This window comes from Shewanella sp. SR44-4 (assembly GCF_014163715.1).
In the GTDB taxonomy this organism is placed as follows: domain Bacteria; phylum Pseudomonadota; class Gammaproteobacteria; order Enterobacterales; family Shewanellaceae; genus Shewanella.
In genome coordinates, this window is record NZ_JACJDU010000042.1 from 1 (window position 1) to 44,958 (window position 44,958).

Annotated in this window: 42 protein-coding genes; 22 read left to right on the forward strand and 20 right to left on the reverse strand. The window is 41.6% G+C overall.

Translation table 11 applies throughout. The features are described from left to right. Positions 1–323: 323 nt before the first annotated feature. Complete coding sequence (locus tag H5125_RS16785; protein ID WP_101086261.1) at positions 324–875, forward strand: thioredoxin family protein; 552 nt, start codon at positions 324–326, stop codon at positions 873–875. Between the two features lie 113 nt (positions 876–988). Here H5125_RS16785 and H5125_RS16790 read toward each other — a convergent pair whose 3' ends face one another. Both H5125_RS16790 and rhlB read right to left on the reverse strand, forming a co-directional pair. Continuing rightward, on the reverse strand, positions 989–1,930 hold the full coding sequence (locus H5125_RS16790) for an exopolyphosphatase (RefSeq protein ID WP_182744807.1): 942 nt from the start codon (positions 1,928–1,930) through the stop codon (positions 989–991). Positions 1,931–1,933: 3 nt separating this feature from the next. Then, on the reverse strand, positions 1,934–3,238 hold the full coding sequence (gene rhlB / locus H5125_RS16795) for an ATP-dependent RNA helicase RhlB (RefSeq protein WP_101086263.1): 1,305 nt from the start codon (positions 3,236–3,238) through the stop codon (positions 1,934–1,936). A gap of 153 nt (positions 3,239–3,391) precedes the next feature. On the opposite strand from rhlB, the gene trxA reads away from it, so the two are divergent. Beyond that, positions 3,392–3,718 (forward strand): thioredoxin TrxA, encoded by a 327-nt coding sequence (gene trxA, locus H5125_RS16800; protein WP_011635949.1) that lies wholly within the window; start codon positions 3,392–3,394, stop codon positions 3,716–3,718. Positions 3,719–3,940: 222 nt separating this feature from the next. Continuing rightward, a complete protein-coding gene (rho, locus tag H5125_RS16805) occupies positions 3,941–5,203 on the forward strand; it encodes a transcription termination factor Rho (protein ID WP_059747484.1) in 1,263 nt (420 codons plus the stop codon). Between the two features lie 322 nt (positions 5,204–5,525). Here rho and H5125_RS16810 read toward each other — a convergent pair whose 3' ends face one another. From H5125_RS16810 to H5125_RS16820, 3 genes are read right to left on the reverse strand one after another with little or no spacing between them, the layout of a single operon-like run. Further along, positions 5,526–6,251, reverse strand: coding sequence for a fumarate reductase iron-sulfur subunit (locus tag H5125_RS16810; RefSeq protein WP_182744808.1), 726 nt, complete (start codon positions 6,249–6,251; stop codon positions 5,526–5,528). Position 6,252: 1 nt separating this feature from the next. Continuing rightward, positions 6,253–8,253 (reverse strand): fumarate reductase flavoprotein subunit, encoded by a 2,001-nt coding sequence (locus H5125_RS16815; protein WP_182744809.1) that lies wholly within the window; start codon positions 8,251–8,253, stop codon positions 6,253–6,255. Between the two features lie 9 nt (positions 8,254–8,262). Further along, positions 8,263–9,006, reverse strand: coding sequence for a fumarate reductase cytochrome b subunit (locus tag H5125_RS16820; RefSeq protein WP_101086266.1), 744 nt, complete (start codon positions 9,004–9,006; stop codon positions 8,263–8,265). A gap of 552 nt (positions 9,007–9,558) precedes the next feature. On the opposite strand from H5125_RS16820, the gene prmA reads away from it, so the two are divergent. From prmA to H5125_RS16845, 5 genes are all read left to right on the forward strand, one after another. Continuing rightward, positions 9,559–10,440, forward strand: a complete 882-nt coding sequence (prmA, locus tag H5125_RS16825) for a 50S ribosomal protein L11 methyltransferase (RefSeq protein ID WP_101086268.1) — start codon at positions 9,559–9,561, stop codon at positions 10,438–10,440. A 297-nt stretch (positions 10,441–10,737) separates the two neighbouring features. Beyond that, a complete protein-coding gene (gene dusB / locus H5125_RS16830; RefSeq protein ID WP_011635943.1) occupies positions 10,738–11,700 on the forward strand; it encodes a tRNA dihydrouridine synthase DusB in 963 nt (320 codons plus the stop codon). 23 nt (positions 11,701–11,723) lie between these two features. Beyond that, positions 11,724–12,029, forward strand: coding sequence for a DNA-binding transcriptional regulator Fis (gene fis, locus H5125_RS16835; RefSeq protein ID WP_011635942.1), 306 nt, complete (start codon positions 11,724–11,726; stop codon positions 12,027–12,029). Between the two features lie 183 nt (positions 12,030–12,212). Next, on the forward strand, positions 12,213–12,590 hold the full coding sequence (locus tag H5125_RS16840) for a hypothetical protein (RefSeq protein ID WP_182744810.1): 378 nt from the start codon (positions 12,213–12,215) through the stop codon (positions 12,588–12,590). Positions 12,591–12,649: 59 nt separating this feature from the next. Then, positions 12,650–13,336 carry a hypothetical protein gene (locus H5125_RS16845; protein WP_182744811.1) on the forward strand — a complete coding sequence of 229 codons (687 nt, stop codon included), beginning with the start codon at positions 12,650–12,652 and terminating at the stop codon, positions 13,334–13,336. Positions 13,337–13,926: 590 nt separating this feature from the next. Here H5125_RS16845 and H5125_RS16850 read toward each other — a convergent pair. The 7 genes from H5125_RS16850 to H5125_RS16880 all read right to left on the reverse strand — a co-directional run bounded on the left by H5125_RS16850 (position 13,927) and on the right by H5125_RS16880 (position 21,813). Then, a complete protein-coding gene (locus H5125_RS16850) occupies positions 13,927–15,063 on the reverse strand; it encodes an AAA family ATPase (protein WP_182744812.1) in 1,137 nt (378 codons plus the stop codon). 1 nt (position 15,064) lies between these two features. Beyond that, a complete protein-coding gene (locus H5125_RS16855; protein WP_182744813.1) occupies positions 15,065–15,976 on the reverse strand; it encodes a primase-helicase zinc-binding domain-containing protein in 912 nt (303 codons plus the stop codon). Next, positions 15,969–16,328: a hypothetical protein gene (locus H5125_RS16860; protein WP_182744814.1), complete on the reverse strand. Its 360-nt coding sequence runs from the start codon at positions 16,326–16,328 to the stop codon at positions 15,969–15,971. The genes H5125_RS16855 and H5125_RS16860 overlap by 8 nt, the downstream gene beginning before the upstream one ends. Continuing rightward, complete coding sequence (locus H5125_RS22470; protein WP_182744815.1) at positions 16,321–16,515, reverse strand: AlpA family phage regulatory protein; 195 nt, start codon at positions 16,513–16,515, stop codon at positions 16,321–16,323. The genes H5125_RS16860 and H5125_RS22470 overlap by 8 nt, the downstream gene beginning before the upstream one ends. 81 nt (positions 16,516–16,596) lie before the next feature. Next, positions 16,597–17,241, reverse strand: coding sequence for a hypothetical protein (locus H5125_RS16870; RefSeq protein ID WP_182744816.1), 645 nt, complete (start codon positions 17,239–17,241; stop codon positions 16,597–16,599). After that, complete coding sequence (locus tag H5125_RS16875; protein ID WP_182744817.1) at positions 17,241–18,494, reverse strand: site-specific integrase; 1,254 nt, start codon at positions 18,492–18,494, stop codon at positions 17,241–17,243. The genes H5125_RS16870 and H5125_RS16875 overlap by 1 nt, the downstream gene beginning before the upstream one ends. A gap of 322 nt (positions 18,495–18,816) precedes the next feature. Then, a complete protein-coding gene (locus H5125_RS16880; RefSeq protein ID WP_182744818.1) occupies positions 18,817–21,813 on the reverse strand; it encodes a UvrD-helicase domain-containing protein in 2,997 nt (998 codons plus the stop codon). A 499-nt stretch (positions 21,814–22,312) separates the two neighbouring features. On the opposite strand from H5125_RS16880, the gene H5125_RS16885 reads away from it, so the two are divergent. Continuing rightward, entirely contained in the window at positions 22,313–23,203 is an 891-nt protein-coding gene (locus H5125_RS16885; RefSeq protein ID WP_182744819.1) for a hypothetical protein, read from the forward strand. 58 nt (positions 23,204–23,261) lie between these two features. Continuing rightward, positions 23,262–24,167, forward strand: a complete 906-nt coding sequence (locus tag H5125_RS16890) for a surface lipoprotein assembly modifier (protein ID WP_182744820.1) — start codon at positions 23,262–23,264, stop codon at positions 24,165–24,167. Here H5125_RS16890 and H5125_RS16895 read toward each other — a convergent pair. After that, positions 24,164–25,597 (reverse strand): S8 family serine peptidase, encoded by a 1,434-nt coding sequence (locus H5125_RS16895; protein ID WP_182744821.1) that lies wholly within the window; start codon positions 25,595–25,597, stop codon positions 24,164–24,166. The two genes, H5125_RS16890 and H5125_RS16895, sit on opposite strands and share 4 nt — an antisense overlap. Before the next feature lie 135 nt (positions 25,598–25,732). On the opposite strand from H5125_RS16895, the gene H5125_RS16900 reads away from it, so the two are divergent. From H5125_RS16900 to H5125_RS16925, 6 genes are all read left to right on the forward strand, one after another. Next, positions 25,733–26,221 carry an RNA polymerase sigma factor gene (locus H5125_RS16900; RefSeq protein ID WP_101086273.1) on the forward strand — a complete coding sequence of 163 codons (489 nt, stop codon included), beginning with the start codon at positions 25,733–25,735 and terminating at the stop codon, positions 26,219–26,221. Next, a complete protein-coding gene (locus tag H5125_RS16905; protein ID WP_162022202.1) occupies positions 26,218–26,964 on the forward strand; it encodes an anti-sigma factor in 747 nt (248 codons plus the stop codon). Before H5125_RS16900 ends, H5125_RS16905 begins: the two co-directional genes overlap by 4 nt. A 34-nt stretch (positions 26,965–26,998) precedes the next feature. Beyond that, the gene (locus H5125_RS16910) at positions 26,999–27,322 is read left to right on the forward strand and encodes a CC0125/CC1285 family lipoprotein (RefSeq protein ID WP_162022201.1); all 324 of its coding nucleotides are present in this window, start codon (positions 26,999–27,001) and stop codon (positions 27,320–27,322) included. Between the two features lie 53 nt (positions 27,323–27,375). Next, the gene (locus tag H5125_RS16915; RefSeq protein ID WP_254439855.1) at positions 27,376–28,668 is read left to right on the forward strand and encodes a kelch repeat-containing protein; all 1,293 of its coding nucleotides are present in this window, start codon (positions 27,376–27,378) and stop codon (positions 28,666–28,668) included. Between the two features lie 115 nt (positions 28,669–28,783). After that, positions 28,784–29,296 (forward strand): hemerythrin domain-containing protein, encoded by a 513-nt coding sequence (locus H5125_RS16920; protein WP_162022200.1) that lies wholly within the window; start codon positions 28,784–28,786, stop codon positions 29,294–29,296. A 120-nt stretch (positions 29,297–29,416) separates the two neighbouring features. Then, positions 29,417–29,932 carry a helix-turn-helix domain-containing protein gene (locus H5125_RS16925; protein ID WP_162022199.1) on the forward strand — a complete coding sequence of 172 codons (516 nt, stop codon included), beginning with the start codon at positions 29,417–29,419 and terminating at the stop codon, positions 29,930–29,932. Here the strand turns inward: H5125_RS16925 and H5125_RS16930 are convergent. The 6 genes from H5125_RS16930 to lptM all read right to left on the reverse strand — a co-directional run bounded on the left by H5125_RS16930 (position 29,912) and on the right by lptM (position 34,751). After that, positions 29,912–30,652, reverse strand: a complete 741-nt coding sequence (locus tag H5125_RS16930) for an HAD-IA family hydrolase (protein WP_182744822.1) — start codon at positions 30,650–30,652, stop codon at positions 29,912–29,914. The two genes, H5125_RS16925 and H5125_RS16930, sit on opposite strands and share 21 nt — an antisense overlap. After that, positions 30,652–31,551 (reverse strand): tyrosine recombinase XerC, encoded by a 900-nt coding sequence (gene xerC / locus H5125_RS16935; protein WP_162022197.1) that lies wholly within the window; start codon positions 31,549–31,551, stop codon positions 30,652–30,654. Before xerC ends, H5125_RS16930 begins: the two co-directional genes overlap by 1 nt. 135 nt (positions 31,552–31,686) lie before the next feature. Continuing rightward, a complete protein-coding gene (locus H5125_RS16940; RefSeq protein WP_174839667.1) occupies positions 31,687–32,313 on the reverse strand; it encodes a DUF484 family protein in 627 nt (208 codons plus the stop codon). Positions 32,314–32,423: 110 nt separating this feature from the next. Further along, positions 32,424–33,251 (reverse strand): diaminopimelate epimerase, encoded by an 828-nt coding sequence (dapF, locus tag H5125_RS16945; RefSeq protein ID WP_059747101.1) that lies wholly within the window; start codon positions 33,249–33,251, stop codon positions 32,424–32,426. A 40-nt stretch (positions 33,252–33,291) separates the two neighbouring features. Beyond that, positions 33,292–34,536 carry a diaminopimelate decarboxylase gene (gene lysA / locus H5125_RS16950; RefSeq protein WP_182744823.1) on the reverse strand — a complete coding sequence of 415 codons (1,245 nt, stop codon included), beginning with the start codon at positions 34,534–34,536 and terminating at the stop codon, positions 33,292–33,294. Positions 34,537–34,556: 20 nt separating this feature from the next. Next, positions 34,557–34,751: an LPS translocon maturation chaperone LptM gene (gene lptM, locus H5125_RS22475; RefSeq protein ID WP_101086281.1), complete on the reverse strand. Its 195-nt coding sequence runs from the start codon at positions 34,749–34,751 to the stop codon at positions 34,557–34,559. A gap of 67 nt (positions 34,752–34,818) precedes the next feature. Here lptM and cyaY point away from each other — a divergent pair, with 67 nt between their 5' ends. Next, entirely contained in the window at positions 34,819–35,154 is a 336-nt protein-coding gene (gene cyaY / locus H5125_RS16955) for an iron donor protein CyaY (RefSeq protein WP_101086282.1), read from the forward strand. Positions 35,155–35,224: 70 nt separating this feature from the next. Here the strand turns inward: cyaY and H5125_RS16960 are convergent, their stop codons facing one another. Then, entirely contained in the window at positions 35,225–37,684 is a 2,460-nt protein-coding gene (locus tag H5125_RS16960; RefSeq protein ID WP_182744824.1) for a class I adenylate cyclase, read from the reverse strand. Positions 37,685–37,955: 271 nt separating this feature from the next. Here H5125_RS16960 and hemC point away from each other — a divergent pair, with 271 nt between their 5' ends. From hemC to H5125_RS16985, 5 genes are all read left to right on the forward strand, one after another. Further along, positions 37,956–38,885: a hydroxymethylbilane synthase gene (gene hemC, locus H5125_RS16965; RefSeq protein ID WP_162022194.1), complete on the forward strand. Its 930-nt coding sequence runs from the start codon at positions 37,956–37,958 to the stop codon at positions 38,883–38,885. Between the two features lie 25 nt (positions 38,886–38,910). Next, positions 38,911–39,630: a uroporphyrinogen-III synthase gene (locus H5125_RS16970; protein ID WP_182744825.1), complete on the forward strand. Its 720-nt coding sequence runs from the start codon at positions 38,911–38,913 to the stop codon at positions 39,628–39,630. An 85-nt stretch (positions 39,631–39,715) separates the two neighbouring features. Next, entirely contained in the window at positions 39,716–40,966 is a 1,251-nt protein-coding gene (locus tag H5125_RS16975; protein WP_182744826.1) for a uroporphyrinogen-III C-methyltransferase, read from the forward strand. Continuing rightward, positions 40,963–42,132 carry a heme biosynthesis HemY N-terminal domain-containing protein gene (locus tag H5125_RS16980; RefSeq protein WP_182744827.1) on the forward strand — a complete coding sequence of 390 codons (1,170 nt, stop codon included), beginning with the start codon at positions 40,963–40,965 and terminating at the stop codon, positions 42,130–42,132. The genes H5125_RS16975 and H5125_RS16980 overlap by 4 nt, the downstream gene beginning before the upstream one ends. Before the next feature lie 376 nt (positions 42,133–42,508). Continuing rightward, on the forward strand, positions 42,509–44,958 hold a 2,450-nt coding region (locus tag H5125_RS16985), incomplete at its 3' end, for a retention module-containing protein (protein WP_182744828.1).

Below are 44,958 nucleotides of genomic sequence, written 5' to 3' on the forward strand. Positions count from 1 at the left end.
TCTTCAACAGACTCATGAACTAATTCAAGCTCTTGCTCAAACATAAAAAATCCCCACCAGAATACTGGTAGGGATTATCTTTCATCTGCAAGATCGGTCAAGTGCCCTTAAACGATCGGCATTGATCCATCTCGGGTTGGCTTTTTTAATTTAACACCGCCTACTTTGCGTCGGTTTTAATTCGATTTCCTCGTGGGGCAAGTCACATACACCTCATTATCGTGATCAGCTCTACATCATAGCTCATAGTCTCTTAACAGCCCTGTTTAAGCATGCTTGAATACACTCAAGAACAGTATTTTCTTCTTAAGCGAGACATTATCATGCACAATAACGTTAGAACATTATTGGCCACCACGGCACTCTTTTTCAGTGCCCAAATGCTGCCTATGGCCGCATCTGCGAATTCAGGTTGCGCATTTGAAAAAGATCAACAAGGCTTTATGGCAACATGCAGCGAGGAGAAACAAGAAGTGATTTTAACTGGCGTAATCCAACCACAAACTCTAACGACTGAATTACCAGGCTATACTGAAGGGTTTACCAATTACCAAGTTGATGCGCAAGCAATCGATGTACTCAAAGCCATTAATGAACCGACGCAAATAGTCGTGATTATTGGCACTTGGTGCCCTGACTGCCATCGCGAAACACCGCACTTTATGCGAATTATTGAAGCGGCAGCCAATCCCAACATTGAAGTTGAATACATTGGTGTCGACCGAAGCAAGCAGGACCCTGAAGGTTTAGCGGCAAAATATGCGTTCAGCCGCATTCCAACGTTTATTGTTAAACAGCAAGGCAATGAGCTAGGTCGTATCGTTGAACGCCCTCAAGCCACACTGGAAGCCGATTTAGTTGAGATTTTAAAATAGTTATGTAAGAAGTTATTGAAAATGTTTGTTTAAACAACTAAAAGTAATAACTTAATAATCAAAAAAATAGGTCGCCAATGGCGACCTATTTTTTATTACGCTTATGTCAGTAACTACAACGAGACTTTAGCGGCTATGCGATCGGCTAACAGTTGTAATACGCCTTCGCGAAGTGCGCCACCAGCAAGATGTAAACGACTCATTGATAGACTTTCAAACAACGCGATTAAAATCGCAACTCCCGCAGCAAATGTGGGAGCTTGTTCGGCATTTAAGCCGTTAATACCACTAAGCCTTGCATCTGCTTGCGATAATATTTCATCACGAAAAGCATACAAAATCTTAAGGGTAATCACTTCCGAGCGTTGTCGATGCTGTAACACCGATACCACTGATTGAACCGCACCAGAAGCCCCTACAACACTTTGCCACCCTAAATTGAGTAAGTGAGGACGATGTTCTGCCAAAATCGTATTAACGTAATCTACGGCCTGTTCAAAATCGATGCTTTGAAGCGGCGCATGACTAAAAAATCGTTGATTAAATAGCACGCACCCCATTGGCAAACTGGTTTTAAACAACACCTGACTGCCGTCACCAATAATAAACTCGGTACTAGCGCCGCCAATATCAATCACTAACCGGCGTCCCTCACCTTTAGTGGTGGCCACCATACCTTGATAAATCAGTTCAGCTTCGCGCAACCCCGAAATGACCTCGATTGGATGCAACAATATTGGCATCGCTCGCTGGTGAAATTCATCGGCATTACGGATAACACGCAAAGTAGCGGTAGCAAATACAGCCACATTAGCGCTATCGATATGGTGCTGCGCTAACATGTCGGCAAACATGGCTAAGCATTCTAAACCACGCAGCATAACAGGTTCAGACAACATACCGTCATCACCTATACCTTCGGCAAGACGAACTTTACGTTTATATTTAGCGATAACAATCGGCTTATTACCCACCGAATTAGCCACTAACATATTGAAACTGTTAGAACCTAATGTTATCGCCGCATACGGCTGAGATACAGTTAACAATGGCATTGACTATGGTCTACGAGTCCTATGGCGTGGCGGACGCGAAGTATTTCCACCACTACGATGCGCACCTTTACTTCCACCATCACGAGTCCGAGATGTAGGAGGCTTACGATGAATACGCGCCGGAGGCGGAATATCATCTAGTAACGCATCTTTATCGTAATTAGACACTGGAATTGAATGATTAATATAAGTTTCAATTTCAGGTAAATTCAGTGCATATTCTTCACAAGCAAAACTGACTGAAATACCTTTCTGTCCCGCACGACCTGTTCGGCCAATACGATGCACATAATCTTCACAATCATCAGGTAGGTCATAGTTATATACGTGTGACACATCAGAAATATGTAACCCACGAGCGGCTACATCTGTTGCCACTAAAACATCGATATCACCTGAGGTAAATTGCTCAAGAATGCGAATACGCTTCTTTTGCGGAACATCGCCGGTTAACAAACCCACACGATGACCATCACCTTCTAAATAAGACCACAACTTTTCACAGCTGTGTTTTGTGTTCGAAAACACAATCGCTTTATCTGGCCAATCTTCTTCGATTAGACTCAGTAATAAACGCATCTTGTCTTCCATCGACGGATAGAAAATTTCTTCTTTGATATTTTTAGAAGTTTTTTCTAATGGTTCGATTTCAACTTTTTCAGGATCATTCATATGATCGTATGCTAATTCCTGCACTTTCATTGAAAGCGTGGCAGAAAACAACATATTCAAACGTGACTTAGCATCAGGCATTCTGCGGAACAAAAAGCGAATGTCTTTAATAAAACCAAGATCAAACATACGGTCGGCTTCATCAAGCACAACGGCTTGAATGTGGCTTAGACTAATGACACCCTGACGTACATAATCAATAATACGTCCGGTGGTACCAATCAGAATATCAACGCCTTTGTCTAATACAGCGCGTTGGGTTTCATAGCTTTCGCCACCGTAAACAATACCAACTTTTAAGCCTGTATGTGCCGCTAATAGCTTGGCATCTTTAGCAATCTGAATTGCTAATTCTCGCGTTGGCGCCATAATAATAGCGCGGGGTTCGGTTGCTTTGCGACTCTCAGGTGCAGCAACATTGAGTAAGTGGTTAAATGTGGCCACTAAAAATGCCATAGTTTTACCGGTGCCGGTTTGGGCTTGTCCGGCAATATCTTTTGCATTAAGTAAAATAGGTAAAGATAACGCCTGTATTGGCGTGCAAAACTCAAAGCCGTTCTCGTTCAATGCCGCGAGTATTTCGGGCTTTAAAGGGAAGTCGGCGAATTTCTGGGTCGATAAATGTGTTTGGCTCATAGCACAAGCATACCTGTAGGGGTTGCAAAAAAAGATTCGATCGTTTGAAATAGCTACATTACTAAAACGGTCTCTTGAAAAGCTATTTAACTGACCCAATATACATGGTAAGCCATTAATAAACTAGCAATGGAACCAAATCTGGAGAACTACATGAGCGATAAAATTGTATACCTAAGCGATGACAGCTTTGAAAACGACGTATTAAAGTCTGAAACACCAGTATTAGTCGACTTCTGGGCTGAGTGGTGTGGTCCTTGTAAAATGATTGCCCCAATCCTAAACGATGTTGCCGAAGAGTACGCAGGCAAACTAACCGTCGCAAAACTAAACGTTGACCAAAACAACGTTTCACCTGCGAAATACGGCGTACGCGGTATTCCAACATTGTTAATGTTCAAAGGTGGCGAGCTAGTGGCAACTAAAGTTGGTGCACTATCAAAGACGCAACTAAAAGAATTCATTGACGCTAAAATCTAACTAGAAATAGCCTAGAAATGTTAAACGGCACAAGTTTTGAACAATTTGTGCCGTTTTTAGATTTTATTTACGCTAAATTTCTGGACGGCCAACATATAAAGTGCTAATTTATTCATCAGATTTTTTCAATTAACCTCTTCTCGTTTATCAATCATAAAATATCTTTTCAAACTTGCTGATTGATTGCGGTAAGCTTCGTCGCGCAAAACAAGACTCCCATACATGAATTTAACAGAATTAAAAGACACGCCAATTTCAGATCTAGTTTCGCTTGCTGAAAGCATGAATCTGGAAAATATGGCTCGTACCCGTAAACAAGATATCATCTTCTCAATTTTGAAAGCTCACGCTAAAAGCGGAGAAGACATCTTCGGTGGCGGTGTATTAGAAATCCTCCAAGACGGATTTGGATTTTTAAGAAGTTCAGATGGCTCATACCTTGCGGGTCCTGACGATATTTATGTTTCTCCAAGTCAAATTCGTCGATTTAACATGCGTACTGGTGACAGTATTTTTGGTAAAATTCGACCGCCGAAAGAAGGCGAAAGATATTTTGCACTGTTGAAAGTCAGTGAAGTCAACTTTGATAAACCAGAAAGCTCTCGCAACAAAATCCTGTTTGAAAACTTAACCCCATTACATGCAGAAGAACGCCTTCGCATGGAGCGCGGTAATGGTTCAACAGAAGACATCACCTCTCGCATCCTTGATCTTTGTTCTCCAATCGGTAAAGGCCAACGTGGTTTGATTGTTGCGCCGCCAAAAGCCGGTAAAACATTATTACTGCAAAACATTGCTCAAAGTATTACTTACAACAACCCAGATGTGGTGTTAATGGTATTACTTATCGATGAACGTCCTGAAGAAGTGACCGAAATGCAGCGCATGGTAAAAGGCGAAGTGATTGCTTCTACCTTTGATGAACCAGCCAGCCGTCACGTTCAAGTAGCCGAAATGGTTATCGAGAAAGCAAAACGTTTAGTTGAACACAAAAAAGACGTCGTCATTTTGTTAGATTCGATTACCCGTTTAGCCCGTGCTTATAACACCGTCATCCCTTCATCGGGTAAAGTGTTAACCGGTGGTGTTGATGCTAACGCACTGCATCGTCCAAAGCGTTTCTTTGGTGCTGCACGTAACATTGAACACGGTGGCAGCTTAACCATTATCGCCACAGCCTTGGTTGATACAGGCTCGAAAATGGACGAAGTAATCTACGAAGAATTTAAAGGTACTGGTAACCAAGAGTTACACCTTTCTCGTAAAGCTGCTGAAAAACGCGTATTCCCTGCGATTGATTTCAATCGCTCTGGTACTCGTCGTGAAGAAAAGCTAACGACAACTGAAGAACTTCAAAAAATGTGGATTTTACGTAAAATCTTACATCCAATGGATGAAGTTTCTGCAATGGAATTCTTAATCGATAAATTGGCTATGACCAAAACTAACGAAGAATTCTTCACAGCAATGAAACGCGCTAAGTAATTAATTACCTAAACGCAAAATAATCGCAAAAATGCCGCTAATTTAGCGGCATTTTTATATGTATATCACGGTTACTAACCAAAGCCATGCCTAGAATCTAGAGCGGACTTCGTCCTGATAGTACGCTTCGCTGCTATAAAAGCTTTAGCTTGTATCGTCTGTAGCTGCGTAGCACTCTAGCATCTAGTATTTGTACATCTCCCGCTTACCATCGCCTGCTATCGCTTTACCGCCTGTCATCGCTCTTCCGCCTTTAAAGCTTTAGCTTGTATAGCATCTAGCAGCGAAGCGCTCTAGCATCTCGTAGTCTCGAGCTTTTCCGCTATACAGATGCCATTTTCCGACGTAAATACGCAATTTGCTGCATATGCGGTAAATCTTTCGGGCAAGTATCTTGGCAGCCGAGTAACGTCATGCAACCAAACACGCCATCTTGATTACCTATGACATGGTAAAAATCATCAGCGGTTCGAGTATCACGGCTGTCTAATTCAAAACGGGTAATTTTCATCATACCGACTGCGCCAACAAAAGTGTCACGCATTTGTTTAGTCGCACAAGCAGAAACACATACACCACATTCTACGCATCGCTCTAACTCATAAAGCTTGGTTGCTTCTTCCGGTGACATCGGCGTTTCGATACGATGAATATCATTATCTGCACTATTCGGATGCAACCACAACGATAAACGCTCAGATAATTCGCGCATAAATTTACCGGTATTCACCGACAGATCGCCAATTAAATCAAAGCCAGGTAATGGCATCAATTTAATATGTCCATCTGGATAATTAGCGGTTAAGGTTCGACAAGCTAACGTCGGAAAACCATTGATCACCATGGCACAACTGCCGCAAATCCCCGCACGACAAACAAAATCAAATTGTAGTGATGGATCTTGTGTTTCACGTAGCTGATTCAACGCGATAAACACCGTCATTCCGGGTGCCTCTGTTAAGCTGTAACTCACCATTTTAGGTTTGTCGCCAGGCTCTTGCGGGTCATATCGAAAAATTGAAAAAGTTAACGTGCGTGCTTGGCTCATATTACTTTTCTCCAGACTCAGCGTTGATTTTGGCTAAAATATCAGTGAATCGCTGATTACGTGGTTGATATTCTTCAGGTAACTCATAAGGCATTAATGCCGCTTGCTTGGCATACCTATCTGCATCGTCACCGAGTTCAGCTAAAATAGCTTCAACCTGTTGCTGACGTTTTTGGGTATCAGGATGAGCAATCGCATTATCAACACCATAACCTCGATAACCAGGCGGTAATTCCATTCGCATCACATCAAGGGCTTCATAACTCATTTCTGGTCGTAAACTATTCGCATCTGGCCAACGGGTTAATGTACGATTCAACCAGTCTTGGTCATTACGCTGTGGAAAATCTTCACGAGAATGCGCGCCTCGACTTTCGGTACGAGCAAGCGCCCCGCATGCAACGGTCACTGCCACTTTCAACATTCGTTTGACGCGTAACGCTTCAACAAGCTCAGGATTTGCATGACATTTTTTACACTTTAACCCGAGGTTTTTCGAACGTCCAAGCAGTTCAGTTAATTGGTTAACAGCCAGTTCAAGTTCAGGCCCATTGCGGAAAATACCGACGTAATCCATCATGATTTTTTGCATTGCAGCTTTAAGTTTAAATGGATCTTCTGTTCCTTCGCCTTCAATAAGCTGATCAACTTCTGTTTGTAACTGCTTACCAAACTGGGCGATTAAATCGGTATCAACGACCAAACTATTTTGCTCACCAAAGTCAGCAACATACTTACCGATAATCATTCCGCCAACCACAGTTTCTGCTAGGGAGTTGCCACCGAGTCGATTAAAGCCATGCATATCCCAACAAGCAGCTTCTCCAACACTAAACAGCCCTGATAATTGTGGACTTTCGCCATTGGCTTTAGTACGAATACCGCCCATAGAATAATGTTGTGTAGGCCGAACAGGGATCCAATCTTTAACCGGATCAATACCTAAAAATTTCTCACAAATCTCTTTAACTTCACGCAAATTGGTATCAATGTGCTTTTGACCTAATAAGGTAATATCCAGCCATAAATGCGGCCCATAAGGGCTATTTACGCCTTTTCCTTTGCGCATATGCTCAGTCATTCTACGAGACACAACATCTCGCGAAGCCAGTTCTTTTTTCTCTGGTTCATAGTCGGGCATAAAGCGGTAACCGTCTTTATCACGCAGCACACCACCATCACCACGGCAACCTTCCGTCGTTAAAATACCCACTGGAACAATAGCCGTAGGATGAAACTGTACCGCTTCCATATTGCCCAGCGTCGCGACGCCAGTGTCTAGCGCCAATGCTTGACCAATCCCCTCACAAATAATGGCATTGGTCGACACCGCATAAATCCGCCCATAGCCACCTGTGGCAATAGTGGTAGATTTAGCGATGTAAGCGCGTAATTCCCCCGTAATTAAGCAACGAGCGATTACACCATGGCAACGCACTCCATCATGAATAAGCGTTAATGCTTCCATCCGCTCATGCACAGGAATACCTAGCGAAATAGCCTTATTATCGACGGCATACAATAAAGAATGACCTGCACCGTCTGCGGTATAGCAAGTACGCCACTTTTTGGTACCCCCAAAATCACGCGCGTTAATGAGTCCATGAGCAGCTTCTGCTTCAGTGATAGTCACTTTTTCCGCATTAACAATAACTTGTCTATCGCCTTTAGTTACTCGAGTCCAAGGAACGCCCCACTGAGCTAACTCTCTTACCGCTTTGGGTGCACAGTGAGCAAACATTCGAGCAACATCTTGATCGCAGCCCCAATCGGAACCTTTTACCGTATCTTGAAAATGGATGTCTTCATCATCACCTTCACCTTTTATGGTATTGGCTAAACTGGCTTGCATGCCACCTTGGGCAGCGACAGAGTGCGATCGCTTAGCGGGAACCAGCGATAACACCAAGGTATCGAGGCCACGTTCTTTTGAGGCTATCGCGACTCTTAATCCTGCCAGTCCAGCGCCTACTACCAAGGTGTCGGTATAAATAATTTTCATTTTAATTCCTTATAACATCGACACATATGGCACCACAGGTAACGCCAAAGAGCGGCCAATAAAAATATAAGTCAGCAAACTCGCTACTCCTAGCACCATTAAATACGCTAACAGCACCTTAGCAAATTTGAGCATGGCAAAGCGTTGCTCAACCAAGCCCCATTTCACCACTACTCGATATAAACCAAATACGCCATGCACTGCTACAACAGGTAATAGCAGGATATATAAAACCCAAGCATTAAGGTGGTACACACGCTCGGCCGAAAGATGTGGGCCTATTTCAGGATTGGTTATCATGGTGAATAAGTGCGTTGGTACGAGGAAGAACAATAAAAAACCAGTGATCATTTGCCAAAACCAGATTTTGGTATCTTCATGAGGTAAAAAACGCATTTGATTGCGTAAGGCGCGCCATTGGCCTAATTGAGTCGGAAAACGCCGTAATGCAAATACCGCATGGATCAGTACTACCAATAACATAAAGCATGAAAAAATTTGAGTTACCAGCGGGTAACCATGACCAGTTTCACTGAATATGCCACCCTCAAGAAACTGTGCCACTTGGTAGAAGGCTTCTTTGCCAAACAAAATACTCGACTCAAAATGCAAATGCATCACTAGAAAAAGTCCCAGTATTACACCGGACAAACTTTGTAGTTTATCCGCTCGAGCAGCCCAAAGAGGGTGAGCAAAACCTTTGTCGGTATTTACCGCACTGTCGACTTTCGTTTGCAAAGAATTCGCAGCCATAAAGCATCATATCCTGTTAAGCACAATAACAAGTATTGACCATATCAAGAGTTTTTGAATAGCGGCAATGAACAATGATCAAACCGTGATAATGTTCACCTATTATTAAGCGGGAGTTAGAAGCATGTCACACAAACTAGCAAATAAAAACTTAAACAATACTGATAGTTAACTAAATATCGAAACGAGTATTCGGTAGATAAACAATCTAACGTGTATCTAGAAAGGTGTCGTAACGCTAATAATTACCGGCAATATTGACGTAACTTATCGCGTAATAGCAACATGACCTGAGTGATATTTTCGCGACCAGGACAGATCAAATTTAACGCAACTGACTCACCAACACATTCAGTAAGTTTCGGGACTAACTTACCTGTTTTCTAATCATCAGCAATATCCTGTGCGATTTTTAATATAAACGTGACCGAAAATGGTCCATCTTCATCTAGCAAACAACCAATAAACTCTCACCTAAACGAGCATCTTAAAATAACTTGGGTATAATAAGCGCCAATTTGATATTACTTTTACCACAGTTAGGAAAATCCCATGGCTTGGATCCAATTACGCATTCACACTCATCGCGATAACGCCGACTTGCTTGGCGACTTATTAATGGATCACGGTTCACTTTCCATCACCTACGAAGATGGCCAAGACGAGCCTATTTTCGAACCTAAGTTAGGTGAAACACCGCTGTGGCAAGATACCGTAATGATTGCATTGTTTGATGCAGGTACTGACTTAGCACCTACAATCGAATTTTTAGAATCGATGCCATTTTTAGGCAAAGGCTTTAATCATAAAATTGAACAAGTCGAAGATAAAGACTGGATCCGCGAATGGATGGACAGCTTTCACCCAATCCAATTTGGTACACGTTTATGGATTTGCCCTAGCTGGCGTGAAATTCCTGATCCGACTGCGGTTAACGTCATTCTCGATCCAGGTTTAGCCTTTGGTACAGGTACTCACCCTACCACCGCCTTATGTTTAGAATGGTTAGACAGCCTAGATTTATCAAACCAAGAAGTCATCGATTTTGGTTGTGGATCGGGTATTTTGGCTATTGCCGCAATCAAACTCGGCGCCAAGAAAGTAACAGGTGTTGATATTGACTATCAGGCTATTGACGCTTCAAAAGCCAATGCTGAACGTAACGACGTAGTGGATAAATTGGCCCTATATTTACCAGAAGATCAACCAGCCAACTTACAAGCAGACGTATTAGTCGCCAATATTCTTGCCGGTCCGTTAAAAGAGCTAGCACCGCTGATAGCTGAAAAAGTCAAAATTGGTGGCAAACTGGCGCTATCGGGTTTATTGCAAGAACAAGCACAAGAAGTATCCGACTTCTACAGCCAATGGTTCATCATGGATCCAGTATGTAACAAAGAAGACTGGAGTCGCTTAACAGGAATACGTAAGTAGCCTGCCCACAAGCCTAAAACGCACTCAATTATGGGCTATATTATGAGCGGATTGCGTGCGTAAATTCTCGTTTACAGGTTGTTAACATCAATAATTGACACTGGTATATATGAAAACGTCTCTCTGCAACACGCACCAGTGCTCAAAAATGGCCGAAAAACGCCAATTATTAGTCAAAGATGTGACGGCTAATAAAAGTCAAGCAAAAAAGTTGCATTTAGGTCATTTATTGACCTTTTCACGGCCGTAAAAAAGGGCTACTATAGCGCCCCTTTGGAGAGCAAGGTGAAGTCCGAAATGCAAATTGGCCCGTATCAACTGTCTAATCAGCTGATTGTGGCACCAATGGCAGGTGTCACCGATCAGGCCTTCCGAAATCTCTGTTTACGCTATGGCGCAGCTTTAGCCGTATCAGAAATGCTTTCATCGAATCCCGACGTTTGGGACAGCGACAAAAGCCGCCAGCGCATGATGCATTCTGGTGAAGAAGGAATACGCTCCGTACAAATAGCAGGTGCAGATCCTGATTTAATGGCCAATGCCGCTAAGTTCAACGTTGAACAAGGTGCGCACATCATTGATATCAATATGGGCTGTCCAGCAAAGAAAGTGAATAAAAAATTTGCTGGTTCTGCGTTAATGCAAAGCCCCAGCTTAGTAAAAGAGATTTTACAAGCCGTGGTTGCTGCAGTAGACGTACCAGTAACGTTAAAGATACGCACGGGTTGGGAGCCTGAACATCGTAATGGTGTTGAAATAGCCCAAATTGCTGAAGATTGTGGCATTGTCTCGCTCGCCGTTCACGGCCGAACCAGACAATGCATGTACAAAGGCTTTGCCGAGTACGACACCATAAAAGCAATTAAACAGAATGTCTCAATTCCTGTTGTCGCTAACGGGGACATCGACACACCAGAAAAAGCCAAGTTTGTACTTGACTACACTGGCGCCGATGCCCTGATGATTGGAAGAGGTGCACAAGGACGGCCTTGGATTTTTAAAGAAATCCTACATTATCTGGAAACAGGTAAAAAGTTAGCGCCAATTAAGGCAGAAGAGCAACGCAGTGTGATGCTTGAACACCTTAAGAAACTTTATGACTTATATGGCGAATACAAAGGTGTCCGATTTGCTAGAAAGCATGTCGGGTGGTACCTAAACCATGAGGAACAGCGCCAATTTCGTGCTGACTTCAATCGGCTTGAAACCGCTGCCCAGCAACATTCCCTCGTAGAATGTTATTTTGATGAATTAGTTTAGAATTTAATAAAGAGCAGAATAGAATGTTTGATCAGACAACTAACACAGAAGTTCACCAGCTTACCGTAGGCAAAATCGAAACAGCAAACGGCACTATCAAGCCGCAGTTATTACGTGACGCAGTAAAACGTGCCGTGACTAACTTCTTCTCTCAGTTAGACGGTCAGGAAGCTTCTGAAGTATATGAAATGGTATTGTGCGAAGTTGAAGCACCTTTACTAGACATCATCATGCAACACACTCGTGGCAACCAAACGCGCGCTGCTAATATGTTAGGTATCAACCGTGGTACTTTACGTAAGAAATTAAAGAAATACGGCATGAACTAAGACCTAGCGTCTAAGTGATTGTAATGAAACGGGCTTATCAGCAATGATAAGCCCGTTTTTGCATTTTGAACCCACTAATGAACCCACACTCGATGTTTTACTCACATTAGTTTTTATCTTGCTTGCTTATATTTCACTAACTTTATAGAGTATATTTTTTACACACGTTAGTTAGGGATAATAATGAAACTTACAGGGATATTAACGTTTAGTGCTGCAATACTTTTATCTGCATGCACATACACTTCTAATATGAATATGGGTAATAACTTCAGTGCAGATCAAACTGCCCAAATAACAAAAGGCAAAACAACTGAGACGGATATCATTACTTTATTTGGTCAGCCATCAGTAAAGACTGTGCTGAATGAAACTGATGTTAAGTGGATTTATAGCTATACAGAAGGTAGCTCTTCTGCCCAAGCATTTACTATGAAAACAACATCAGACTTTACAACTCATACACTAGACATACTTCTTCGTGATGGCGTAGTTATCAATTTTGCTGAAACTCATGCGCCAATGAACATGAACCTCAACACTCAAAGTTCAATTAAATAGCTTATAGCCTTTAATTTTTCGAATTAAGGGCATTTAACTTTTTATACGGGAGTGGGCAAATGGACATATTAGATAAGTATCAACTCAAGGAATGGTGGATTGAATCATTAACAGCAAGCCAAAGGAACCAAGTTTCTAACGACTACCGTCCGATGGGATTTCCTGTTAGTGATGCCCCTTACCTATACCAAAATGTAGATAAGACATATTTTAGTGATGGTGCAGGTAAATTAGGGCTTTTACTTACTTTATCTATTATTGCAGACGGTGAAGCAAAGGAGATTATCAGGACAAAAGCAGAGGAAGAATTATTCCTATGTTATCGAGTGTTTGATGGCAATTTGATCGACATCCATCTAGCTCTTGCATCACTTATCAAGCATTACTATCCTTTGAGGGCTAATCAGACACATTATGAAAAAGCTAAAGAACTTTGCTTAATGCAAATATCTTTTGCCAGTAAAGTTGCCAAGAAATTTAGACACCCTAAAAAGCCAAAAGAATTAAAACGGTTACATAAAATAACTGGGATTAGACATCCTTACTATGATGAACCACAAATGCTACCTTCACATACTGGCTATAAACAGCTAGCAATTATTCTTGAAAAAGAAGGGGATATTAAAAGTGCAATAAAATTATCCAAACAAGCATTGAAACAAGGCTGGACGGATGATTATGAGAAGCGCATTGAACGGTTGAATAAAAAGCTTGCTAGGAAAGTAATTAAAAAGACTAGCCTCTAACGTGTGAAAAACCTCCCTCTTACGATGTAAGAAAACTATGCTTGTGCGTATTGGTTAAGAAACTCATGGTGTAAACCTTTTTGACGTCCGAAACGTTATTTTCATGCCCCATGACTTCCAAATATTAATGCCTAACGACCTTAGAAAAACCTTCAGCTTTTTTATGAGTAAGAAAAACCGTCATCATCTGAATACTTTTCTTTAACTACGGGCGCATGTGACCATCAAAGATCATTGCTTCAAACTAAATCATATTAAGGCTAGCGAGGAATACACTCGATAGTGTCTAAGATGTCCAGAAATTCTGTCCCCAGTAAGCAGCTGGCCAGTGAATACCCCCTGTCTGAAAAATTAGGAAAATTAGACAAATTGAAAATCTGACATAATCGCCACCAGCAAAGATAAGGCTTACTGACATTTTTCCGCCTTCACAACTAAGCGCAAGCTATTGAACTTAATTAATTTTATTAATATTTTTAATTTTCCTATTTTGTCTAATATCTCTATTATTACTAACCCCCCTAATTTTTTGATTTTTCAGTGCGTCCAAAAAAAAACCCTCTATTAAGGAGGCTTATAGTTCAATTGTTCTAGCTAGCTGGTGGTATTAACTTTAACCGTTTTGCTGCTGCTGGATCACCTGCATTCCTTTGAGCGTGTTCCCATCGATAGCCAGCCATATAATCACCGCCTATGTGCTTTTCTAACACCTTTTTAACTTTCGGCCTAGATACAGCAATAGAATGAGCAACACTATTTATGATCTCAGTTTTAAGGGTTGTACCTTCTTCTATCGTTTCAATAATTGCGGTAATTATCTCAATGTTATCTTTACGCGATTGCTCTACATCAGCCGATTGCATTAACTTTTTAGCTTCTGATTCATCACGTATTTCAACAGTGGCCATTAAGCCCCTGTAATCCATACCTTGAACACTTCGATAATAAACATTGAGCTTTTGAGCAACATCGCCACGCTGTTTATTATTTTCAAAGGTTACAAGTTTTTCTGTTCCCGTTGGCGTATCTGTAGACGCAACATCCATAATGTATGAACAATCACAATCCTCTAATAAGTCTGACGTGCCAGCAAATACACGCTTACCTTCACCATCACGGTTTTTATTGGTATGCGCTAGCATGATCACCGAACCGCCCTTAGAAGAAAAAGAGCGCATCATTGTGCCAAACATGGTTGAGGCTTGCTTGTTCATGATATCGGTAAACTTCTTAACAGTATCAAGTATCACAACCTTGCCCGCACAATCATCTGCACCAACTAGATGATTAATCACACCTTCAAACACTGCCACACTAAAGCCTTCAAAGTTAGGCGATAACATTTTAAAACCGTGTTCTTCGGCTATTTTTAGCTTAGTGATCATCCCTTTGCCATTGTCATCTGCATTTATAAAATAAACATATTCGGCTTTTACATCTCCACGCCTGATTGAGTCTATTAACATTTTTAAAATGATTAATGTTTTACCCGTATTAGGCGCAGCATAAAAGACCGTCATTTGCCCAGCAATGGCTAACTCTTTGAGAATATAAGTATCTGATTTCATTTTTTCGGCCATTTCTTTTGATTTCCCATTCAATGCATAATCATCAAAACTCATGATGAACGGCTTATCTAATAGTTTGCAGGAGTCATCTTTAGGCTTAATAGGTTTTAAAAGTAAAGCCTCCCGCTTTTGTTGAGGTAGGTCAGCAAAATCACCCATATTAAGCCGCCTCTGCTGGTGGCATTACGTATGAACCATTAACCGCCATAGCAGCTTTAATTGCTTCACGCTCACCAGTCCCGCTTTCGTCATTATCGGCAATAATGATAATGTCTACCTTTGGCCTGCTAGGTCGAATAGCTAAAGCAACATTAATCAAATTACCCGCACTAAACGCGCACAATACAAGCGCATTAGGTAAGCACTCGGCCACGGCCGAACAAGTCGCAAAACCTTCACCAATGTATATTTGATTACTGTCTTTGCCTGATAGCGGATAAAAACCGCCTTTGACTTTAGAGCCTGCCAAAATATGCTTTTCACTGTTAGGTTGTACAAACTGTAAACCTGACAATGTCGGGTTGAATATGGGAACCACCAGAGAGCCTTTACTCATGATGTAATCACCATATAGGTGAACGGCCTTTGTTAGTTCAAAAGTGCTAAAGGGCTGCACTTGCTTTGCATTCAGATAAATATTGCTTGCGAGTGCTGGTATACAGTTTTTAACTATTGCAATCGCCCTTGTCGCTGCTTTCGCTTGTTTGGCTGCTAACTTTGCAGCCTCTTGTTCCTTAGCTTGTTCAGTCTTGCGCCTGCTTCGTTCAATGGCTGCTGTATCGACAAATTGACCAACGGACACCCCAACATAAGGCGCTATCAATAAAGCCGCCTCTCGTGCGTTTACGCTATGCACTTTAGCCACCAGCGATAAGCCATCACCACTTCCACACCCTCGACAAACATACGTTCCGCGACCTACTAGATCATCAAAGGTAAAACGGTCATGGCCACCACAACTAGGGCATGGTTGTGCATTTTTATAGTGGATTTCGCCACAAAGATTATTAAGGATATTCAACCACTGGCCAGAAGCTAAGGTAACAACATCGCGAATTAAATTATCAGTCATGATCAACCTCTCTTAACTGCCAGTAGTAAGGTTTTTTAGTCCCTTCTAACGGTAACTTTTCAATTCTATAACCTGCTCTAGCGAGACGTTTTGATAGCTTTTTACTAATATCGTGCGCATTAGAAACACCCAACCGTTCATTAATTTTATGAGTATTAAGCAATGGCTCCTCGTAAATAAGCCAGAGAAGTCGCTGCCCACAAAAACCACCGCCTACAAGCCTTAATTTAACTGGTAGCTCTTTGCCTCTTATTGGGCTAAGATTTTGCCTGATAGCTTTAGATAAGGCTTTCAAACGGGCTGCGTCTGATCCTGCAAGAGATACGCAGCCCTTTTTATTTGCTTTATTCATGGTCGGCCTCCAAGCTAGCAAGCCAAGTAGAATACTGTTGATTTGTCCAGCCTAGGGTCATTTTCCCCACTCTAAGTGGTTGAGGAAATTTACCATCACGAACCCAACAAAAAAGCGTTGTGCGCCCTTTGTTGATGTTCCTACACATGGTGGAAATATTGATAAGCTGATTTGAATTAGATTGCATTGTTTAGCCTCGTTTTGTTAAGTTCAAAACAAGATAACAAGCATAAAATGACAGACTGGGGAAAGTGGCAAAAAAAGTTATTTATAACTCTGCTTTTAGTGAATCAAAAATTCTCCTAATTGTTCGCTCACTAAACTGATTATCATTTTTATCAGTAAATACAGTTTTAGTTTCACGCACTGAACATTGTAAAACCTTATTTTTTTCTAATATTTGAAGTATAGCTTTAAACTTTAAGTTCTTATCATTTGATTCGATTAAAGCCTGTCTTATACCCTCTTTTACTAAAATTGCTCTTTCTGATTGTTCATCCTTCCTTGATAACGAACCTTTTGCACTTGATACCTTTAACAATCTATCAGACCAAAGTTTTTTCTTTACTGCTGGCTGAGAAAAAGTGTTTAGATCGTTAGCTAATACGCCAAGCCCCATCTTCCCAAGAATTTCTGCTGCGTACATTACAGCAATATTTCCAATTAAATTAGTCTCTGGTGACTTAGCCCCTTTCAATAACTTTTCCATAATTAGATATGAATTATATTTATCTAATGCCCAGTCATATCTATCTTTCAAATCATCAGAGTCTAACTTTATTTCATCAACATATGTAATTAATGGCCTGTCATATTCTTTACTGGATGCCTGCTCACCATAATATTTTATTTTTTGGTCAACCGTAGTAATACAAGTGCAACCAGCACCCCTTTTACATTTACAAGACGCCATCAAACAGCCCTCCCTAGCATAACTACATTCTCAGTATCACCACGCAATAGCGCCAATCTATCTTGCCATAACTCAAGCGCTTTAAGCTTTTCAGGTAAATATTGGCTATGGTTGTAAATACCCGCCACACCTTGTATTGAGTGACCAAGTAATGATTCCACAACATGTGGGGCAACCCCTAAATCATTTAACCCTGTCGCAAAGGTTCGCCTTAAATCATGTAAGCGCCATTTATTTTTATGTTCTAACAGCTTCCAAATCTGCCCGCCCCATGCGCTAACAGCTGGTGACTGTTTTAGCTGGCCAAGTAGATATTCTGTTGAAGTTGAATCAATCAAAGATTCAATAAAAGGTTTTAATGCTGCGGGTATTGGCCTCATGATCTCCCCACTTTGGCCTTTTGCCTGATCTTTAATACGGGTTTTATTATGCTCTGGTGGAACAATCCAAAGCATTCTATCAAGATCCCATTCACCAACTTTAGAAAGTCTTAACTCTTGAGTTCGGCAACCAAAGCTAATCAACAAGGTCAGCAAATTACGGTAATAAGGCTGTATCTTGCCTTGGTCTATCCATTTAACAACTTGAGTAAATTCATCCCAACTTGAATCATCTACTAACCGTCTTGACCGCTTTGCTTGTTTAGATGCACCAATAGCTTCATGGTCGAGTTCAAAAATATCTCGATTAACTTCGAAACCTCTTTTAATGCAAAATTTAAGTGCCTGTTGTACGTTTCTTAAAACATAGCCCGCAGCTACAGGATATTTTTTTGATCTAATCTCAAAACAATCTATCCAATGATGCTTACTAATACCGTTTATAGGTAATCTGCCAATATGAGGAATAATCCATTTTTCAAACTGCTGCTTATGCTTTGCTGCATTCACGCGTTTTTCATCTGCATATTTTACTAACCAATAGTCCAATGCATCGGCTACCGTCAACGGCCTTAATCGGTCATCTTTGACAATCTTTAATTGAATAGCAGGATCATGCCCTTCGTTTAGCCAGCCTTTACACTGCTGCGTCTTAACTCGTGCATTTTTCAAAGTTAGCCCTGTTTCTTGACCGTTGTACTCGCCAAGTGAAACGTTCTTGGCTTTACCAGCAATCCTATAACGAAATACAAAGCTCATCTTACCGCTAGCTCGCCACAAGACAGACAAGCCTTCACCGTCAGCAACTTTACGTGGCTTAGTGTCGCTATGCCCCTTTAACATGCCTTTTAACTTGGAATCTGATAACGCCATATTGAACCCACACTTGAACCCACAAATGAACCCGCTCAAGACAGAATAAAAGCGAACAAGATAAAACGCAATTGAATTAGGGTCACACGTAAGGATATGAAATTAAATAAATTACTTAAACTTAATTAAGCTTATCTGAACAAGGTAAAACAACGACTTACTTAATACGGCATGAACTAAGACCTAGCGTCTAAGTGATTGTAATGAAACGGGCTTATCAGCAATGATAAGCCCGTTTTGTTTTATCAGTTACACTCGTAGTAACACATCATTTATCAGCAAGTGTTATATACGAGTAGAAACAGTCATCCATTTCTAAGAACTACTGCACCTGTTGCGGAGAGATTTTGGCTTTATCAATGGTATTGCTACAACTAGGCACGCGGTTACCTCGATAATTTTTACAGCCCCAAAAAGCCCCTCGAGCACTTTCTCGTAAACTCATATCACCGCCACAGACGTTACATATCGGCGCCATATGGCTACAACTGTCATTGAGGCATACCTTGAAACCGATAAAACGTTTACGTGTCATCGGACTGCCGCATTCGTCACAGCCTACTTCTTTGTGATCGCATAATGGAAAGTGTGAGCAAGAAAAGAATGATGTGAACTTGCCCACTCGTGGTTTTAATATCCCAGTGGTACATCGGACACAGTTAATTTGTTCGAACAAGGATTGCACTAAAGACGTACTAAATTCTTGTTGTTCAACGGCATAGTCTTGCTGGATCAGTTCCACAATAAATGGGCTTACATTGGTCATATCGGCGATAACGTAAACTCGGTGCTTTGCACGAGTTAGCGCGACATAAAATAAACGCCGTTCTTCTGCAAATTCAAAATTTTCAGCTTTAGGTAAAAATGCATCAAGTAAAGGTGGCGTTATTTTTTTCGACGGAAATCCATGTATGCCTTGGGTCATTCCCATAATCACCACATAGTCGGCCTCTTTACCTTTGGAAGCATGAAACGATAAACACTCAATCACGAACATCGGGTATTTAGCCGTTAACTGACGCAACATGTCTTTATCTGGCAACTGAAACCAGAAACGTGCCAGTAAGTATACTGTCGGTTTAGCTTTAAGCTTATCAACAGCTTGAGTAACACGGACGGACAGAGCATTTAAGGCTTGCTCTAATGCGTTGTTACTCGGCTCATCTTTAGTTGCGCCCTCATTGGTACCACGACGAAGTATTGATACTGCAGGCTTGGCAACTTGTACCAATGAATGGATATCTTTGTTGAGTTGATGCGGATTTTTACTCACAAAAGCGCTAGCCACTTCGCCGATACGGTTATTAAATCTAAAAGTAAGATCCAAATGCGTTTCGCTGGCATGGCCAAAATAACGTTTAAATTGAGTCGTTAAACGGACATCTGCACCACTAAAGCGATAAATAGCCTGCCAATCGTCGCCAACACAAAATAATGAAGTATCGCTGTTACCTTTTTTCGTGCGCGAATCTCGCAAGGCTCGCACTAAACGTGCTCTGGGTTCTGAAATATCTTGAAACTCATCGACCATGATATATCGCCATGGGCTGACATATTGACCACTTTGCAGGTATGCGAGCGCTTTGGCTATCATGTCCTCAAAGTCGATATCACCGTGAGCTGATAAGTACTGTTGGTACTGCTGTAAAATGGGTTCGAGTAATTCAAATGCTTTACGCGTTTGGGCCGCATCAGCAGCATTGGCAAATACCTTTTCCAGCCCAGCCTCGTCAATACAAGCTGCTTTGTATAAGCCAATGAGCTGACTAAACAATTTTGCCAGCTCAGTCACTCGCCCAAGCTCATAAAGAGTTGCCAATATCGCGTCATCGGGTAAAGGTGAGTAGTTAACTTTAAATACCGTTAAAGCTTGCTCAAGCTTGTTGATTAACTGATTTTTCTTGTGCTGATAATAAAATAATTCGATGCAGTTGGTTTGGCGCTGATGATGTAACAGTCGTTTCCATTCCATTGATGCTAAATAGGCTGCTTGATCGATATAAGGAGCCGTATTATTGGCTTCATCAATGCCATAATATTCAATATAAACCTCATATTCAGGTAGATAAAAATCAGCTTGATACTGGCGAAAATCAACCGTGCTGACATCAAATTCATACTTGGCTTCATATTGATATTCAATGCCATTGGTAAACAACCAATTGGCGATATGCAACTCACCAAAACTTTTGACCCTCTCACCTTTCAATGAGCGAATGTCATTATCATTTAAATATTCAAAATACTCACCTTGTATTGAAAATTCGAATGGGCTTTTTTCAACGTAATAATAACGACTGAAATAGTCAAAAAGTTGTTTACGATAAGATTCATTTTCAATCAAAACTTCTAATCTATCGTGCACCCATTTGTCTTTGGCGGGTTCATCATTTACCCACGCTGATAAGCTAGGTTTCACACCTTCAACATCGGCAATAATTTTCAGGCCTAAACTGTGAAAAGTACTGGCCTTAATATCATCACTGCCCAGTTTGTGTTTAATTCGCAGATCCATTTCCATGGCGGCTTTTTTGCCATAAGCCAGTAATAGAATTTCATTAGCTTTAGCTTGGCCACTATTTAGTAAATAGCCTGCACGGCCTACCATTACACTGGTTTTCCCCGTGCCAGCGCCCGCGAGCAGTAGATTATTATCATCATCGATAATACATGCTCGGCGCTGCTTATCGGTTAATGGCTGTGACTCCACATGATCAAAAAAGTCTGCAAATGCGAGTAACTGCGATTGAATATAGCCTTCACGTAGGCGATCTATATCCGCTTTATTCCAGTGGTAAAAACCGTGTAGTTGAATTAATGCGGTACGTATATTGGCGGGTAACTCGACCCCTTCACTCCAGGGAAACCAGCGAAAATACTCACGCTCGATTCTAGCGCGCATTTTTTCTAGTAATGACTGGCGTAAATACCGGCTTGATATGGCTTTTTCAACTCGTAATATCAAATCGCACAGCGATTTTTGATGAGATAAAGCCCAGAGTATTTCGACCTGTTGCTTAAAATGAGATTTAGCCAAATAACTTAAAAATGGAATTTGATAATGAGCACCAGCTACCTTAAAACTCAGTAAGTTACCGAGTAAACTGGCACTAAATAGTGGCGGATGATCTAATTGCTGCCATGATAATTGCCCCATAATAAGCGGTTTATTGGTATGCCGAAATCTTGCTAAAAATCGGCCTTGGCTAGGCATAAAAGTCATACCCTCTAGCGTCAATTTGATCGCATTTACGTCACGCTGATACAAATGCCCAAACCAACTATGAGGGATAAAGTTAACTGAATTTTCTAATGACAAAGTAAAACCTACGACTCAATGGTTTCAGGGGTAACCGGCTTATATTTAAGATAACTATATCGTAATTAAGCATTCATTACGGACAATACTGGGTGTGCGAATGACTCAATGGGCTTTCGCGCTGATACCAATGATAATTGATTTACATTAACCATAAAAGTAAACATATACACAGCATTTAACATACTGAGCATGACATTTGTCCGCGGCTCAATCGCTAGTTCTGCCGACGAATCCCAGCGGGCGACAAAACCACTATTTATTTTCAAGCAACAACGCTAAACGATGGTTATATTTCAGTAGAGATGTCTATCTAAGCATCATTTAGTCTTTTTACATCAATAAAGATAAAAATAAAATAACAATATTAAACAATCACTTATTAATTTTATATTCACCGTGCAAGACAATAATGCCAATTAAGAAAAAATAAATGGAATAGAATCGACGACCGCCTCGTTATCACAGTGTCAATCACGACATTACGAGGGAATTAAAAATGAAAACATTACTTAAACCAACGATTATTGCTCTGGCTTGTTTCTCAACCATGGTAATAAGTGCCGAAATGTCAGCATCGACAACCGTATCAGCCCAAGCTGATGTTCAATTAAGCCAAAACCAACAGAATAGCCCAAATGCTAACGCTGAAACACAAAGCAATAATGAGCCAACAATTGCCTCACGCGAGCCGACCAACACCGCCTCAGATCAAACGGCTTCAAATGAAGCAGAGTCAGGCGGCTCGGGTGACTCCACGCAAACTTCATCAACTGAAATGGCAGCCACAACTGACAACCAAGTTGCGATAACCATACCCACAACAGAAATGCTCACTACGGTAACGTCAGCACTTGATACATCAATCACCAACGCTGACTCAGCAACAACACTTGCTAATAACCAATTAGCCAACACCACAACTGTTGGTGCTGGCATAGCTAATAGCCTGATTAATAACGCCTCGACGGCTGCGCAATTGGTGTCAACTCAAGTAATAGCATCTGGTTCTGCCGGATTATCTGCAGCAACAGAGTTATCGGTTAATCAAGCAGAGACATCACTCAACACCGCAGCAGCGACAGTAAACGCAGCACAACTTGGTGCGAACACCGCCGCAGAAGAGATTCAATCACGTATGAGTGCCGATACACTGTTTGCCACTAGCACAGCAGTATCTGATTCAGTAAGCGCGGCAGTTTCTGGGACAACATCATCGGCCATCAATGCCGCAGCAACCAGCGCAGTGCAACAACAGTTACAGGCAAGTGCAAGTGAACTCATGCAGCAGAACACTCGCGAACAAGTGACGCAAGCGGTGAGCCAAACAGTGAATGCAGAAGTCACTAACACCATTCAAAATACCATTCGCTTATCAAGCGGTCTTTAAGTCGAATACTCCATATGCCGGCAATACTGCCGGCCTATCTTTATTGTTAGGAGTCCTTATGATGACTTTACACTCTCGCGTTACCTGTACATTATTTCTGCTGGCTTGCGCTCATATGGGAGTAGCGGCAGAAACCCTATCCGTTAACGGTAAGCTAAAAGCAGGTATGGAATACCAGTCTAACGTCAACATCAGTGAACTTGAACAAGCCAGTGGTGAGTCGGATACGGCGACGGTTTTAGAGGGAGAAATCAATGCAGCTTGGCAAGTTAGCGACAATGTCCGCCTAGACAGTGGCTATAGTATTAATGACAAACGCTATCGAAATGCCAGTGCTTATGGCAGTCGCTTACAGCTGGCTTTTATCGATGCGAGCTATGCCTTTGATAATCTAACACTGGGCAGCAGTGTCTATCTGGCTCAAGCTGATTTAGATGGCAGCGATTTTTTAGCGCTCAACCAATTTAGCGTGTATGCCATGCATAATCTTAGCGACAGCTGGTTTATTCGTCCCAGCGTAGTGTATGCCGACAAAGATTTTGCTCAGTTTGAATCGCGTGATGCTAGCAATAAAAGTGCTAATATCGATTCATTTTGGTTTTTTCAACAGGGCCAACGCTTTATCTCATTAGGCGCAACTTATGAGGATGAAGATACACTTGATAAAGCCTTTAGCTATCGCGCTAAAAGTATGAATATCCGCTTGTCTAATCAATTTGATTTATGGCACGTTGTACAAAAAATTCAACTAGGAATGAAATTAACTCAAAGAGATTATGCTTTGGCCATTAACGATAATAAACGTAACGATATACATCAACACATTGATGCTAAGTGGGAGTTAAATATTAATTCCACTTTTGCGCTGCTGACATCCGTTGAATATGGTGACTATCAGTCAATCTTGACCAGTGCAGATTATGATGAAACACGAGCAGGACTGATGTTACAAGCCAGTTTTTAAGGGCGTGTTACTACCCCATAACCAAATTGTGGATCTTTACCTGGTGCGCCTAAATCAATCACCTGCTGCTGTAATTGCAGCAACACCTGCTCCAATAGCAGCTCTGGTGTTGCAGCCAGCATACAGGCCACTTTGGCCGATACAACGGGCGTGGCCATTGAAGTGCCACTTTCAATACCCACGCTTCCATCTGCTCGGGTAGTCAACACCTTTACTCCTTGCGCCGCAAAATCAATGTAATCCCCCTGATTAGCCCAACGATATAATCCCAGCTGTTTATCTACCGCAGTGACGGCAATAACGTCTGAATATGCAGCTGGATATAATGGCTTAGCGGCTGGCCCACCGTTACCTGCTGCAGCCACTAAAATGGTCTTTGTTTCAGCTAAACGAGATACAACTTCATGTAATATTGGATTATCTGGTCCAGTCAAACTCATATTGATCACCCGCACCTGTTGACCTACTAACCAATTTAACGCCTGCAAGATACTGTCGAGTGTAGCCCCTTGTTGATACGCATTTTGGGCATAAAAGGCTCCTGCGCTGTATAAGGTTAATGACGGTAACAACGGCTTAAGTTGATCATTGTTACCCGCTAATACGCCTGCCACTGCGGTTCCGTGACTATATGAAGATGGGATGTCATCAGTAAGAAAATTTTGTTGGATCAATACTAAGCGATCTTCGGCTATATGCAGCGCCTTATGCCGGGGCACAATCGCGGTATCTATCATGCCTAATCTTATCGGTCTATGGCACATCGCTGTCGTTTCACTTGAAACCACTTGCTGCACTGCCGTTATCTGATCCGTTGTCGCTCTGTCTGCTTGGATAGCCGTTTCAGTACTCGCCTGCGCATCCGTAACTGTGCTTGCTTGATTAGCCGCTTGCGACTGGTATATATAATTTCGGTTTAAATAAGGTGCCAGTAGTGTAGGTAAAGTATTGCGTAATGCATCAACGCTATCAAGCTCGATCGGTACTTGTATTTTAACCAACTGTAAGCCTAACATTGCCAGTTCAGTGCGGCTTTGCACATACATTTCCAGCTCAGGAGTCGTCGTTAACAGCTGTTGCCATTGTGCTATGGATATTAACAATAGCCATTCACGCTCAACGGCGCGTAAACCATGTTCAACTTCAATATCGTTCCATACAGGCTGACCTGCACTATTTAGCACAGGCACTACAGCAGGCAACTGTAATAAGGGGTCTAACAATGTCGCCTTTAGCGCTAATGTTTGCTGTAATTGCTGCTCCAGCAAACGTTGCTGCTTCAGTGCTTGTAAGCGCTCGGCGCTTCGGCTTACGCTTTGATCGAGTTTATCTATCACTGCTGCAGGAAGTGCTGGCACAGACAATAATTGCCCGTAAGACACTAAAGGTATGAGGGTTAAACTCAGTAATGCGAGTGAATATGCTGTCATTGTTCTCATTGATTTATCTACCTGCGCTGATAGTGTGTAAGATAAAAACGTCTGACAACAAAAAAAATTCCCTCCATGTTGGAATAACTTTGCCCATTGAACCGTTATCAGGGTAAAGAGGAGTATACCCTAAATATGAAACCCGAATTAATCCTACTACTACCAGCATTAAGACGCTTTGCCTACTCATTAACGGGCTCAATGCATGATGCCGATGACTTGGTGCAAAATACCTTATTACGGATACTTAAATCGCCGCCACCGGAAGATGTTCTGTTAGCTAAATGGGCCTTTAAGATATGTCGAAATCAATGGATTGATGATTATCGCTCACAAAAAGTACGCACCTTAGCCACCAGTAAACCAGAACTGCAGGCAGAAAATTACACCGACGGTGAAGCGGACATCATTAACGATATCACCTTAGGTGAGGTGAATAGCGCGATGAACAATTTGTCTGATGATCAGCGTGAAGTATTATCGTTAATTGCTGTACAAGGCATGAGCTACAGCGAAGCGGCTGAGATACTCGCCATTCCAACAGGAACAATCATGAGCCGCCTAGCAAGAGCTCGATCCAACATGGTCAGCTTTTTTAAACAACCTAACGGGAGCATGGCATGAACCTCAGCGATGAAACCTTATCAGCCTTTTTAGATGCAGAACTACCAGAGCAAGACATGGAGCAAGTCAGGCAAGCGATTGCCGATAATGAAGCGGTTGCCGAACGTTTAGCAGAACTGGCAATGGTTGATCCTATGGTACAAACATTCTATCAAGCCATTGACCAACAGCCCGTTCCAAAAGCCATTAGCACACTACTTGAAACGCCTAGTGCACCGTTTGAAGAGCCTAGCGCTACAGAGAGTAACATTGTAGCCTTTCCTTGGTGGCGCCAAGCACAGCAACAGGTGCAACAATATGCTGCAGCAGTTGCGGTTATCGCGCTAATAGCGGGTTATGGCGTGTATCAACTAGACACGCCACTACAGACCAATACCACAACGGCAGGCATAGACCCAACCATAACAGAACAACTAACGCATTTGCCAAGCGGTGTTATTGCATTGTTAGATGATGACAGCATCATGTCTATTCAACTCAGTTTTTATAATCAACAGGGAGATTTTTGTCGCCAGTATGGTTTGCAAGACCTAAGCCTGCGTAGCGAAAATATTGCCTGTCAGCAGCAGGGGCAATGGCAACAAGTCGCTAATATTGAATATACTATTAGCCAAGATCAGCAAGCTGAATACCAAACGGCTAGCGGCGGTTCTGCACTTGATAGCTTACTCGACAATATTATGGTTGGCGCGCCATTAACAACAGCACAAGAACAGCAAATACTTAGCAAGTTAACAGACTAATTCGCTATGAATTTTTACCTAAAAGGTTATGGACATGTATAAACTTGGCGCCATTGTCGCGGTATTACTCGTTACGCTAGTGGGCGGTTGTGTAAATACAACACCTAGAGTCAAATATACTCAAGCAGATGGCTATCGCTATATTGAGCATAAAATAACTGACAATTATTTTATGCTCAATATTATCAGTAAAAATAAAACCAATATCGATGCTTACGCATTAACACAAGCATCAATGTTAACTGAGCAACAAGGTTACGATTGGTTTATTATTGTCGAACAAAGCGGGCTAATAACCACGCCATCGCGCGTTGAAAAGGTCATCGAAATACGCATGGGCACAGGAGTAAAACCATAAATTGGTTTACACTCTATTGCTATCCATAAAGCACATAAAGGATTTCACACACAATGTCTCGCCTAATCGAGCAACTCTCTTTGCGCATTCGTATCTCCGTTAAACGACCAAAATCGACTAACCACAATATCGCTATGATTAACTCAACATTGGGTAGGTTAGCAGGATCATTAATAGGATTAATAGTTGTTGCTACACCAGCTTATGCAGCAGCAACCGATATAACACCATTGCCACAAGCGGTAACCAACAACGCAATAGCGTTGGTGCAAAGCGATAAACACACTTACTTGTTGAGCTTTATGGGGCTAGGTAAAGCTAAAGATTATCAAGCTGTACATAACAAGGCATGGGCACTAAATTTAAACACCCCTAATGCCCAATGGCAAACTATTAAGCCGGTACCTCATATTGCGCCTTTAGCGGGCAGGCTGGCATCGATTGCGATTGGCATTAACGATAAGGCGTATGTGTTTGGCGGTTATACCGTGGCCGACAATCATGACGAAATTAGCACAATTGATAATTACCAATACTCGATTAAGACCAATCAATATACTCGTATTGCCGACATGCCAGTGGCTGTTGATGACACCACTGCAGTAGCATATCAACAGCGTTACATCTATTTATTTGGCGGCTGGCACAACGACGGCAACGTCAATTTAGTCCAAGTGTATGACACCCAGACCAACACTTGGGCTCAAGCGAGCCCAATACCAGCACCGGCTGTATTTGGTCAAGCAGTAGGAATGGTAGGCCATCAGCTGGTGTTATGCGACGGCGTAAAAGTACAAGCTAATATCAACGCGCGCCGCAGTTACCAAGCATCACCCGTGTGTTTGTATGGTGAGGTCAATCCAGATAATCATTTGCGAATTGATTGGCAATTACTGCCGCATTACTCTGTCGCGGCTAATATCAACGTAAGTAAATCTACAATAACTGAATCAAACGTCAGCCCATCAATAGCAAACACAGCTGAATCAAACACAGCCAAACCAAACGCAGCTGCTACTGCACATTACCGCATGGCAGCTACCGGGATTAAAACAACAACTGGTGGCCAAATTGTATTTTTAGGCGGAAGTGATAATCCGTACAACTATTCAGGTATTGGTTATAACGGTGAACCTAGCGAACCAAACGCCTATGGTTATCGATTCGACCTAGCTACTAAGCAATGGCTCACACTGCAGACACTATCGCAGCCAAGCATGGATCACCGAGGGTTAGTGTGTTGGCAAGGTAGCTTATTAAGAGTCGGCGGTATGCTACAGCAACAAAAAGTCAGTTCAAAAGTACTGCTAAGCACTTTGGCGCAAGGCGAGTCTTGTACTCAATAACGTATCAATTTTCAATTAATGTGTGAGTTAGCTAACAGATTAGTGGTGAATAAATTGAGCATTGTTAAAGATGCACATAAAATACATGTAAATTGTGTGCACCTTTGGAATTGCCATGTTAACCGAACAAGCAGCACCCGCATTACAGCACTTATCATTAATTGATTTGATAGATCATATTGAAGCGACGCATCATCAATACATTCGTGAAACCGCCCCATTATTAGTGGAATACACAGATAAAATGGTTCGCGCACATGGTGATGATCACAGCGAAATAAAGCCTCTGGCACATGCGGTTAATGAGTTAATTGCCGAATTAATGCCGCATTTAATGAAAGAAGAACGCATTTTATTTCCGGCGATTAAATCGATCAGCTTAGGCAAAACTGTTGATGGATGCTTTGGTCATATTAGTAATCCTATCAACATGATGTTGCATGAACACGATAACGCAGACCACATGTTGCAAACCATTCGAAACTTAACCAATAACTACACGCCACCTGCAGGTGTTTGCCATACGTGGCAAGCGTGTTATCGCACCTTGGCTGAATTTGATGCCGATTTGCAAATCCATATAGAGATTGAAAACACTTTATTATTCCCAAAAGCTTTAGCACTATAATCCTCCTAGGTTCCCCATTTTGAAGCAACTTCGAGATCATCCTTACGGATTTGCTTCCTTTTTTTTGCGAAACTTCATACAGTACATAATGAGTTTACCGTACTTCAATATGGAGCCTAAATGTCACCTCATCATTACCCAACCTTTGCCCTAGACGACATAGCAAACTTACATGAATCTGCCCAAGTTGAATTTAAGTTAGCAGGTGGAAGAGATGGTAATGGAATGTTGCCCGAAGGCATGTGGGAAAGCTATAGTGCTTTTGCCAACACCTTAGGTGGGGAAATTATTTTAGGGGTAAAAGAACAGCAAGGTGAGTTTACGATTGAGGGCATTATTAATCCGATGCCAATGCTCAGTGAAGTTTGGGCCATTTTACATGACCCGAAAAAAATCAGTCACAATATTTTAGCGCCTACCGACGTACAAATAATCGAAATTATGGCTAAAAAGCTGATCAGAATTCATGTGCCCTGTGTCGACGTAAAACTCCGACCTATTTATGTTGGCACCGATCCTTACAGTGGTACCTATTTTCGAGTTGGCGATGCCGATATGCATGCGAGCCGTGAGCAAGTTGAACAAATGAGCCTAAAAGCCGGAATCGATCTCAAGCTAAAGCAACTGAAGCAGTAAATCCAATTGGTTAATCTCGATATGCGGTAATACCGGTTGCGCCTTTTTATGCCGTTGCTGCATACAGGGGTTTAGCCACACACTTTGACACCCCGCCATTTTAGCTCCAGCAATGTCAGACAACGGATGATCGCCCACATGCAATAACGCCGACGGCTTAATATCTAATTGACGACAAGCAAGGCTAAACATGTCGGCGGCAGGTTTCATTTTAACCCCATGGCCAGGATGTAGCACAAACTGCATCACCTTACCTAACCCAATGCGCTGGGTGTCGACATTACCATTAGTGATGCCGATTAGTGGGTACCGTTGGCTTAGACGTTCTAGTAATCCCAGCACGTTATCATCAATAGTAAAATCACTGCGATGATGATGAAAGCATGTCATGCCATCTTGTGCACCTTGGCTGGCTTCAGTCTCACTATAACCAAAGTGCAAAAGACCTTGATGCAACATGGCATAGCGTGCTGCACTGGTATCATGAGCTAACTCTGGATGTAGTTTGAACAGTGCATGTTTGAGTTGCTGCCATTGAGCGGTATCCCATGCAGTGGTGGCAGGATAGGCTTGATTAATTAACGAGAACAGCTGCTCACTGGCATGTATTACATAAGGAAGATTATTGTAAAGTGTATCGTCTAAATCAAAACTAATCGCGCTAAAAGGTTGTAGGCGCTGATATTGGATCATCGAAGCTTTAGGCAATTGCAAAGTCATTATTTCCCCCTGTCTTTTTTCGCTCTTGGATGCGCGTTATCGTACACTTTAGCAAGGTGTTGAAAATCTAAACTGGTGTAAATTTGTGTAGTCGATAAGTTCGCATGACCAAGTAATTCTTGTACTGCACGTAAATCTTGGCTTGATTCAAGCATATGGGTTGCAAACGAATGACGCAACTTATGTGGGTGAACTTTTACCGCCATGGCCTGTTCTTGGCCCCACTTAGCCATGCGCGCTTGAATACTGCGATGTGACAATCGTTTACCTTGGCTGCTAACAAATAACGCATCACCAGCTTCTGCACAAGGTAACTGGTTACGGCAATCCAACCACGTTTTGATCGCGGTTAATGCCACTTGGCCAATGGGCACAACACGCTGTTTACTGCCCTTACCCATCACTTTAACTTCGCTTTGATCAAACTTAATGTCAACGCAATCTAAGCTGGCTAACTCCGCTAAACGTAAGCCACTTGAATAAAATAATTCCATAATGGCTTTATCACGCAAGCTCAAAGGATCATCACCTTCTATGGACAATAAATGGCTGACAGCATCCACATCCATATTTTTCGGTAAGGGTTTATTTTGTTTAGGTGCGCTTAACGTCTGTGCCGGGTTTACGGTGACAGCATCTTCGCGCAGCAAAAAATCAAAAAATTGTTTTAAGGCAGATAAACACAAAGATAATGAACGGGGACTCAGCCCTTTACGGTGTAATGTAGCCAGTACTGCTTGCAGCTGATCACGGCTAACGTCAATCAGCTGAGTTGATTCAGCTAACATGTCTTCGACACGACGTAATTCAAACAGGTAGTTGCGTACGGTATAAGCAGAGAGCTGTCTTTCTGAAGACAAATGTTGGCTAAATATCGCTTGCCAGTCAGTTGGCTTCATCAAGATACTCCCAGATTGTAACGACTAAGACCGCCGTCATTTGAGCCTATTTCATCGCTCAAGAATACTCGTTTAAAACAGTTACAAACGATTGACGTAATCCGTGTATTCTCAACAATACTCTTAGCTTAACGATTACATTTTCGGCAACATATGATCTAATAAACGACGCAACTGACTGAATAACAATGAGTCCATATCAGGATGGAAATGCGTTGGGTCTTTACTGGCTATAGCAAATATCACTTGGCCATTTTCATCAGATAATTTAGTTAATGCCACAGAACCAACTTCACTACCAAACAAACGTTTGGATTCTGATTGAGTTAACCGGCCAAAATAATAACCACTTTGAACCCGATGACGCCAAATTTTAGCTAATTCGCTATCGATATCGTGCACAGTAATTAATCTGACATGACTAAAGCCAAACTCGTTTTTTAATCCTTCTGACAACACTAAACGCAGCTCACCCAAATCTTGGCTCGCAAGCATTTTAAACGACAACTCAGTATTATATTTGAATATTCTCTCATTATGAGTGGCGATATTCATTAACGAGGTAATTTCTTCTTCTAGCTGGCTAACACGTTGACGCAACAATTCTTGTCGACGTTCAACTAATGATACCGCGCCACGTTCCGCATGCGGTACACGCATGGCCACTAATAACTCAGGATAACGATTAAAAAAGTCAGGATTATCCAATAAGTATTCGCGGATCAACATTTCATCAAACGGAGCTTGTTGTAGGCTAGCCATCATGTCGATGCCAAGATCTTGTCCAATTGAATTAATATCTTTTGCTTGTTCGCTGCTAACCGTATTGTCAGCGGCTACATTAGTCACACTGTCTTTTAAGGTAATGTCACTCATAGTTGTATTTGTCCATCATATACATGTTCTGCCGGTCCGGTCATCCATAACGGCTTACCCTCGCCTTCCCAATTTATGATTAAGCTACCACCTGGTAAATCGACTCTCACCTGTTTATCGAGCTTATCTTGCAATTGCCCAACCGCTGCCGCGGCACATGCTCCTGTACCGCATGCTAAGGTTTCTGCGGCGCCGCGCTCATACACACGTAACTTAATGTGCCCAGGATTAATCACTTGCATAAAGCCAACATTCACGCCTTTAGGAAAGCGCTCATGACGAGTCAAGCTACTGCCAATTTCATCTACGTTAACGGCTTGTACGTCTTCCACTTCAATCACACAATGTGGATTACCCATTGAAATGGCACCGCATAAATAAGTTTGCATCGGCGTTTGCAATAAATAGGTTTTTTCGCTTTTTTTAGCTTTAAATGGAATTTGGCTTGGCTCGATAACGGGAACGCCCATATTAACGGTCACGTTACCATCGCGTTCAATGCGTAAAGTTATTTTACCCGAATTAGTGCTCACGCGAATTTTATTCTTTTGCGTTAAACCTTTATTGCGAACAAAACGAGCAAAACAGCGAGCACCATTGCCACACTGTTCAACTTCACTGCCATCGGCATTAAAAATACGATAATGGAAATCTAAATCTGGATCATAAGGCGGCTCAACCAACAAAAGTTGATCAAAACCAATCCCAAAATTCCGATCGGCAAGACGGCGAATTTGTTCAGGCGAAAAAAACACATTTTGTGTTACGCCATCAACGACCATAAAGTCATTACCCAGTCCGTGCATCTTAGTGAAATGGATCACAAAAGTTTCCTTATAAAACGTTATGCCGCTAGCTTACTGCCTATGGCAATAAATGTTCGCCTTGCCAAAGTTGCTCTAGCGTTTCACGCTGACGAACAACAAAATCATTACCACCATCAACCATAATTTCAGCCACTCTTGGGCGAGAATTATAATTTGAGGCCATCGCAAAACCGTAAGCGCCACTTGAGCGTATCGCTAATAAGTCGCCTGATTTAACCGCTAACTGTCTGTCTTTACCCAGAAAGTCACCCGTTTCGCATACTGGACCTACAATATCATAAGCAAAGGTTGGCGCGTCATTTTGTTGTACCGGAATAATATTTTGCCATGCGCTATACAGCGATGGGCGAATAAGATCATTCATTGCACCATCAACAATGGCAAAACGCTTATCACTATTTTCTTTCAGATAAAGCACTTGAGTGACGAAAATCCCTGCATTGGCAGCAATGGCACGACCTGGTTCAAAAATTAACTTCAATTTACGGCCATTTAAGCGATCAAGTAATGCTGCAGCATATACGTCTGGATGTGGCGGGGTTTCATTGTTGTATGTCACACCTAATCCACCACCCACATCAAAATGTTCAATTTGAATGCCTAACTCGCCTAAGCGATCGATCAATGCAAGCATACGGTCCATTGCATCTAAGAATGGCTTTATTTCGGTGAGCTGTGAACCAATATGGCAATCCACACCTTTAACATGTAAATGGGTTAATTCTGCTGCGCGGGCAAACACCACTTCGGCTTCTTCCATGGCAATGCCAAATTTATTTTCTTTAAGACCGGTCGAAATATATGGATGAGTACCCGCATCAACATCTGGATTAATCCGCAGTGAAACAGGTGCCACTTTATCTAAGCGCCTCGCGACGTCATTAAGTTGTTCAAGTTCGGCACTCGACTCGACATTAAAACAGTAAATGCCAATATTCAGGGCTTGTTCCATTTCAGCAACGGTTTTGCCCACACCAGAGAAAACCACTTTTTTAGGATCGCCGCCAGCTTGCAGCACACGCGAGAGTTCACCGCCAGAGACAATATCAAAACCACTGCCTAAGCGAGCCAATACATTTAATACCGCAAGGTTTGAATTCGCCTTCACTGCATAACAAATAAGATGCGGATGGTCAGCAACGGCATTATTAAAAGCATGCCAATGGCGCTCTAATGTGGCACGAGAATAAATGTACAACGGCGTACCGTGAGTGTTGGCCAGTTTTGCTACATCGCAGTCTTCTGCGAATAGTGAATTATTTTGATATGAAAAGTAATCCAAAATGCGGTCCCTTATAAATGCTATTCTTGTTGTGAAGTTGAAGGTTGAGAGTCGAGTTCCTCAGTTTGCTTTAGCACATCAGTGCTAGCAGGTTTTGGGGCGACTTTATTGGCCACCGGCTCGGGAGTTTTGTATAAAACGCCTTTTTGACCACATGCGGTTACGAATAGGCTAGCAAGCATAATAAATAAAAGCAGTCTCATTTTTTTCAACATCTGTGCATCTAGTGAATAATGGTCTTATAATCGCATTCATAACGCAGAAAGCAAAGGATAGAAATACATGGCTATTACAGATACTGAGTTTCATCGATTAGCCGATGAAATGTTTGGCGAAATAGAGAACGCGGTAGAAAAAGCGATTGACGAGCAAGATGCCGATGTTGATATCAACGCCAGTGGCAATGTTTTACAGCTGGCTTTTGAAGACAGTTCGCAAATCGTCATCAATAAACAAGAGCCTCTTCATGAAATTTGGCTGGCGACAAAATCAGGTGGTTATCACTTTAATTACAAAGATGGTAAATGGTTAGATACCCGTAATGGCTTGGAATTTATGTCTTTTGTGATTGATGCCATCAATAAACAAAGTGGCATTTTGCTCGAGATAAACGCATAAACCTCGTAAGAACTTAGTGTGTGATAGCACTAAGTGAGTCATTTAATTGTCATTGAGATTGGGCTTTTGCTTAAAATGCTGAGCCCATCTCATCTACTGACAAACCAAAAGGTATTACCGTTAACTTGCCTTCAATATCCACAAGCTGAAAAAACTGCGGCATATTAAACACAGGGGATCGTTGCTTTTGCTCGTCGAATACATATAAATGACTTTCTTTGGCAACAAAATCATTAATACTAGTGTGTTGGTATTGTAAATGTTCAAGCTGATTATGCTCGTCTGCAATGAACACATCGAGCGTTTGAAGACGTTCGCGTAAAAAATACTGCTTCGCCCCCATGGCGATGAACTTTTGGATCACCGATGGCGCATTCAAATGGGAATGGTCAGCTAAATCAGCATACGGCAACACAGACGAATTAAGATTTTCTGTACCTGTTGTGGAATCAATTTTACGATACATCATACCTAATGAATTGAAATGCATACTATAATGTTGATCGCCTATCGTTATCAGATGCATCAATGTATTTGTCTGATTGACCTTTTTCATTAAACCATAACAACGTAACAGTAAGGTTTTAAGTTGATTAAAAATCGGTTGTTTTAATTTTGCCGAGCAGCTAATAATTGATAAATCAACTTGCTCATTTGAACGTTTTAGTCCCAAAATAATAAATGAAATCGCTTCGAGCAATGCGGTTTTCCCATTAAAACGATGACTCTGCCACTCACCCCAACTGTTTAAACAAACAACCGCCACCGATGACAACATACTGATTTTTGTCTGGCCGAAGGATAGAATATTGGCATTAACATGTTCCAACATCAGTTCTTGTTCATTCAATTGAGTGGTCGGATCTTTATCCATATTGGTAATCAACACAATTTTTTTATAGCACCATGGTTCGCATAAATCACGCTTATAGACCGTTGGTACATTGTGCATAACAGGGATAAGTTTACGCGTTAGGTAACTTAATTTATCAGTCCGTCTTTTACCTCGTCCAACTTGAAACCATTTAGTCTCTACCGTTGCGAGTCCATTCAACACTGACCAGGCAACTAAACTGCATATATTATCCGCATCGTGAATGGGATGATTATCGAACTCATTTCCTTGATTGTGCACAACAGCTTGAGACGGATCCTGTTCAATATAAGCTTGACGATATAAATAAAAACGTGATGCTTGCTTGCAATGAAAGATAGTCAACGATTTTTCAGCAGTCGATAAACTCCACAAGCGGTTCAGAGGCTGTAATAAATGTTCATCCTCACTAAAATAAGTGTGTAATTTACGCGCCAACAAGCCTAATTCTTCAACCCGCATACGTTCGCTTAGCGTTTGTTTTGAAGCAAATTTTAATAGATTCTTATAACTGACTAATAACAGTTCACTAAGTTGCTGATTGAACCATTTTAACTGACCTGCATGCCAATGAGGGCTATTATCCAATGTGGCCACCAACTCATGACTCCATGTCCACTGTTTAACCAAAGAGCTAATTTTTTCTACCCGCCAGTCCGCTGCACTATGATGTGATAAACACGATAACGTGACACCCGATTTTAAGTAAAAACAACGCCTGACAATTTCTAAACGATTGTCATCACCTTGAGCAATCAAGTAGGCTTCAATACGCTGATAAAGCAGTAAGTAAGCATCGTTATCAACACTAAAATCTTGTTGTTCACAATATTGCCAAAGTTGTTGGGTAATCAGTGTTGTATGGGGGTATTCCGAGGCATAAGTTTCCAGCAACAACACTTTTAATAATGCTTTATGAGGCTTATTAAGCCCCTTATACAGTTGCCATAATGAGGCGCCAAAATATTCTGCCGCTGGCAAAGAATTGATATCGCCAAGATAAAGTAAATTGACATCAGACTCTGTATTTTGACTGTCGGCATCGGGCCACCAAGCAACAACTTTACCTGTGAGCCGAATGTGAGAACGGTAAAACTCTTCTAATAATAGCCAGTGCTGACTACTGCCACTATGTTCTAATCCTACTGGCTGACAATTATCAAATGCGCTGCATTCTCTAAATTGCATCGGATGCACCAGATAAAAGTTCACTTCAAACTCAAAACCTGCAAACCAGTCACTGATGAGTTTATTCTTATATTCAATTAATTTAAGCTGCTCTTGAGTCAATTGACTATTGTAAACCAGCCATATATCGACATCACTTTGTGGGTTCTGCCCAAAACTAGCGGTGCTTCCCATGGCATATACGCCTTCAAAAACACAATCACTTGTCTGGTTCGTCTCAGGAATAGATAAAGATAAGAAATCACATGCTGAAATTATCGCATCTGATAAAATAAAACCGTGGACACCACACGGTGTGTCAGGATCAATAATACCGGGAACATCAATTTGATTATGGTGTATTAGGAAGGGAATAAGATGAAATAAATGTTGCTGCAAATTAGTAAGTACATTAAGTGCTCGAGCTAATCTGGTGCAATTTAGTTTTTCAGCTAAATCCTTTTGATAATGTGCCGTTTTATCGGTCAAGGCTGACTTCCTTTTTCTTTCTCTAATGCAATTATCTGGTAACTACTCATTTAAAAGACTAACCGTTAATGGCCATTATTGCCAATCAAGATCACACTTTTGCTTAAATAGTGATCGTCGCAACATTTGTTTTTGTTTAACTCGTCACTAACAAACAATAGTAATCAAAAATAAGCCCTACACACTTCAAACAATTACCATCGATTTGTTACATCAAAGCTTGAGCGATGATAGCATTACCTTAATGAGGCTATCTGATGGATCTACTACCATGTCTGAAAATATAATTCGTATCGCAACACGTAAAAGTCCACTTGCAATGTGGCAAGCTGAATTTGTTAAAGCTGAGCTTGAGCGTATTCATCCTGGACTAACCGTTGAGTTATTACCAATGAGTACTAAAGGTGATGTCATTTTAGATACTCCTTTAGCTAAAATCGGTGGCAAAGGCCTGTTTGTTAAAGAGCTGGAAGTTGCCATGCTTGAAAATCGTGCCGATATTGCAGTGCACTCCATGAAAGACTTACCGGTAGAGTTTCCAGAAGGTTTAGGTTTACAAGTTATATGTGAACGTGAAGACCCGCGTGATGCATTTGTGTCTAACAGTTATAAATCTATCAGCGAATTGCCACAAGGCGCGGTGGTAGGTACATCCAGTTTACGCCGTCAGTGCCAAATTAGAGCTGCTCGTCCTGATTTAGTTATCAAAGATTTACGCGGAAATGTCGGTACCCGTTTAGCCAAGCTAGACAGCGGTGATTATGATGCAATTATTCTAGCAGCCGCCGGATTAATTCGTTTAAAGCTAAAGGAACGTATCGCTAACTTTATTTCTGCCGAAGAATCACTGCCTGCTAATGGCCAAGGTGCCGTAGGAATTGAGTGCCGTACTGATGATGTGCGCGTTAAAACGTTATTAGCACCACTTGAACATTTGGAAACCCGTTATAGAGTACTTGCTGAGAGAGCAATGAATACTCGTTTAGAAGGCGGATGCCAAGTCCCTATCGGTGCTTTTGCTGAAATAAACGGTGATAACTTAACTCTACGAGGTTTAGTTGGTAATCCTGATGGCAGCCAAATAATTGTAGGTACTGTCTCCGGCTCTAAAACCGATGCGGTTGCACTTGGGGAGTCACTTGCAGAGGATTTACTGAGTCGCGGTGCTAAAACTATTTTAGATGCCGTGTATGCCAGTTAATCTTGTGTCATCAAGATAACAGACCATGAAAGTCTTGTTAACGCGCCCACAAGGGCGCAATCAAGCAATGGAAGAGCAACTCTCGCAGCGAGACGTTGCTTATCTTGTTACTCCGCTATTATCGGTTGTAGAAACCACAGAACAACTCGATCCTACCCACTTAAATAACACTGACAACTTACTATTTATTAGCACTAATTCAGTGGACTTTGCTGCGCAAAAATTACAACAACAATTTCCGACTCATTGTCGTTATTTTGCAGTAGGTCAAGCTACGGCAGATAGCCTAGCTCAATACAATATCAATGCTTTTACCTCACCAGAACACAGTCAAGATAGCGAAGGATTATTGTCGCTAGCCCAATTACAAGATGTCGATAAACAATCATTTATCATTGTTCGGGGTTTAGGAGGACGAGAAACACTTGCGGAGCAGTTACGACTGCGAGGCGCCAATGTTAACTATTGGCAAGTCTATCAACGAGCCATACCAAAACTTGACGGTAAAGCGATAACTCAGCAGTGGGAATCGTTTGGAATTGACACCATCGTTGTCACCAGCGGTGAAATATTATCCAACTTAGTTGAGCTTGTACCAAAAGAATTATTTGCATGGCTACGTGCATGTCATATTATAGTCCCCAGTAATCGCGTCGAATTACAAGCAAAAGCAATGGGCTTAAGCCACATTACCAATGCAAATGGAGCAAATACTCAAGCTATACTAGCGAGTCTTGCGTTATAATTTGTTATTGTATTGTTATCTTGCATCGACACGCATTTATTAATATTGCTTTTATTGGTTGTATTTTTGCTTTCAAGGACTGTTCATGGAAAACAATAAAAAAGATCCAAACTCGCCAGCTCACAAGGATGAGAAAGTTATTTCTCCTGCACCAACTCCTGTAGAAAAGCCGACACAGACCAAAAAAGGCAATGCAACCAGCCAAAAATCTGCTGACAGCAAAACCAATAATAACCAGGCAAACTCCTCTGCTAATTCACCTGTAAATAATAGTCGACGCAAAGCGAAACCTAGTTCTTGGTGGATCCGTCTTGGAGTACTGTTCAGTTTACTCGTAGCAATAGTGGCTATTGCAGCTTGTTATTGGCTGTATTTGCAACTTGACCAACAAAGTAATGGCCAAACTCAGTTAGGGCAAAATATCTCTGAGCAAGTAACCCAAAATAAATCGTTAAAATATGAATTACAGCAAACGGCAATGGCAACGAATAAACGCATTGGCACGTTAGAGCAACAACAACTGAATGATACCAAAGCTTATGCGAAATTAGCCCAACTGCAGCAGTCGAATAAACAATTGCAAGAGCGTGTTGCGGTGATTGCACAGCGCAGCCCTAACCATTGGATGGCATCAGAAGCTGAATACCTTGTACGCATGGCGGGTAGAAAACTGTGGTTAGAAAACGATCCACAAACCGCTATTGGTTTATTACAATCGGCAGATGAACGCATTAGTGCGATGAAAGATCCTGCATTAACAGTATTACGCAAAGCGTTAGCAGATGACATCACCAAAGTTAAAGCATTAAAAACGACTGACATCACCAATACTATCTTTGACTTAGATACCCTTATTGATGGCTTAACACAATTACCATTAAATCGTGTTGATGAAAATTTTGCTGACAATAAAAGCACTCAACAAGTAACTGATTCAATTGATGACTGGCAACAGAATTTGGCCCGAACTTGGCACGATTTAACTGATGGTTTTATCACTATCCGTAAACGGACTACTGATCTAGAACCACTATTATCACCTGAGCAGCAATGGTATTTGGTCGAAAATATTCGCAACAAATTATTGCAAGCACAATTAGCATTGTACCGATTTGATCAACTAAATTATCAACAATCTATTTCATTAGCAGACAAGTGGTTACAACAGTATTTTGACTTAAGTGATCCAAAGACCAAAACAATGATTGCGTCTTTAGATAAGCTTGCCAAAGTTAACATCGAGAAGATTACCCTCAATAAATTTCAAGCATCGCCACTACTGCAGCAACTGGTTATCTATGGTGAAATTATGCCTACTGGGGAGCCTACGCAATGATTAAGACGCTAGTTTATGTTGTTCTCATTTTAATTGGACTGTGTCTTAGTCCACTCATTATTGGGCAAAGCGGTTACATTTACATCGCGATGGGTGACTATCAGATAGAAACCAGCTTAGTGACAGGTGTTGTTGGCTTAATTGTGTTTTATTTTGCGCTGCAATTACTCGAATGGTTTATCATCTTGTTATTAAATATCGTATTAAGTAGCCGATATCTTCCTGAGCAATGGCGAAGAAAAGCCGCTAAAAAACATACGTTAATCGGCGCTTTAGCGTTGGCAGAAGAAGATTGGTCAGCAGCAGAAAAAGCCATGGCAAAAGGGGCTGAAAAAGGTGAAATCCCAGTATTAAATCTATTTGCAGCAGCTAGAGCGGCACACTATCAAGGTGATATTACAGCTCGCGATCATTATTTAACTCAAGCTGAGAAAAACCCAATTGCAAAAACAGCGGTTTATACTTCGCGTACCCGTTATTTAATGAAACAAGGTGAACTGATTAAGGCCCGTGCAATATTAGATAAGCTGAACCCTACAAGCAAAAGTAGCTCCCCAGTGCTTAAATTGGCACAAGAATTATATCAACAACAACACGATTGGCAGGCATTGAAGTTGTTGTTACCAATTCTTAAAAAGCGTCAATTATTAGCTGAAACAGAGTTCAACCAATTAAATACTAAGACCAACAGTATTTTAATGATCAATGCAGCAAAAGTATCTGAAGCTGAGTTAACTAAATGTTGGCATTGGTTAAATAAGTCAGAACGTAAAGAGGATGAACTTATATTAGCTTATGCTCATGGACTTGTTCAGTATGGTCATAAAGATCAAGCGCTAAAGTTAATTAATAAACAACTCAATGCTTCGCCATCAGCAGCGTTATTTACAGCAATACCTGATTTAATTACCGCTCAAGATCAAGATATACGTAAATTACTCAGTAAATTAGAAACCACTCATGAAAATGATGCTGACTATCAAATGTGCCTTGCAAGACTAGCGATTCAGAGTCGGGATACTAAACAAGCCAAAATTCATTGGCAAAATGTATGTCGCATAGCACCAACCCATCAATCATGGCTGGCTTTAGCCCAAGCACAAGAACAGTTAGGCGAAAATTCGACAGCGGCTCATAGCTATCGCAATGCAGCTAATATTCTGTAAACAATAAGTATTATTTTTGTACACATCCAAAGCCTGCAATCTTGCAGGCTTTTTTGTCATCAATTTGTTCATTTTATGTTATATCTGCCGATATAATGGTGGTAGAGCTAATCCGTAATTGTGAACTTTTTATGACGGAGAAACGTGTGGTATCAGTTTATGCTCTATGGTATTTATCTATTTTATAACTCTATTTTCAATAATATATTTAACGTTGGTACAACGTCAAAAAATTGACTACTTTAGCAGCGGATGATATTATTAACTTATTGTGTCTAAATTAATTTTAATGTTAATACTAGTATTTAATTAAGCATATATTATGCATATTAATGTATTGGTATTATAAGTGTATTAAAGCTGTTGGGAGCTTCAAATGGGATCAATGACTACGTCAAAAAATGGAATACTTTCTGCTTCGGAAGGTTCAGTAACAATAACGATTAACAATGAAACTAAGGAACTACAACTCGGTCAAGTTGTGCCGACTGGTGCAATAGTTGCCAGCAGTAATAACCTTGGTTTCGTGATTACGTTTGATGACGGCACTATTTTTAATAGCGCTAACATTCCTAATGACGAATCGATTAATACATTAGCCGATAACATCGATGATACCGTGGTTGAACAAGTAGCAGATCAACAAGCTTTAGATGAAATCGAAGCTTTACAGGCATTGATTGCGTCTGGAGAAGACCCAACTGCAGATTTACCAGAAACCGCGGCTGGCACCCCAACGGCCAACCAAGGTGATTTTGGTTATGTTGCTGTAACAAGAGATGGTGATGAAACACTTGCGGATTCTGGCTACGACACAACCGGACAAGCTGCTGCCCCAACAGCAGTCATTCAAGAAGAAGCTCTTACTGAAAATGATTCCCCATCAGTATTATTAAATGACACTATTACAGTCGGCGAAGATCAAGTTGCTTCTGGCAATGTGTTAGCTAATGACACCGATGCCGACACAGATTTAAGCGTCGTGACATTTGAAGTTGACGGCCAGACCTATCCTGCAGGCACTGAAGTCACGCTTGAGGGTGGTGTGCTAATCATCAATGAAGATGGCTCTTATACCTTCACTCCGAATGAAAATTGGAACGGTACAGTTCCTGTTATTACTTACACCACCAATACTGGTATTACCGCTACATTAACTATTGAAATCACCCCAGTTGATGATGCGTCCGTTTTGGTCAACGATACCAATACTGTTGCTGAAGACAGTGTAGCAACGGGTAACGTATTAGATAACGACGGTGATGTTGATTCAGATTTAAGTGTGGTGACATTTGAAGTTGACGGCCAGACCTATCCTGCAGGCACTGAAGTCACGCTTGAGGGTGGTGTGCTAATCATCAATGAAGATGGCTCTTATACCTTCACTCCAAATGAAAATTGGAACGGTACAGTTCCTGTTATTACTTACACCACCAATACTGGTGTTACCGCTACATTAACTATTGAAATCACCCCAGTTGATGATGCGTCCGTTTTGGTCAACGACACCAATACTGTTGCTGAAGACAGTGTAGCAACGGGTAACGTATTAGATAACGACGGTGATGTTGATTCAGATTTAAGCGTGGTGACATTTGAAGTTGACGGCCAAACCTATACTGCCGGCACTGAAGTCACACTAGATGGCGGTGTACTGATCATCAATGAAGATGGCTCTTATACCTTCACCCCAAATGAAAACTGGAACGGTCAAGTTCCTGTCATTACTTACACGACTAACACTGGTGAAACAGCAACATTAACCATTGAAATCACCCCTGTTGAAGACCCTACGGTAACAGTTAATGATGTTGTCACTGTATCAGAGGACACACCCGCATCAGGCAATGTATTAGATAATGATAGCGATCCAGATTCAGATTTAAGCGTGGTAACATTTGAAGTTGACGGCCAAACCTATCCTGCCGGCACTGAAGTCACGCTTGAGGGCGGTGTGCTGATCATCAATGAAGATGGCTCTTATACCTTCACCCCAAATGAAAACTGGAACGGTACCGTTCCTGTTATTACTTACACTACTAACACTGGTGAAACAGCGACATTAACTATTAATGTAACTCCAGTCGCTGATGGCGCACCTACCGTTGTAATTAATACAGATCTTAATGATGACGGTTTTATTAGTAATGAAGAGCTGAATGGCGCTACAGAAATAAACGTTACTATCGGCCTGGACAACACTGGTGCTCAAGCCGGTGACACACTTATTGTTAATGGCATTGAAATAGTATTAACACAAGAAGATATTGATACTGGTAGCGTAAATCTCAATTTACCAGCTCCTGGTGAAGGTGAAGAAATTGAAGTTGTTGCTGTAGTCGTTGATTCTAATGGTAATACAACGCCTGAAGGAAGTGACTCTGCAATTTTAGATACCACACCACCGGTTATTACAGTCGATGCACCAGCTCTTACAAACGACACTACACCAACTATCACGGGTACGACTGACGCACCTGTAGGCAGTACTGTTACGTTAATTATTACTGATAGTGAAGGTAACGAACAGACCATTACAACGATAGTGAATCCTGATGGAACATATGAAGTCGATGTAGTTGACCCATTGTCAGAAGGAGACTATACCGTTGTCGCTGAAGTTACAGATCCTGCCGGTAATACAGCCACAGATAATGATAATGGGATTGTCGATATAACGTCACCTGCACCCATCGTTGAATTCAGCGGCATGGGCAGCGATGGTATCTTCAACAGCGATGAGATCGGCAGCGACGGTACTGTGACCGCGACCGTGACTCTCGCGACTGGCACTGAAGTTGGCGACACCTTGATTGTCACTGACGG

What these genes read in the sequence shown, in the direction of transcription:
- H5125_RS16785 (WP_101086261.1), top strand. Translation starts at nt 324, where the DNA reads ATGCACAATAACGTTAGAACATTATTGGCCACCACGGCACTCTTTTTC.
- H5125_RS16850 (WP_182744812.1), bottom strand. Translation starts at nt 15,063, where the DNA reads ATGGGTGATTTTGCTGACCTACCTCAACAAAAGCGGGAGGCTTTACTT.
- H5125_RS16915 (WP_254439855.1), top strand. Translation starts at nt 27,376, where the DNA reads ATGTCTCGCCTAATCGAGCAACTCTCTTTGCGCATTCGTATCTCCGTT.
- H5125_RS16810 (WP_182744808.1), bottom strand. Translation starts at nt 6,251, where the DNA reads ATGAGCCAAGCACGCACGTTAACTTTTTCAATTTTTCGATATGACCCG.
- H5125_RS16790 (WP_182744807.1), bottom strand. Translation starts at nt 1,930, where the DNA reads ATGCCATTGTTAACTGTATCTCAGCCGTATGCGGCGATAACATTAGGT.
- rhlB (WP_101086263.1), bottom strand. Translation starts at nt 3,238, where the DNA reads ATGAGCCAAACACATTTATCGACCCAGAAATTCGCCGACTTCCCTTTA.
- H5125_RS16910 (WP_162022201.1), top strand. Translation starts at nt 26,999, where the DNA reads ATGTATAAACTTGGCGCCATTGTCGCGGTATTACTCGTTACGCTAGTG.
- H5125_RS16900 (WP_101086273.1), top strand. Translation starts at nt 25,733, where the DNA reads ATGAAACCCGAATTAATCCTACTACTACCAGCATTAAGACGCTTTGCC.
- H5125_RS16940 (WP_174839667.1), bottom strand. Translation starts at nt 32,313, where the DNA reads ATGGCTAGCCTACAACAAGCTCCGTTTGATGAAATGTTGATCCGCGAA.
- H5125_RS16885 (WP_182744819.1), top strand. Translation starts at nt 22,313, where the DNA reads ATGAAAACATTACTTAAACCAACGATTATTGCTCTGGCTTGTTTCTCA.
- dusB (WP_011635943.1), top strand. Translation starts at nt 10,738, where the DNA reads ATGCAAATTGGCCCGTATCAACTGTCTAATCAGCTGATTGTGGCACCA.
- H5125_RS22470 (WP_182744815.1), bottom strand. Translation starts at nt 16,515, where the DNA reads ATGCAATCTAATTCAAATCAGCTTATCAATATTTCCACCATGTGTAGG.
- H5125_RS16980 (WP_182744827.1), top strand. Translation starts at nt 40,963, where the DNA reads ATGATTAAGACGCTAGTTTATGTTGTTCTCATTTTAATTGGACTGTGT.
- rho (WP_059747484.1), top strand. Translation starts at nt 3,941, where the DNA reads ATGAATTTAACAGAATTAAAAGACACGCCAATTTCAGATCTAGTTTCG.
- fis (WP_011635942.1), top strand. Translation starts at nt 11,724, where the DNA reads ATGTTTGATCAGACAACTAACACAGAAGTTCACCAGCTTACCGTAGGC.
- H5125_RS16815 (WP_182744809.1), bottom strand. Translation starts at nt 8,253, where the DNA reads ATGAAAATTATTTATACCGACACCTTGGTAGTAGGCGCTGGACTGGCA.
- H5125_RS16970 (WP_182744825.1), top strand. Translation starts at nt 38,911, where the DNA reads ATGAAAGTCTTGTTAACGCGCCCACAAGGGCGCAATCAAGCAATGGAA.
- H5125_RS16920 (WP_162022200.1), top strand. Translation starts at nt 28,784, where the DNA reads ATGTTAACCGAACAAGCAGCACCCGCATTACAGCACTTATCATTAATT.
- lptM (WP_101086281.1), bottom strand. Translation starts at nt 34,751, where the DNA reads ATGTTGAAAAAAATGAGACTGCTTTTATTTATTATGCTTGCTAGCCTA.
- trxA (WP_011635949.1), top strand. Translation starts at nt 3,392, where the DNA reads ATGAGCGATAAAATTGTATACCTAAGCGATGACAGCTTTGAAAACGAC.
- hemC (WP_162022194.1), top strand. Translation starts at nt 37,956, where the DNA reads ATGTCTGAAAATATAATTCGTATCGCAACACGTAAAAGTCCACTTGCA.
- H5125_RS16845 (WP_182744811.1), top strand. Translation starts at nt 12,650, where the DNA reads ATGGACATATTAGATAAGTATCAACTCAAGGAATGGTGGATTGAATCA.
- H5125_RS16890 (WP_182744820.1), top strand. Translation starts at nt 23,262, where the DNA reads ATGATGACTTTACACTCTCGCGTTACCTGTACATTATTTCTGCTGGCT.
- cyaY (WP_101086282.1), top strand. Translation starts at nt 34,819, where the DNA reads ATGGCTATTACAGATACTGAGTTTCATCGATTAGCCGATGAAATGTTT.
- H5125_RS16925 (WP_162022199.1), top strand. Translation starts at nt 29,417, where the DNA reads ATGTCACCTCATCATTACCCAACCTTTGCCCTAGACGACATAGCAAAC.
- H5125_RS16860 (WP_182744814.1), bottom strand. Translation starts at nt 16,328, where the DNA reads ATGAATAAAGCAAATAAAAAGGGCTGCGTATCTCTTGCAGGATCAGAC.
- prmA (WP_101086268.1), top strand. Translation starts at nt 9,559, where the DNA reads ATGGCTTGGATCCAATTACGCATTCACACTCATCGCGATAACGCCGAC.
- H5125_RS16855 (WP_182744813.1), bottom strand. Translation starts at nt 15,976, where the DNA reads ATGACTGATAATTTAATTCGCGATGTTGTTACCTTAGCTTCTGGCCAG.
- H5125_RS16875 (WP_182744817.1), bottom strand. Translation starts at nt 18,494, where the DNA reads ATGGCGTTATCAGATTCCAAGTTAAAAGGCATGTTAAAGGGGCATAGC.
- xerC (WP_162022197.1), bottom strand. Translation starts at nt 31,551, where the DNA reads ATGAAGCCAACTGACTGGCAAGCGATATTTAGCCAACATTTGTCTTCA.
- H5125_RS16905 (WP_162022202.1), top strand. Translation starts at nt 26,218, where the DNA reads ATGAACCTCAGCGATGAAACCTTATCAGCCTTTTTAGATGCAGAACTA.
- H5125_RS16840 (WP_182744810.1), top strand. Translation starts at nt 12,213, where the DNA reads ATGAAACTTACAGGGATATTAACGTTTAGTGCTGCAATACTTTTATCT.
- H5125_RS16975 (WP_182744826.1), top strand. Translation starts at nt 39,716, where the DNA reads ATGGAAAACAATAAAAAAGATCCAAACTCGCCAGCTCACAAGGATGAG.
- H5125_RS16930 (WP_182744822.1), bottom strand. Translation starts at nt 30,652, where the DNA reads ATGACTTTGCAATTGCCTAAAGCTTCGATGATCCAATATCAGCGCCTA.
- H5125_RS16820 (WP_101086266.1), bottom strand. Translation starts at nt 9,006, where the DNA reads ATGGCTGCGAATTCTTTGCAAACGAAAGTCGACAGTGCGGTAAATACC.
- H5125_RS16870 (WP_182744816.1), bottom strand. Translation starts at nt 17,241, where the DNA reads ATGGCGTCTTGTAAATGTAAAAGGGGTGCTGGTTGCACTTGTATTACT.
- H5125_RS16895 (WP_182744821.1), bottom strand. Translation starts at nt 25,597, where the DNA reads ATGACAGCATATTCACTCGCATTACTGAGTTTAACCCTCATACCTTTA.